At 32.8% G+C, this 57671-nt stretch carries 50 protein-coding genes, 1 pseudogene and 1 riboswitch; of the genes and pseudogenes, 8 read left to right on the plus strand and 43 right to left on the minus strand.

Annotation, left to right across the window (positions count from 1 at the left end):
• The 9 genes and pseudogenes from BLV37_RS02020 to BLV37_RS02060 form a co-directional block, all read right to left on the minus strand.
• Positions 1 to 249 (minus strand): annotated as a pseudogene (locus BLV37_RS02020) (hypothetical protein); the annotation flags it as partial.
• A gap of 722 nt (positions 250 to 971) precedes the next feature.
• Positions 972 to 1295 carry a hypothetical protein gene (locus BLV37_RS02025; protein ID WP_091726558.1) on the minus strand — a complete coding sequence of 108 codons (324 nt, stop codon included), beginning with the start codon at positions 1293 to 1295 and terminating at the stop codon, positions 972 to 974.
• Positions 1296 to 1547: 252 nt separating this feature from the next.
• Complete coding sequence (locus BLV37_RS02030) at positions 1548 to 1880, minus strand: MerR family transcriptional regulator (protein WP_091726561.1); 333 nt, start codon at positions 1878 to 1880, stop codon at positions 1548 to 1550.
• Between the two features lie 215 nt (positions 1881 to 2095).
• The gene (locus tag BLV37_RS02035; RefSeq protein WP_091726563.1) at positions 2096 to 5068 is read right to left on the minus strand and encodes a type III restriction-modification system endonuclease; all 2973 of its coding nucleotides are present in this window, start codon (positions 5066 to 5068) and stop codon (positions 2096 to 2098) included.
• Positions 5069 to 5083: 15 nt separating this feature from the next.
• Complete coding sequence (locus tag BLV37_RS02040) at positions 5084 to 6934, minus strand: site-specific DNA-methyltransferase (RefSeq protein ID WP_091726566.1); 1851 nt, start codon at positions 6932 to 6934, stop codon at positions 5084 to 5086.
• Position 6935: 1 nt separating this feature from the next.
• Positions 6936 to 7637: a hypothetical protein gene (locus tag BLV37_RS02045; protein ID WP_091726569.1), complete on the minus strand. Its 702-nt coding sequence runs from the start codon at positions 7635 to 7637 to the stop codon at positions 6936 to 6938.
• Positions 7627 to 8355, minus strand: a complete 729-nt coding sequence (locus tag BLV37_RS02050) for a DUF4391 domain-containing protein (RefSeq protein WP_091726571.1) — start codon at positions 8353 to 8355, stop codon at positions 7627 to 7629. Before BLV37_RS02050 ends, BLV37_RS02045 begins: the two co-directional genes overlap by 11 nt.
• 11 nt (positions 8356 to 8366) lie before the next feature.
• The gene (locus tag BLV37_RS02055) at positions 8367 to 11636 is read right to left on the minus strand and encodes a helicase-related protein (RefSeq protein WP_091726574.1); all 3270 of its coding nucleotides are present in this window, start codon (positions 11634 to 11636) and stop codon (positions 8367 to 8369) included.
• 35 nt (positions 11637 to 11671) lie between these two features.
• The gene (locus tag BLV37_RS02060; RefSeq protein WP_091726576.1) at positions 11672 to 11854 is read right to left on the minus strand and encodes a MerR family transcriptional regulator; all 183 of its coding nucleotides are present in this window, start codon (positions 11852 to 11854) and stop codon (positions 11672 to 11674) included.
• 754 nt (positions 11855 to 12608) lie between these two features.
• Here BLV37_RS02060 and BLV37_RS02065 point away from each other — a divergent pair.
• Together BLV37_RS02065 and BLV37_RS02070 are read left to right on the plus strand one after the other, a co-directional pair.
• Entirely contained in the window at positions 12609 to 13268 is a 660-nt protein-coding gene (locus tag BLV37_RS02065; RefSeq protein WP_091726579.1) for a recombinase family protein, read from the plus strand.
• Positions 13265 to 13741 carry a hypothetical protein gene (locus BLV37_RS02070; RefSeq protein ID WP_091726581.1) on the plus strand — a complete coding sequence of 159 codons (477 nt, stop codon included), beginning with the start codon at positions 13265 to 13267 and terminating at the stop codon, positions 13739 to 13741. The genes BLV37_RS02065 and BLV37_RS02070 overlap by 4 nt, the downstream gene beginning before the upstream one ends.
• Here BLV37_RS02070 and BLV37_RS15495 read toward each other — a convergent pair.
• The 6 genes from BLV37_RS15495 to BLV37_RS02090 form a co-directional block, all read right to left on the minus strand.
• On the minus strand, positions 13676 to 13888 hold the full coding sequence (locus tag BLV37_RS15495) for an AAA family ATPase (RefSeq protein WP_143031472.1): 213 nt from the start codon (positions 13886 to 13888) through the stop codon (positions 13676 to 13678). The genes BLV37_RS02070 and BLV37_RS15495 overlap by 66 nt on opposite strands.
• A 97-nt stretch (positions 13889 to 13985) precedes the next feature.
• Positions 13986 to 16202, minus strand: a complete 2217-nt coding sequence (locus BLV37_RS02075; protein ID WP_091726583.1) for a S8 family peptidase — start codon at positions 16200 to 16202, stop codon at positions 13986 to 13988.
• Positions 16189 to 17343 carry an AAA family ATPase gene (locus tag BLV37_RS02080; RefSeq protein ID WP_091726585.1) on the minus strand — a complete coding sequence of 385 codons (1155 nt, stop codon included), beginning with the start codon at positions 17341 to 17343 and terminating at the stop codon, positions 16189 to 16191. The genes BLV37_RS02075 and BLV37_RS02080 overlap by 14 nt, the downstream gene beginning before the upstream one ends.
• 545 nt (positions 17344 to 17888) lie before the next feature.
• Complete coding sequence (locus BLV37_RS02085; RefSeq protein ID WP_091726587.1) at positions 17889 to 18134, minus strand: hypothetical protein; 246 nt, start codon at positions 18132 to 18134, stop codon at positions 17889 to 17891.
• A gap of 368 nt (positions 18135 to 18502) precedes the next feature.
• Complete coding sequence (locus tag BLV37_RS14935; RefSeq protein WP_176967827.1) at positions 18503 to 18670, minus strand: hypothetical protein; 168 nt, start codon at positions 18668 to 18670, stop codon at positions 18503 to 18505.
• Between the two features lie 72 nt (positions 18671 to 18742).
• Positions 18743 to 18928 (minus strand): hypothetical protein, encoded by a 186-nt coding sequence (locus BLV37_RS02090; RefSeq protein ID WP_091726589.1) that lies wholly within the window; start codon positions 18926 to 18928, stop codon positions 18743 to 18745.
• Positions 18929 to 19038: 110 nt separating this feature from the next.
• Between BLV37_RS02090 and BLV37_RS02095 the strand changes: the two genes are divergently transcribed.
• Positions 19039 to 19947 (plus strand): selenium metabolism-associated LysR family transcriptional regulator, encoded by a 909-nt coding sequence (locus BLV37_RS02095; RefSeq protein ID WP_091726591.1) that lies wholly within the window; start codon positions 19039 to 19041, stop codon positions 19945 to 19947.
• Positions 19948 to 19974: 27 nt separating this feature from the next.
• Here BLV37_RS02095 and BLV37_RS02100 read toward each other — a convergent pair whose 3' ends face one another.
• The 15 genes from BLV37_RS02100 to BLV37_RS02170 all read right to left on the minus strand — a co-directional run bounded on the left by BLV37_RS02100 (position 19975) and on the right by BLV37_RS02170 (position 40944).
• Positions 19975 to 21402 carry an aminopeptidase gene (locus tag BLV37_RS02100; protein ID WP_091726594.1) on the minus strand — a complete coding sequence of 476 codons (1428 nt, stop codon included), beginning with the start codon at positions 21400 to 21402 and terminating at the stop codon, positions 19975 to 19977.
• A gap of 73 nt (positions 21403 to 21475) precedes the next feature.
• Complete coding sequence (locus BLV37_RS02105; protein WP_091726600.1) at positions 21476 to 23050, minus strand: transglutaminase domain-containing protein; 1575 nt, start codon at positions 23048 to 23050, stop codon at positions 21476 to 21478.
• A gap of 114 nt (positions 23051 to 23164) precedes the next feature.
• On the minus strand, positions 23165 to 23824 hold the full coding sequence (locus tag BLV37_RS02110) for a response regulator (RefSeq protein WP_091726603.1): 660 nt from the start codon (positions 23822 to 23824) through the stop codon (positions 23165 to 23167).
• Positions 23817 to 24983, minus strand: coding sequence for a sensor histidine kinase (locus BLV37_RS02115; protein ID WP_244270448.1), 1167 nt, complete (start codon positions 24981 to 24983; stop codon positions 23817 to 23819). Before BLV37_RS02115 ends, BLV37_RS02110 begins: the two co-directional genes overlap by 8 nt.
• Positions 24984 to 25030: 47 nt before the next feature.
• A complete protein-coding gene (locus BLV37_RS02120) occupies positions 25031 to 25486 on the minus strand; it encodes a chemotaxis protein CheW (protein ID WP_091726606.1) in 456 nt (151 codons plus the stop codon).
• A gap of 105 nt (positions 25487 to 25591) precedes the next feature.
• Positions 25592 to 25774: a DUF896 domain-containing protein gene (locus BLV37_RS02125; protein ID WP_244270449.1), complete on the minus strand. Its 183-nt coding sequence runs from the start codon at positions 25772 to 25774 to the stop codon at positions 25592 to 25594.
• A gap of 77 nt (positions 25775 to 25851) precedes the next feature.
• On the minus strand, positions 25852 to 27111 hold the full coding sequence (gene hutI, locus BLV37_RS02130) for an imidazolonepropionase (protein WP_091726611.1): 1260 nt from the start codon (positions 27109 to 27111) through the stop codon (positions 25852 to 25854).
• A gap of 9 nt (positions 27112 to 27120) precedes the next feature.
• Positions 27121 to 28017, minus strand: a complete 897-nt coding sequence (ftcD, locus tag BLV37_RS02135; protein WP_091726614.1) for a glutamate formimidoyltransferase — start codon at positions 28015 to 28017, stop codon at positions 27121 to 27123.
• A 16-nt stretch (positions 28018 to 28033) separates the two neighbouring features.
• Positions 28034 to 30058, minus strand: a complete 2025-nt coding sequence (locus tag BLV37_RS02140) for a urocanate hydratase (protein ID WP_091726616.1) — start codon at positions 30056 to 30058, stop codon at positions 28034 to 28036.
• 13 nt (positions 30059 to 30071) lie between these two features.
• Positions 30072 to 31601 carry a histidine ammonia-lyase gene (hutH, locus tag BLV37_RS02145; RefSeq protein WP_091726619.1) on the minus strand — a complete coding sequence of 510 codons (1530 nt, stop codon included), beginning with the start codon at positions 31599 to 31601 and terminating at the stop codon, positions 30072 to 30074.
• A 193-nt stretch (positions 31602 to 31794) separates the two neighbouring features.
• Entirely contained in the window at positions 31795 to 32175 is a 381-nt protein-coding gene (locus tag BLV37_RS02150) for a hypothetical protein (RefSeq protein ID WP_091726621.1), read from the minus strand.
• Positions 32176 to 32294: 119 nt separating this feature from the next.
• Positions 32295 to 33299 carry a LacI family DNA-binding transcriptional regulator gene (locus BLV37_RS02155; RefSeq protein WP_091726624.1) on the minus strand — a complete coding sequence of 335 codons (1005 nt, stop codon included), beginning with the start codon at positions 33297 to 33299 and terminating at the stop codon, positions 32295 to 32297.
• Positions 33300 to 33399: 100 nt separating this feature from the next.
• The gene (locus BLV37_RS02160) at positions 33400 to 38784 is read right to left on the minus strand and encodes a diguanylate cyclase (protein WP_091726627.1); all 5385 of its coding nucleotides are present in this window, start codon (positions 38782 to 38784) and stop codon (positions 33400 to 33402) included.
• A 273-nt stretch (positions 38785 to 39057) separates the two neighbouring features.
• Complete coding sequence (locus tag BLV37_RS02165) at positions 39058 to 40479, minus strand: MATE family efflux transporter (protein ID WP_143031468.1); 1422 nt, start codon at positions 40477 to 40479, stop codon at positions 39058 to 39060.
• Positions 40480 to 40485: 6 nt separating this feature from the next.
• Positions 40486 to 40944 (minus strand): MarR family winged helix-turn-helix transcriptional regulator, encoded by a 459-nt coding sequence (locus BLV37_RS02170; RefSeq protein ID WP_091726632.1) that lies wholly within the window; start codon positions 40942 to 40944, stop codon positions 40486 to 40488.
• 351 nt (positions 40945 to 41295) lie between these two features.
• Between BLV37_RS02170 and BLV37_RS02175 the strand changes: the two genes are divergently transcribed.
• Together BLV37_RS02175 and BLV37_RS02180 are read left to right on the plus strand one after the other, a co-directional pair.
• Positions 41296 to 42246, plus strand: coding sequence for a M23 family metallopeptidase (locus tag BLV37_RS02175; RefSeq protein ID WP_091726635.1), 951 nt, complete (start codon positions 41296 to 41298; stop codon positions 42244 to 42246).
• A 24-nt stretch (positions 42247 to 42270) separates the two neighbouring features.
• Positions 42271 to 42675, plus strand: a complete 405-nt coding sequence (locus tag BLV37_RS02180; RefSeq protein ID WP_091726637.1) for a bactofilin family protein — start codon at positions 42271 to 42273, stop codon at positions 42673 to 42675.
• Between the two features lie 27 nt (positions 42676 to 42702).
• On the opposite strand, the gene BLV37_RS02185 is transcribed toward BLV37_RS02180, so the two are convergent.
• The 4 genes from BLV37_RS02185 to BLV37_RS02200 all read right to left on the minus strand — a co-directional run bounded on the left by BLV37_RS02185 (position 42703) and on the right by BLV37_RS02200 (position 45975).
• Complete coding sequence (locus BLV37_RS02185) at positions 42703 to 43578, minus strand: diacylglycerol/lipid kinase family protein (protein WP_244270453.1); 876 nt, start codon at positions 43576 to 43578, stop codon at positions 42703 to 42705.
• A gap of 155 nt (positions 43579 to 43733) precedes the next feature.
• Complete coding sequence (locus BLV37_RS02190; RefSeq protein ID WP_091726640.1) at positions 43734 to 44945, minus strand: MFS transporter; 1212 nt, start codon at positions 44943 to 44945, stop codon at positions 43734 to 43736.
• Positions 44946 to 45692: a glycerophosphodiester phosphodiesterase gene (locus tag BLV37_RS02195; RefSeq protein WP_091726641.1), complete on the minus strand. Its 747-nt coding sequence runs from the start codon at positions 45690 to 45692 to the stop codon at positions 44946 to 44948.
• Between the two features lie 88 nt (positions 45693 to 45780).
• Complete coding sequence (locus tag BLV37_RS02200) at positions 45781 to 45975, minus strand: hypothetical protein (protein ID WP_091726644.1); 195 nt, start codon at positions 45973 to 45975, stop codon at positions 45781 to 45783.
• A gap of 182 nt (positions 45976 to 46157) precedes the next feature.
• On the opposite strand from BLV37_RS02200, the gene BLV37_RS02205 reads away from it, so the two are divergent.
• The 3 genes from BLV37_RS02205 (at position 46158) to BLV37_RS02215 (ending at position 50912) form a co-directional block, all read left to right on the plus strand.
• The gene (locus BLV37_RS02205; RefSeq protein ID WP_091726646.1) at positions 46158 to 47912 is read left to right on the plus strand and encodes an ABC transporter ATP-binding protein; all 1755 of its coding nucleotides are present in this window, start codon (positions 46158 to 46160) and stop codon (positions 47910 to 47912) included.
• Between the two features lie 11 nt (positions 47913 to 47923).
• Positions 47924 to 50011, plus strand: coding sequence for an ABC transporter ATP-binding protein (locus BLV37_RS02210; RefSeq protein WP_091726649.1), 2088 nt, complete (start codon positions 47924 to 47926; stop codon positions 50009 to 50011).
• Between the two features lie 97 nt (positions 50012 to 50108).
• Entirely contained in the window at positions 50109 to 50912 is an 804-nt protein-coding gene (locus tag BLV37_RS02215) for a histidinol-phosphatase HisJ family protein (RefSeq protein WP_091726652.1), read from the plus strand.
• A 5-nt stretch (positions 50913 to 50917) separates the two neighbouring features.
• On the opposite strand, the gene BLV37_RS02220 is transcribed toward BLV37_RS02215, so the two are convergent.
• The 9 genes from BLV37_RS02220 to BLV37_RS02260 all read right to left on the minus strand — a co-directional run bounded on the left by BLV37_RS02220 (position 50918) and on the right by BLV37_RS02260 (position 57549).
• Positions 50918 to 51178 carry a hypothetical protein gene (locus BLV37_RS02220; RefSeq protein WP_208975179.1) on the minus strand — a complete coding sequence of 87 codons (261 nt, stop codon included), beginning with the start codon at positions 51176 to 51178 and terminating at the stop codon, positions 50918 to 50920.
• 106 nt (positions 51179 to 51284) lie between these two features.
• Positions 51285 to 52748 (minus strand): S8 family peptidase, encoded by a 1464-nt coding sequence (locus BLV37_RS02225; protein ID WP_091726657.1) that lies wholly within the window; start codon positions 52746 to 52748, stop codon positions 51285 to 51287.
• 156 nt (positions 52749 to 52904) lie between these two features.
• Positions 52905 to 53420, minus strand: coding sequence for a GNAT family N-acetyltransferase (locus BLV37_RS02230; RefSeq protein WP_091726659.1), 516 nt, complete (start codon positions 53418 to 53420; stop codon positions 52905 to 52907).
• A 59-nt stretch (positions 53421 to 53479) separates the two neighbouring features.
• Entirely contained in the window at positions 53480 to 54124 is a 645-nt protein-coding gene (locus BLV37_RS02235; RefSeq protein ID WP_091726662.1) for a DNA alkylation repair protein, read from the minus strand.
• Between the two features lie 3 nt (positions 54125 to 54127).
• Complete coding sequence (locus tag BLV37_RS02240) at positions 54128 to 54682, minus strand: nucleotidyltransferase family protein (protein ID WP_091726664.1); 555 nt, start codon at positions 54680 to 54682, stop codon at positions 54128 to 54130.
• Positions 54683 to 54848: 166 nt separating this feature from the next.
• Positions 54849 to 55157, minus strand: a complete 309-nt coding sequence (locus BLV37_RS02245; protein WP_091726667.1) for a hypothetical protein — start codon at positions 55155 to 55157, stop codon at positions 54849 to 54851.
• Positions 55158 to 55270: 113 nt separating this feature from the next.
• A riboswitch (SAM riboswitch) is annotated at positions 55271 to 55360 on the minus strand.
• A 215-nt stretch (positions 55361 to 55575) separates the two neighbouring features.
• Complete coding sequence (locus BLV37_RS02250) at positions 55576 to 55848, minus strand: type II toxin-antitoxin system RelE family toxin (RefSeq protein WP_091726669.1); 273 nt, start codon at positions 55846 to 55848, stop codon at positions 55576 to 55578.
• Positions 55849 to 55850: 2 nt separating this feature from the next.
• Positions 55851 to 56075, minus strand: coding sequence for a type II toxin-antitoxin system RelB family antitoxin (gene relB, locus BLV37_RS02255; RefSeq protein ID WP_091726672.1), 225 nt, complete (start codon positions 56073 to 56075; stop codon positions 55851 to 55853).
• A 658-nt stretch (positions 56076 to 56733) separates the two neighbouring features.
• A complete protein-coding gene (locus BLV37_RS02260) occupies positions 56734 to 57549 on the minus strand; it encodes a tryptophan-rich sensory protein (RefSeq protein WP_208975180.1) in 816 nt (271 codons plus the stop codon).
• Positions 57550 to 57671: the final 122 nt, after the last annotated feature.

A 57671-nucleotide genomic window follows, 5' to 3' on the forward strand; every position in this document is an offset into this window, starting at 1 on the left:
TTTCTGAATAAATTTGAATACTGCCATGGAGTTTGAACCCCAGTTATCTACTTTATCGATAATTATTTCTTTAAAATCATCAATTTTACTTTTAATATCTCTAGGTTTTCTTGATTCAGCATTTGTACCATTAAGATATTTATCAACTGTTCTTCTATCACAATTAAATCTTCTAGCTAATTCACTTTTATTCAATACACTTATATCCTCCTTAATCAGTTTTAGTTGATTAAATACATCTTTTCGCATAATATTTCTCCTGTAGTTTTAGAAATATTATACAAGAAAAATGTACAAATCTGTGCATTTTGAGATTCTAATTTTTGTGCATTTTCATTTTATCATTTACACGGCCTTATAATTGTAAAAAATAGTACGAACGAAAAGAGTTTTGCGTAGCTACCTCGTAAGCAATGGAAGCCCGTTGTAGTCGGACAAAGTGACGGACGCAATGACCGACGCACGAGCCAACAATATCATCTATGTCGTCTTCATTCAAAGTGTATACTACTTTGTATTTGAAGTTTAGAACAAATAGCAGGAGAAACTACGGAAAAACAAGCGTTTTAAATAATAAGCGCTGGATAGATAAGTAGCCAGTATGGTATTGTGGCGAGCACCCATCATATCTACTATCTAGGAGGAAGTCCTCTCCTCTCTATACTCCTCTACTAGGTGTCTCTCTACAACTTTTTGCCCTTGATTAGATATATGAATAGGCCTAGATGCGGTTCATTTTATTGCAACATTTATATCCCAAGGAAACCTGTAATTATCGAATAAAGCTACACAGACGCAATGAGGACGCAAGGACTTACGACATCCTCTCGAATAGCCTCAGGTCTTTAATAATTGCAAGCCAAATTATAGCTTTTAATTGGATAATTAACCACTGTGGACATACTAAAAATATCTAAAACTAGCAACAGGATACTCAGCTACCTAAGTATCCTGTTGCTAGTTTTGGCTTCCTAATTAGTTAATCCCAAAGCCTTATCTAATTCTTCCGCACTGACCTCATACGTATAGGGTCTTATAACTGCCTTACTTACATCAATACCATATATGCTATTTGATGCCCCTGTACTATATTTAGGTCTGTGGGTGTGCTTAAACTCATATAGAAATCCACCCTCGATTTTTTCATAAGTCCCTGTGATTTCTACATAAGTTCTATTTCCGTCACGGGATACCACCTCTACTACTGTGCCGTTCAATTGCACACATCCTCGGATAAATGGCTTAAATTTACCATCATTCCCTCGTCTCCATGAACCTTGTTGTATGACCTTCATACTAATCACCTCCAGATATAATTTATTCTACATAGTTAATTAGTACATGCCTGATTTAGATACAATATTTGTAATATACGTTTAAAACGCCTTATAAAAGAACTTTCAAACCTTCAACAGGGATTTATACCTGAAGTAAGCTTCAGAACCTCTACGGGTCGTTTTAGACTGTTTTAGATATGATATAGCTCAACCCTTGAACCAGTGCCCGTTTGCGGTCTTTCCGATGACACTGTTTCCAAATAAAATCCTCTAAAACTTTATTGTGCTTGATACAATATTTCTTTCACGTCCACTATCATCGTACATTGCCAAAAATTTATGCAAGTCTTTAAGTGGAGGAATATCAACTGGGTCTGGTCTTTCACCGTCACCAAGAAACTCTATATATGATACTGACGGTTCAGCTACAAAGTTTGACTTCTTATCAATCAGCCTCATTAGATCTGAAGTCTTAATCCTTCTATGGTTTCCAGCACTACGATAAGTTCTAAGCTTTCCAGAGTTGGTCCACCTCCTAATACTCTCTGTACTTACTCCTGCAAGCTCACTTGCCTGAGCAACAGTTAATAGTTTGTCTTTCATAATATCAGCACCTTTCCATAATCTTATATAAACTTAGTCAAGCTTAACGCACAAACCTATACTTAACTTTGCCTAATACTGTATAAGCTTGACTGGCCTCAGTAGGATTTTTAGGTAGTAGTAAACAATAATGGACTGGAGTATCGAATAAATCATGATACGCCAGTCCATTGTTTTAGTTTTAATAATCTAAGTAGCAGCTAATTCCATTCTTCCTAGACAACTACTTGCTCCTCTATAAACTCTTCAAATTTATCAATATCTTCAAAGGCTACTTCATTGCCCAGAGCTTCAAAGTGTTTTCTTCCACACTTTATTTTTGCCTCCTCTGTTGGTCTTAGGGTATCAAACATAGTATCTCCCTTAGTTTCCAATACAAAGTACAATTTATCCTTACCGTCTACCTCGATTAGTACAGCCCAGTCAGGATTGTAAGTGCCTATTGGCGTCGCTATTTTAAACCACCCCGGAAGTTTTGCATATAGCTTAACGCTATTATTATTTTCAAAGCTGGTAGCAAAGCTTTCTTCGTTGGCACTATCATATACCACATATTCATATACTGACTTTTTACTTTCTATCATGTTTTTAGATAGATAACCTGTAAGCTCCTCACTTTCAAATAGCTCTTGGGCGTAATATTCCTCGTCACCTAGCTTGGTATATTTAATGCCGTCAACAATCATTAACCTCATTTTAGCAGAAATAATTTGAACTGCCTGCTCCATATACCTTTGAGGGTTTTTCTTAAATAGGTTGATAGTCTTGCTTCTAAGCAGTATCTCAACAATAGTTTTTCTTGTTAAATTGGTTTCGTTCTGAAGATAAGCAATGATATCAGGTATATTCTCCTGTAAGTTATCTAAACCTACAGCATATCTATCTGATTCTTCTGCCACAACACCACCAGCACTAATATCAAGTCCAGCCTTAGTATATATTAGTTTGGCAGAGCTTACAGAAAGGCTATTCTGCATTTCTTTACAACATTCATCGATTAGCTTCTCACTATCAAAATCAACAGAATAGGTGGTCTTATACTTAATTCTATCCCATAAATCCTTGAACTCAGGGTCTAAGTAAACCTGTTTATTGAGCTTGATGCTCTTTTTATCGCTATTATTCTTGATATTAAGAGTACTACAAACTTTTCTTGCAAGAGCTGTAATCTCTGCTTTTACAGGTTCAAATTCTTTAGATATCTTTATGTCATTATTCTTTATGGCAATCTTTAGCTCATCTTGTACCTTTCCTGCCTCATCAATATATCCATTGTCTAGGAACTGTTTATAGATAGCTTCTGAAGCCTTCTGCCCTAAGTATTTTTCGCTTCCATCGTCCTGCTTTACTGGGATATTAGCGAATAAATGACTTTCTACTATACCAAACTTGATACCTGTTTCAGTTTCGTATTCTTTTTGTAGAGCCTCTGCAAAGTCCTCGTAGCTTTCATTAGCCATAACAGTCAGAGTGTTTATTGAAAATCCATGCTGACGTTCACCTTCCTGATTTACGGCAAGGCGTAGCCCACGCCCAATTTCCTGACGCTTTTTAACCTCACTCTTAGTTTCATTAAGGGTACATATCTGAAATACATTGGGATTATCCCAACCCTCACGAAGTGCTGAGTGGGAGAAGATAAACCTAAGCTTAGTATCAAAGGATAATAGGCGTTCTTTATCTTTCATAATCAAATTATAGGCATCCTCGTCATCCAGTGTCGAGCCACTGGTGTCCTTTAAAATGCCTTTTCTATCAGCTGAAAAATATCCATTATGAACATCTTCAGCGGCTGTATCCAAGTCAATATCCTTAAATAGGGTATTGTACTTAGGCTTTTTAATAAGGTCAGCATAATGTTTCTCAAAGAGTTCAGCATAAATACCCTTTTGAGGGTTACCATCCTCATCATAATAGCGATAGTTGGCAACACGGTCTATAAAGAAAAGACTTAGCACCTTAATCCCATGCTTATTTAATACCAGTTCCTTATTTAAGTGTTCCTCTATGGTTTTCCTTATCTGTTGCTCCTTTATAGCCAAATCGTCTACATCACCAATTGGCTTTCCTATACGTAAAATATCTGCCTTACTTGTAAAATCAACATATTCGTTTTCAGGTTCACAATAAATTTCATTGACTATATATCCTTCGTAGACATCACGACCTTTAGACTTATCATAAAGGTCATCGCCTTGTCTTACTACCACTGGTGTTCGTTTAACTACACCTTTCTTATCTTTAACATCCAGCTCTATTCTTGCTGTAATAGGAGATTTCTTATTATTTATAGATAAAAGCTTCATATAAGCATTGTTGTGGTAGTCCTTAGTTTCAAATCCTGCAACTTCAATTTGCTTAACAAGCTCCAAATTATAACTGTCTACTGCATCCAGCTTATAGACAAGATTATGCTTTTCCACATGAGTCGCAGAGTACCTTAAAGTACATAAAGGATTTAGTGACTTAATGGCTTCCTTAGACTTAGGAGTGGTATCTACTGATTGTGGCTCGTCTATAATAACAAAAGGGCGAGTTTCCTGTATCAGTTCAATAGGTTTCATACCGTTTAATCTGTCATTAGGTCTATGAATGATGTTAGCCTTGGTTTCCTTGGTGGGGTCTGTAAAACTCCTTCTAAAGGCGTCTATATTGATAACCATAATCTCTATGTTATCGCTTACTGCAAAGCTTCTGACCTGTTCTAGCTTACCACTATCATAGACAAAATAGTTGTAGATTGTATTATCAAACAAATCATTGAAATGGTCTTTTGTAATCTGCAAGGACTTGTAAACACCTTCTTTAATAGCAATGCTGGGAACAACAATAATAAACTTAGAGAAGCCATAATTCTTATGCAGTTCCAGTATTGTCCTAAGATAAACATAGGTCTTACCTGTACCTGTTTCCATATCTACATCAAAGTCATACACTCCAGCCTTTAGGCTCTTTGTTTGTGCTAGGCCATTTCTTAGCTGAATAGCTTGCAAGTTTTCTAATATCTCATCTTCGTCAAGTTCAAGTCTGTTGCCTATACCATTGGTGCTATCATACAAACCTATTTGTCCATTATAAGGTGCTACGGTAAAGTTTGTCCGCATAGGGGTTTGACCTCTAAACAAATCAACAATGGAGGCTATGGCTTGGTGCTGATATTCTAAATTTTTATCAAATTGCAGTTTCATTTAGTCCATACCTCCCTATATAGTTATAAATTCTTCAATTCCGCCAGATTTAAGAATCTCCTTGATATTGGTCTTGTTGCTATCTGTCTTAAATCCATTATCCTTAAAAACAACTCTAGTGCTTTCAGGAGCTAATTCTTTTACCTTTTCTAAAATGCCTTTAGCAACTTCTATTGTAATCTCGTTATCAAGGCAAATCATCAGCATACCAAATCCAATAGAATAAACCTTCTTCTGTGCAAGAGTAAACTCATCAACTGGATAGGTTAGGTCAAGACCGTATTTAAGCATTATCTCATAGACAACATCCAACTCTGTTCTACCTTCCATATAGTTATCTACATAATCCAATAAAGATTGTTCCAAATTATCATAGTCGGGTTGCCATTTTCGGATATTAGAAGTGTCCAGTTTCAATACCTTAAAGCCTATATCAAGGTTTGCTATGTTCTCTTTATCCTTATTTTCTTCTTTAATTTTCTCACCTGCACGACGAATACGCTCCTTGCCTATCTCACAGATATTTGCAAATTCAGGGTTATCTGTTGGTTCTGGGAGCTGGACCATAATAAATTTACGGTTGCCACCATCCTCTGCATTAAGTTGCATTACGGCATGGGCTGTGGTGGCGGAGCCTGAAAAGAAATCGAGGATTATATCATTTTTAGAAACTGAGTACTTAACTAGTTTCTCTATAAATAAAACTGGCTTCGGGTTGTTGAAAAGTTCACCTTCTAAAATTAGTTGAACTTCTTTTGTACCAACTTGGTTCATGTACTCGTTTTCTATTGGAAATAGGCTATTAACAGGATTGAATAAGCTCTGTAATTCATTTTTATACCTTTTAAAAATAAATCCTCTTTCGTTATCTCTATATTCCTTTTTAAATTTTATTTTTCCATTTTCAATATATTTTTCTAAGCTGGCTTTTGAAAATGCCCAGAACCTCCCCTTTGGTGGCAAATCAGCTTTATTGGTAAATGGATTGATTATCTCAAAATAAGTCGATTCACTTCCACTTTTCGCACTAGGGTCTCCAGAAGTCCATTCACCCTTAGGGTCATTATCAGGATTCGTATAATTATTAAAGGTTTTTTCTTCACCGTTTAAAACAAGATTATCTTTGTTTTTTGCGTAAAAGATTAAGTTTTCATGCTGTAAATTAAAGCCTGCTCCTTCATCTCCAGTCATAGACTTAGTCTTTCTTATTATTTCTCCTGTAAAATTATCCTCTCCAAATATCTCATCACAAATTTTTTTTAAATTTGCTACCTCATTATCATCAATGCTAATAAAAATAACCCCATCATCAGCAAGCAAGTTCCTTGCGAGCCTTAGTCTTGGGTACATCATATTAAGCCAGTCAGTGTGGTAACGACCACTTGCTTCTGTATTTGTACTTAGTCTATTGCCTTCACTATCTACTTGTCCTGTGAGCTTCTTATAATTCTCAAGACTGTCGTGGAAGTCGTCAGGATATACAAAGTCTTTTCCGGTGTTATAGGGTGGGTCTATATATATCATCTTAACCTTGCTATGGTAGCTCTTTTGTAAAAGCTTTAGCACTTCTAGGTTATCCCCCTCTATGTAAAGATTCTGGGTTGTATCCCAGTCTTTGCTTTCCTCTTTACATGGTCTAAGAGTACCTAGTGAAGGTGTCTGTGATAAACGCAAGGCTTGGCCTTTACCGTTCCATGTGAAGTTGTAGCGTTCCTTACTATGTTCTACATATTCACCTAATACCTGTTGCAATTTTTCAAAGTCAACCTTGTCCTCCGTAAATACATCGGGAAATATTTGTTTTAGCTTTTGAATATTCTCCTCTGCAATATCAGGGGTTTCACCACTTAGATTAATCTCCTTCATTTTACAAGTCCTCCTTAAAAAGTTTTTTACTAATATAATACATAAATTCAAGCGATTTTTTATTATTATTTTCAGAATTGTTTTTAATAAAACTCATTATTCCCTTGAAAGTATCTTCCGAACTATCACTATTGGTTTTTGTTACGACGCTTAAAATCTCGTTATATTTATCCATAACATATTCTAAATACTTATGACTTGAATTGTCTTTGTCTATAAAAAGAAGTCTCCTTTTTATTCCTAATGCTTTTAGGTGGCTGCTCTTTATTACATTATAAATATCCAAGTTAGTTCTACTTTCACTTGGTTTTCCAATCACATATATAGGGTCAAATATATTGCTAAATTCTTCAACATATGAAAAGTACATCTCAAATAATATTTTATTTTCCCTGCTATTTTCTAAATTAACTAATCTTTCATTTGTTTTATTAGCCTTATTATTTTGCCATAATGCTAGTGCACCAAGTAAAACAGTTCCAATAAAAGCTAAGATAGAACCATAGAATGTCAGAGCATCGCCAACCCCTAAACTTGTATTTATCAACACAAAACCACAATCACCAATAAAATATGTTCCCCAAATTAGAATAGGAAGGATTATTATTACAATAACTACACTTTTAATGTATTTGTAAATCATTGGATAATCCTTTCTTAATGCCTTTAGGTTATTTATTATTTGTTTTTCTTTATCGTTCATATATCTCTCCTAAAATACCTTTTCGGTCCTGCTCTAATTTCTTAATTTTTATATTCAGTTCCATCTTACGATTAAACTGGCTTTCTTTTTTAAGCTTAGCTCGTAAGCTTGCAATCTCTTGTTCTATATCCTCTATTTGTGCTGAAAGTTCTCTTGCTTCTATACCTGTTATATTTTCATCCGTCGGCATAATAGCTGATAGGTTATAAATACTGATAGCATCAACAATATCACTATAAAGTGCATAGAAGTTTGTAAACCTCATTTGCTTTATATCAAGCTTAGCAAATAAAGCACTATCACTATCTAGCCATTCAGTGGCTATAAATTCCTCGATGGTATTCTTACTACTATCACTTTGGTTAATCCTCTGGTGAGCTACATAAAACTGCCTCTTATCTTCCAGCTTAAAAATCAGCAACATAGGGTAGGGTATAGTCCTCATAATGATTTCTGCTATTCTTTTAAGCTTGTAATCTTTATGCACAAGGACTTCTATCACTTCAATCTCAGGATAGTCTCGCATTTCATCCTTATAGGCTGGTATATTTATAGTTTCAGGTTTAAGGCAGTAAAGCCAAGTTATCTTGCTTACGGTATCTGTAAATAATGACTTATCCCTAGTAGACAAATCAGCATTTTCATAGAATAGCTTTTTGTAAATAGTGTTACCGATAAAGCAGCTATCAGGTATATTAAGAAAATCGTAAGTATCCATAGCTTCACCCCTTAACTTTTTAAGACTAGGAATGTGATTAGTTCAAAGTCTTCTATACCGTCAAATAGGCTTCTCTGCATTGTAGTACCACCTTTAGAGAAAAGACTGGCTACTCCAATGTCTTGCTTCTTACCTATTAGGTTTTCAATGGAAGCTTCCAGTAAATCCGAATAATGCTCCATTTTACGACCATCATTAGTTTCCTTGTTAAATTCCTCTACCAGTTCTTTTAACACTTCGTCTTTACCTGAGCATAGCTTTTTATAGTAGTCTAATATCTTCTTGGAATGAAGGAAGGATAGCTGTACCTCTCCGTCATCTGTGATATAGACCATATAGTAAGGAAATAGAGGGTTCTGCTCTTTGCTCTGGTCTTTGCCTTTGACCTGTCTAAGAGTAAATATCACTCCGGGTTTTACTATGTCGCTAATGCTCTCGTCTATTTTTGTAACGGCATACATTCCATTTGGTGCTTCATCTAAGGCTTTTCTCTTGGTTTTCATATACTCCATTAATTCAATCTTAAAGTCATTAAAGGTCAGGTCTGTAATGGATATAGCTCCTGATATATCTTCTAGGTCTACAACCTCATTCTGTAGCTTTTTTAGTTGCTTCTTACGGTATTCAAGGTCCTTCATTTCCTTACTTGGATTGTTTTCTATAACATTTTCTTCACCTGTGGCTGATACGTCCAATAAAACCATTCTGCCCTTAACTCGTTGTTGAAGGTTTATATACTCGTCTAAGTCCTTAGTTGGCCAGAAGTTTACTAGCTTAATATAATCGTTCTGAGAGCCTATACGGTCAATACGTCCAAACCTTTGGATAATCCTTACAGGATTCCAGTGTATATCATAATTTACAAGATAATCGCAGTCTTGTAGGTTCTGTCCTTCAGAAATACAGTCCGTTGCAATAAGAATATCAATATGTTCATTAACCTCTGGATATACCTTAGAACACTCCTTAGAAATAGGCGAAAATAGAGTCAGCACCGTATTTATGTCTGTCATCTTAACCGTCCTTCTCAGCTCCTTTGGTATAGGTAGGGTCGAGTGGTTATCTCCACTACCTGTTACAATAGCAGCGTAAATACCTCTATCAGCAAATTCCTCAGATAAATGCTTATATAAGTACTTGGCCGTGTCTGCAAAGGCTGTAAATATAATCACCTTCCTGTTTCCTGTATTGATAGGGTCCTTAATCTTATTTTCTATTAAGGTTCTAAGCTCTATAAGCTTTGCATCTCTATCGGGTGTTACATTTATAGCTTCCAATAGGATAGTTTCTAGCTTGTCCTTATCAGCTAAAAGGTCTTGCTTCCACTTGATAAGGTCCATATCCTGCAGTAAAACCTTGACATTGTTACCAAACATCAGGTTGTCATATTCAGGGTCATCTATGTCAATATCACTAATATCCATTTCAGCATCATAGTCAAAATGCCTTTTCTCTATGGCCTCAAGGGTCTTATCTATTTTATAGAGAATATTCTCAACAGTTAAAGCAAAAGAATTAATAGAGCTTTCCATCCTCTTTAAGATACCTACACGCATAAGCCCAACTAAGCTTTGCTCCCTATCTGTCTGCCTAAAGACGCTATTGTTCGTACCAACGGTCATATCGTACTTTTTCTCATAAGCAGCTCTCTTCTCGGGAAGAACATAGCCCAAGGGTGAATAGACACACAGGGTAAGCTTTTTAATAAGCCTATTGATTTCCTCTATAGGAGGAAACTCACCTTTAGTATCAATGATAGGATACCTGTTTTCAGGGGTTAGTCTTGTGGGGAACTTGCCTATCTCTTCCAAATTATAATACTTCTCTATATGTTTCCTAGAGCGAGCAATAGTTACGGTATCCAAAAGCTTAAAGTAGTCTAAATCCATCATATTGACAAAGCTTTCTGTTGTTCTTTCAGGGTCAGGAAGTTCAGACCACCTATTAAATACAGCTTGAGCCTTTCTAAGTATAAGTTCAAGGTTATCTAAACCAACACTGGAAAAGGCATCATTTCTGCCCTCTGTTATAAATGCTATCTGGTTCTTAATATCATTCATCTTATTGTTTACAGGTGTTGCTGATAGCATTAAGACCTTGGTCTTAACACCTGCTTTTATTATGTCATTCATAAATCGTTCATAGCGAGTTATACGACCTTTGACTGGTGGATTGTTTCTAAAGTTATGGCTTTCATCTATCACTACTAGGTCATAGTTAGACCAATTAAGGGTGGCAAGGTTAATCTCTCCTGAGTAGCCACTTGTCCTGCTCAGGTCAGTATGATTTAGAACATCGTAATTGAATCTATCACCAGAGAAGATATTACGCTTATCATTCATGGTGTATACAGTCCAGTTTTCACGAAGCTTCTTGGGTACGATAACAAGAACCCTGTCATTTCTTAATTCGTAGTATTTAATTACAGCCAGTGCCGTAAATGTCTTACCAAGTCCAACACTGTCGGCTATGATGCAGCCATTGTACTTTTCAATTTTATCTATAGCCCCCATAACACCGTCTTTCTGGAACTTATACAATTTATTCCAGATAAAAGTTTCCTTGAAACCTGTACGGCTTTTAACAATGTTATCCTCGGTTAGCTCGTCAAGATAGTTGTTGAATATATTGTAAAGGGTAACAAAGTAGATAAACTCAGGTGTATTTTCCTTATAAAGAATACGCATTTGTTCAAGAACTTTCTCTTTTACATCTTGGACGGCTGTTTCGTCCTCCCACAGTTCATCGAAGGCTTGCAGAAAACTTATGGTATAGTCTTTGCCATACAAACACATATTGCTGTCTAATCTATTGGAAGGAGTGATACCCAGTCCATCAGAAGTAAAGTCAACTGTTCCATTTATGGAAACATTATCGCCGGGGTTTTCTATGTAAACCAGCCTTGGTTGAGCTGGATTTGCTTGCCTTAGAGACTTAATTTCTGCTTTCTTTTCTAGCCACTGGGCACATTCCTTGGCTATGGCCGCCTGCTTCATTTCATTTCTAAGCTTTATTTCAAATTCGTTCCCTGACATCTTTTTCTCGGGGTTACGCTCTATATAATATTCCCGAATAAGCTCTTGGTCCTTATGTACAAAGGTGGGTTCTGTAAAAATGAATCTCATATTATCTATCTTACTAAGCTCCTTTTTAAGCTCTGCATAGGCATAAATTGTAAAGTAAGCTGATATAACTGATAGCTTTGAACCCTTGTTTAGTTCCACTTTTAACTCATCTACAACCCTATATTTCTTATTATCCAATACCTTAGGTGGTTTCATATAATCAACCCTCCGACCCTATTTATCGTAAACCATTATTCATTAGCTTCTTTCTTTGTTTTTCTTCTATCTGCAGGTTTCTCTGCGTCCATAGGTATGAGCCAGATATAACTAAACTTAAAAGCTCCTTGTATTCTGCCTTCTTCACAAAGTATCTGAACTCTCCGTCTTGAAATATCCCACTTTTCAGCTACTTCCTTCGCTGATAGATACTCCATACTAAACACCTCCAATTAAAGAAGTCTGTTAATTAATTATATACCACCTTGCGAACAATAGCAATATTTTACAATTCTCACAATTTAGACATTTCGCTTATTCTATAGAGTCAAATGCCCGTGGCACCAAATAAAACCCGAAAAGTTATTGACTCCAGCTTGGGGGCGCGGTATAACATCATCAAGTGGGGTCACTAAGCAAGGAAGCCCGACAGGAGAGGAGGTTCTGACGAATTGCTAGGAATGGTAAAGGTAGACTAACAACAAAAGAAGAAACTGTCTCTATTAAAGTAAGGTTGCCAAAAAGTATAGCAGGCCAACTCGGAGATATGGCTGAGCAACTTGACGTACCTATGGCAAGCATTATAAGACAGGGTATTATCAAAGCGTTAGAGGAACTATCTAAGGAAGCAAAATAAAAAAAGTATGTGCCATAAACGACCGTTTTTGGTATAGATTTATAGTAGGCACAATATAGCTAGGTTGGTTGATATAAAGATGTACCATTAAAAGTGTCATAAACAAATTATATTGTGTCACCAGTAAAATTTATAAAACTATAACTTAGTCTATAAAAGTATAACTTAGTCTATAAAAGTATACATTGATGGGCTACCGAAAACAGTCTAAAAATAGGTTCATAAATGTATAGACTAGGGTTTATAGAGTAGTCTATCGAATGTGTAGACATTTATAGACCACTACCACTATTTCATAGCCCAAATAAAAATTGCAAGAAAGGAATGATTATATTATGGCTGTATACGGTTATCATAGAACAAGTACTGCCGACCAGCATTTAGACAGAGGTATTAAAGCTATCAATGATTATTGCATTGCTAACAACATTAAGATAGATGAAATGTTTACGGACCAGAAAACAGGTAAAAATTTTAACAGGCCAGACTATCAAGCATTAAAAAGGATAGCAAAGAATAAATCTGATATAATTATAATATCAGAGGTCGACCGCCTTGGCCGCAATAAAGAAGAAACCCTAAAAGAACTCCAGCATTACAAAGCACTTGGTGTCAGGCTTATGATTTTAGAAATACCTACTACCTTGGTTGATTATTCAACTATGGAAAGTTCATTAGCCAGTATGCTAATGGAAACTATAAATAATATGTTAATCGAGATGTACGCTACTATTGCACACGCTGAGATGATTAAAAGAGAAAAACGCCAAGCTGAGGGCATACAAACTATGAAAGACCGTGGTGAGTGGGATAAATACGGTAGGCCAGCTGCTATAGATTATGATAAGTTTAAAAAAGAATACGGTAAAGTACAAGCAGGCCATATTAAGCCCTTTGAGCTAATAAATCAACTAGGTATGGCAAAGTCCACTTACTATAAGTATGCTAAACAAGTCAAGGATGAGCTGTATACTAAGGAGGTCTGTACAGTATGATTACAATGTGTCCAAGCTGTCTTGAGCTTTTCAGTGAAATATGGTCAAAGCCCTGTTGTGATTGTGGTTATAAGACTGTTAGCGTAAGTGTTGAGCTTCTAGGGGTAGTGAAAGCGCTGATAAATCGAGGTTTTAAGGTGTCTTATGCTAATTGCAATACTCATAAGGACCAAGATGGTAGTGGTAAATTTACACAAATGTGTATTGATTTAGGAGCTGACTATCCACAGGCATTATTTGATGAATTGCCACCTGACTGGATTGTTACTGATTCTTATCCAGTTATAGATAATGAAATATTGGAACCACCATTTACGGTTCTCAACTGTGTTTGCGAACATCCACCTAGTGAATGTGACCCTGAAAGCATAGACTTTGCCAAAGAAGTCACTATAAGCAATCTTGAATTATGGCTTGAAAGCAAAGACCCTGAAGCTTGTAAAGCTATATTTAGGCTTGCAGGCTGTAACTAACCAAAAGACCCTACGGGCTAATATAAGCATTGTAGGGTCTAAATTTGCAAGAAAAGCTTCCTTATTCTCCATAGCTAAGCCTATGCCTAGTTTGACACGGGTAGTAGTTTTGCTAACGCCGTTTTTTCGATTGACGATGGCAATGATTTATGCATTCGATTTGGTTCCTACTTTCATTTTTTGAATAAAAAGAGCCAGTCATATGGACTAACTCCTTTTCTAAAAGATTTTATATGTTCAAATATTATGCTTGGGAATCAAGACGCAATCTAAGCGTATTAATAGCACGATATCTATTTAATGCTTCTATTTCACTATAAACATCTAGGGTATTGCTGACATCTTCAATGGTTACAGCTAATGCATATGGAATATCCAAATTCTCTTCATCCCAACGTGAAAATAGTTCAAGCCAAATTTGCCAATCACCAGCTTCAAACCTTGAAAACAGTTTTGTGAACTGGTGACAAACATCCCATTTTTGTCTTCCTACTTTAAAATCTTGTTGAACTGGTTTTAAACGTCCATCAGAGCTGCTCTTTTTTAATGATGCTCTTATATATGCCCCTAAATATTCTGTTCCTTTTGTTCTATCAACAGGTGGCATCGAAATACATGTTACTGTAACTTTTGCAACATTTCTGCCAACCTGAGCAGCTAAAATTTCAGGCATATAAATTGTTACACGTTCTTTAGTAACCTTATTTAAAGTCCCTGTTCTCACAAATGTTACTTTGGAAGGAGAAGAATATTTGCTTTCATCTATGTTCGATAAACCTCTACCGTATAAATTATGGGCATATTCCAACTCTTCATCTGTAATACTATCCTCATCCCAAATAGGCATAGCATTGTGATATAATAAGGTTTTTGCCAATAGGATATCTTGGTTAGGGATAATTTCTAATATCTCTGCAAAGTCTCCTGCTACAACAGGAGCAGTAAAACTTGTTCCAGCATCTGGCGTCAATTTACCATTCTTATCTAAAAGTAAAGAATATTTATCTTCAGGGACTGATACTGAACCCGCAACACTTGCTATACAGCCACCGTAAGCAGTCAAATCCGGTTTAGAAAAACCATTAAATCCCGCCCCTATACGGCTATATGATGAAACTTCATTTTTAGTAGAAAGACTATTAGGGTGTGTTTCGCCCGAAGTTGCCCCAACAACGATTGATAGCATAGAGTCAGCTGGAGCCGATACTCTTGAATCATCATCGTCGAGAATATCTTCCAAACACGATTCAGTGCTCCATAATTGATGATTTCCCGCTGAAACAACAAACTGTACATTTTTCCTTAATTGTAATGCGTCTAACTCATAACCTAAAATACTCATTTCATCTCCTTCAATTGGCGATGAAGCATTTGCAGATAAATTATATATCTTAGATATATCACAAAATGTAGCAACAGCATTCTGGATTCTTTTGATAAACACATTTACAGGAACACTTCCATCTAAAATGTTACAATCAATAATACGAGTTCTTGGGGTTATCTTCGTACTAGGCAATTGGTCACATATATATTTAAATGCAACCCTACTAGCAACTTTTGTTCCATGCTCACTATCACCTCCAGAAGAACCATCTGTCCAATGATGAAGTATAAGGGGCTCTAATCCTTCTGGAAAATTCACTCCCGAGTCTAGTACCGTGACTATGGGTAATTTATCAATAACAACACTATCGTCCAATTCCAATTCATTTAAATCAACTGCATCTTTTGATGCTGCATCTGCACTAAAAAAATCAGTTTCCTCAATCCTATAAATTGCTGAATCATTTTCGTAATGATATAAGGAATTAGAAGGTATTATTGCTCGAATCACTGGCGTGTTATCTGATAAATAATATGGTTCTTCCTGAATAGTTCCATTTCTATCACCAATTTTTCCAACCAATCTTTTTATTGCCAAATTATAAATTTCTTCTCTTAAGTTAGGCACAAGCATTAGCTGAATATCCAATGAATCAGGAACTACATCTAAACAAGTAGTTTTTTGTAAAGAGTTTGAATTCTTTTCACTACCAAGATATGGCTTAAAATCTTCGATATAATCAAAGTATGTTTTACCTGTTCCTGAACGAGTATAGTCATCTATTCTCTTTTTTAATGATTGGAACTGAGTCTTTGTTGTAGCAATTACAGCCTTATTCTCACTTTTAACAACTTTAACCTCCATACCAGTTGATGTAAACAAGTCCTTTTTGTCTTTGATTTTTTCTCCATCCGGCAATTCTACTTTGAATATCATTAATCCTGCATCTGATAAAGAGTCATCCTCTGAAACATTTTCAATCGCTTGTTTTATTGATTGAAGACTACTACTTAATTTTTGTCCGTGCTCAGCAAAAGATATATTTCTTGGTGTTGTTCTCGCTGTTGGTTTTTTTTCAACCCTAGTAACTTCCTCATCAGGAATCCATAAATGGTTTCTTTTATTGCTCATCATTTAACCCCTCCTTTTTAAAACGATAGTCCAATGTAGATTTTGGAATGCCTGTTATATCTTCTAATGTTCTTAAAGATATACCATTTTTTTTAAGTTTATATAGTGCTTTCATAAAATCATCACTATTCTCACTAACAAAAAGTGTGTTTTGTTGCAACCATATTTCTGCAATTTCTTTTTGAGAAACAACCTTATTTATATTCTGCAATACACAATATTTTGCAAGTGATTGCATAAAACTCTGAACTTCTGCACCACTCATGCCCTCAGACAATATTGATAAAGTCTTAATATCAATATCATACTCAGATAATTTTTCAGAACAAAATCGTTCAATAATTTGAATTCTCTGTTCCGTATTTGGTAGTTCTAACAGTATTGAAGAATTAAATCTTCGCCAAATGGCTGGATCTAAAAGATGATGGTGATTTGTTGCAGCTACTAAAAAAACGTTCGATGGCATAGCATCCATATTTTGCAAAAGAGTCGTCACAACTCTCTTGAGCTCTCCTAACTCATTAGAGTCATCTCTTTTCTTCGCAATAGCGTCAAACTCATCTAAAAACAACATAATTCTCTTATTCTTAACAAAATCAAAGATTTTTCTTATGTTTGTTCCTGTTTGCCCTAAATAAGAAGAAACTAAGCCATCTAGCTTTACGTATGCAATTGGCATTTGTAATTCCCCCGCTAAGGCATTGGCAGTTAATGTTTTTCCACAACCTGGAGGTCCACAGAATAACAATCTGTTTGCGGGAGCTATACCTCTGTCAATAAGTTTTTCAACAGATTTCTGCTCTTCTACAATTTGTCGAACTGCTTGTAATGTTTTCTCAGGCAACGCAACATCTGACAATGTAACTTTAGGGGTTAGAATTTCTAACAATTCCAATGTGCTATCCTTATCTTTAGGCATCGGAATAGCATTTTGGACAGAAAAAGACATTTCCGAAAGCGGACTATCATCATAAGCAATAGAACGTTTTTTATTATATACATATGCGTTTCTCAATGACGAAGCCGTGGAATTATTTCCTTTCCTTTCTTCATCATCTGCTAAAATATTTAATGCATTTTTAAAAGCCTCTTCACTCCCAGAGCTATGAGCCTCTATCAATTTAACTACTAAACCTGATTTCATATTGACACCTCTTTTTGGGACACTATTGTTTTTTACTATTTAATAGTACCACTTTTATTCCATTTTGTCAATGTTTTATTGGACACGATTGGACAGGTGATGGTAGTGACATTCTTACTTATCTCAATGACAATAACTCTGTGTTACATAATCACCTTTTATTTAAATAAAAAATCCAAACAAAGGATTCATTTTTAGTGCCGTATGTCATTTTCTAACGTACCAAGTCAACTATAGTTTTTGATTTTTCATATTCGCTGGGTATTCCTTTTGTTATATCCTTCATTACAGCATACTGTACAGGATGGATTTAAGCCAATCTACTGATACAGAATTTAAAAATCAGTTAGTGCATACTCGTCAGTTCTTTCGTTGCTAACAAATGCCTTATTGTCAGATAAATTGCGTCATAATTGTCATACGGCTGAGCTACATAGCACAGTGTTGCTGGTATCAGGCCATAATCATTGTATGCGCGCTGAGTGTACCTAACCAAAAGACCCTACGAGCAAATAAAAACTCTTAGGGTCTTAATTATTATGGCTCTATATTTGAACCTTTAATGACTTCTTATAATCTTTGTAATGCTCACTTGTAACATAGTCAATAACACATTTCTTAGGTATCATGTAGGTATCTCTTATATAAAAATGTTTGACTGCGTTTGTTCTTACAAGCTTTCGTGCTGTACTATCAGCAATGCCTCCTAGCATTTCTCTAAATTGCACGAGGGTTACCACATCAGGATAATCTTTAAATAGTTCTTTGTAATGCTTTTTCCCTTTCTCCATGTTTAAGCCAGCTCCTTATAATAATCTTGTCAGTGGTAGTGGCTGACTGCATTAACCAATGTTTTGGGAAATCCCCCCATATCCCTCCTAATATCCCTCCTAGTGGATTTTTTATAATCAAATCGTAGGTTTTAAACGAGCCTCGTATTGGTCGGACAAATCGCTCAGTAGATACCTCAAAGGCTTGATTTCACTAGGGTTTTAAGGGTTCTATATTCCAATCCGTTCCACTGAGTTCCAAACAGTTCTTAATGCCCTAAATAACTCAAAATCTAGCGGGAAACCATGCGAGTTCGACTCTCGCCTCGGGCACCAAAAACAAAAAATCTAGGAACCCTAGATTTTTTGTTTTTTTATTTAGTTAATACTTATTTTCTTTCTTCAAAGGTTACTGTAGCCATGTAGATATTTCCATGTTGTGAATATTCTATGTCTATTATCTCTAATATTCCATCTTCATTTTCAGCAATCCATTTAGCAACCTTATCCTTAAGTCCAGTTCCGTCATCATATTCTAAAAAAGTCATATGCTTCAAGAGCATCCACCCCTCATATTTGTTTTAGTAAATTATATTATCTTAACTAAACTAATATGAAGGTCTTAGGTACTAGTTTTTGTCTAAAGCCTGTTCGCCAAGTCTTTCCACTTTTATTACAATATCCCTCGCGGCTTTTAATCCTTCTCTGTACCAATATTGACTTTCTTTTAACTTTTTCCCTTCTCGTTCTTTTTGATTTAATTTGCTTATTGTAAAATTCAATTCATCTAATATGATTTTAGTTTCTTTACTCATAAATTGCCTCCCGTTTTAATGTTCTTTAAAAATTATATATCCTTTATATAATTGACAAAAAAACATATTTCAAATACTATTTAATTATGAGTGTTTAGGATGGTGATATCTTGGATTTTAGACAATTAGAAACCTTTATAGAAGTAGTAAATAGAAAAAGCTTTTCTAAAGCCGCACAAAAATTATATCTTACACAGCCTACAATTACTAGTCATATCCAGAATCTAGAAAATGAGCTTGGTACTATTTTATTAAATAGGTCTGGAAAAAATGTAACTCCAACTGAAGCAGGTAGTCTTCTTTATAGACATGCACTTAATATTGTCAATATGAGAAACATGGCTCAATTTGACTTAGGTGTTTATAAGGGTAAGGTTCAGGGCCATTTAGATATTAGCTCTAGCTCCATACCAAAGCATTATGTATTACCCTACTTACTAAAGAAGTTTACCAGTAAGTATCCTGATGTTACATTTTCTTTAACTGATTATGACTCTGAAAAAGTAGTTGAAGGTATTATTGATGGCATTACTGATTTTGGAATAATAGGAGCTAAATTCAATTCTCCACAGCTTGAATATATAGATTTAATTGAAGATCGTCTTGTTGCAATTGTGCCAAATAATAAGGATTATCCGTGGAAAGAATATGAAGAGCTACCTATAGATTTTTTGTTAAATAAAAAAATAATACTTAGAGAAAGTGGCTCAGGTACTCGAATATTGCTCCAGAAAAAACTTTTAGAAAAGGATTTGGATTTAGACTCCCTAAATATAGTTGCATACATAGAAGATATTGAGGCTATTAAGAAATTTGTTGAGCTTGGTGTTGGAATAAGCTTTATTTCTGAAAGGGCTATAAAAAAAGAAGTGAGTATGGGATCATTAAAACCATATTATATAAAAGAATTAGATTTAAAAAGAAAATTTTATTTTGTGTATCATAAAAAAAGACAACTCTCTCCTTTGAGCCAAACCTTTAGAGATTTTGTAATTGATTCAATATCTACTATAGAATAAAATAAGCCGAGAAAAACTCGGCTTTTACTATGCTTCAAAAAATACTTTATATCCCTTATACGTCATATATATATCTGCCTTGCTTGATATTTCATAAGGTGCGTGAACACTTAATAAAGGCACTCCGCAGTCTACTACCTCCATACCATATCTAGCTAATATGTAAGCTATAGTTCCACCGCCACCTTGATCTACCTTGCCAAGCTCTCCCATTTGCCAAACAATATTATTATCATTAAAAAGCTTTCTTATTTCTCCTAGGTATTCTGAATTTGCATCGTTGCTACCACCTTTTCCTCTTACGCCTGTGTATTTTACTAAGGTTATACCTTTACCTATAAAAGGAGAGTTTCTTTTATCTAATACCTCAGGGTAATTAGGGTCAAAACCAGCTAACGTATCCCCAGATAGTACTTTTGAATTAGCTAGAGCTCTTTTTACTATAAGCTCATTGTAGTTTTCCTCTGATAATGCTATAAGCTCTGAAACTACATTTTCGAAAAACATAGATTCCATTCCAGTATTCCCTACGCTGCCTATTTCTTCTTTATCTACAAATAATGCAACTGCTGTCCTACTAGGATTATCTACATTTAATATTGCTTTAAGAGAAGTAAATGCACAAGCTCTATCATCTTGCCCATAGCCACCTACCATGCTCCTGTCTATCCCAACATCTTTAGCTTTTCCTGCTGGAACTATTTCAAATTCTGCAGATGTGAAATCTTCCTCAACCATCCCATACTTTTCATTTAATATATTCAATATATTCAGCTTTACCTTATCACTTAAGTCCTTTTCCTTATATGGTATGCTTCCAAATAAAATATTAAGTCCTTCTCCGGTTATTCCTTCATCCATCTTTTTAGCCATTTGATCCTTTGCAAGATGAGGCAATAGATCTGTAATAAAGAATACAGGGTCATTTTCGTCTTCTCCAATAACTACATTGACTTTTTCGCCCTTTTTATTAATGAGCACACCATGAAGAGCTAAAGGTAATGCAACCCATTGATATTTTTTAATGCCTCCATAATAATGGGTTTTTAGTAATGCAAGCTCTGAATCTTCATAAAGAGGAAATTGCTTTAGGTCAATTCTTGGAGCATCAATATGAGAGCCAACGATATTCATACCTTTTTCTAGCTTTTCTTTTCCCATTACAAATAGTGCAACTGCTTTGTTTTTATTTTCAGCATAGATTTTCATCCCTGGCACTATTTGGTTTTTGTTTTCGATTATTTCATTTAATGAGATATATCCTTTTTCTTTTGCATATCTTATAATTTCATCTGCTGATTCTCTTTCAGTTTTACATTTGTCTAAAAACAGCTTATATTCTTCTCCAAAATGGAATACATCTTTTATTTCATCATCACTCAGTACTTGCCAAGTATTTTTCCAGTTATGTACTAGCTTTTCCTGCAATATTTTGCCCTCTGATTTTTCTCCCATTTCTTATCCCTCCAAATAATTTAGTGTCTCTAATTAATATAATATAGTCATAGTATTTTATTGTCAATAAAAGCTACCATTTATGTGTTTTTCTTAAGAATTTTTCCGTTACAGCAAAATAGGTCATATCACAATAGTTCTTCGTATCAGGCACAGGATCCCCCCAGGTTGAGTCTATATATACCTTCTCTCCATCTAAATTCGCAAGAGTCCAAATATGACTTTCACCTCCTGCGGATCCAATTACACCTTGTACTTCTATACCTACTATTTTGCATAGCATATTATATAAAGAAGTATACCCATTACATGATGCTAGCCTATTAACAGTTGCCCCATATCCTGTGTAGCCTTCCTTTGATAATTTTACATCATATTTTAAATTATGTGCCATCCATATATATAGCACCCTTGCCTTTTCTTTTTCAGTCATATCTCCAGTTATTTTGCCTTCCTCTATTAGTTTGTCTATTATATTATAAGCTTCCTCCTCAAAATCGCTAATCATTTTTTCTGCTTCCTCAATACTGAATCTTGTATCTGTAAGCATTAGTCTAATTATTGTATTGCCCGAAGAATATGAACTATAATAATCAAGATAGTTAAATAAAGAATAATATTCTGGGTATTTTCCCCAGACGTTTAGGTCTGCTATGTCTAGATTGTTAAATATTGTGTCTATAATATCATCATCAAGCCTTTCTTTGTAAATAACTTCATACTTATATTCTTTGTTGATAGCCATATTCAATAGAATTTTCTCAAAATCCTCAACCTCAGTTGATTCTTCTTTTATTGTGCCTAAAGCTAAAGCTTTATAGGGAATGTTCAATGCCATATTTACCTTGTGCTGTCTGATTAAATTATTACTATTGCTATAATCAGCTATTGTTGAAAGAGTTTCTATTGCAGAGTCCCAATCCTCAATATCTATCTTTTCCATTGCAAAATTGTACACGTATTTTTTTGCAAGTACTTCACTATTTAAATAGTTTTTAGCTTCCTTCATTAGATTAGATGCTGCTATCCAATCCTTATTGTCTGCTTTTTCTAAGGCAAGAAAATACTTACACTTGATTATTAATCTTTGACTATCTTTATAATCAGGAATTGTGTTAACTAGTTCCAAAGCCTCTTCCCATTTGCTAAAGTATGCCTTCTCTTCTGCAAATTTATATATATTATACTGTATTAGATCATTGCTATCATTGTAATCCTTAATTTCTTCAAGGAGTTTTGTGGCTTCTTCCCACTTTCTTAAATGAGATAGTTCTTTAGCCCTTAAGTATATGCTTTCATTAAGCATTTCTTCACTGTCTTTATAGCTGCCTAATTCCTTTAACTCGCTTATGGCTAAATAATATTCCTTTTCATCAAAATATGATTTAGCACTACCATATTTTGCAGCTAAGAGCATTTCTTCACTATCCTTATAATCTCCTAAGGATTTAAATGCTTCAACTGCTTCAATATAGCTTCCACTTTCATATAGAGCCACTGCTTTATTATATTCAATATTTGGGATAATAACCTTTGTTCCTATAGCTAGTATAATTATTAAAAAGATAAATATAATAGGAATTAGCTTTTTCCAGCTAATTGGGCTTCTTACCATATTTTCTGTTTGGGTTTTTTCACCTTCTGTCATTTAATCTCTCCTTTTAACCAAGTTGTATTATAAGTCCATAATTACACTGCCTTCATTTAATGCTAAATTAGCAAAAAAGTCTAGATACCTAGACTTAATATTGTGCATTTTACCTTATAGCTTTTTTATGTTGTTTTTAAATGTAAATATGGCTGCTTGTACTCTATCAGTAACATCAATTTTTTTGAAAATCTTTGAAACATGGTTTTTAACAGTTTTCTCACTAATAAAAAGTTTTTCTGCTATTTCTCTATTATTCATTCCTTCTGCTATAAGTGTAAGTACTTCGTATTCTCTTTTAGTTAAGGATTCTATAAACGATGCCTCTTTGCTTTTACCTTCTATTGAATTAATGTCTTTCACTAAAAGCTCAGATAAACTAGGTTGTATATAAGACTTTCCTTTATGTACATCTTTTATTGCACTTATTAAAGTATCCGAATCTGAATCCTTTAATACATAACCGTTTGCACCTATTTTTACTGTTTCGTATAAGTATTCTCTATCATCATGTATGGTTAGCATAATAATTTTAGAATCAACGCCTATATCCTTTAATCTTCTCAACACATCTAAACCATTCATTTTAGGCATATTTATATCTAGTAATATTACATCTGGTTTGCTCTGTTGAGCATATTTAATAGAATCTTCTCCATTAGATACTAAACCTACAACTTCGATATCATTCTCTAGCTCAAGTATTTGTTTAAGCCCTTCTCTCATTAGAGAATGATCATCTACTATCATAACAGTTATTTTTTTGTCATTCATTTATAACTTCCTCTCTTTCTAAAGGTATTGTAAGCAAGACCTTAGTGCCCTCTCCTAGGGAAGAAATAATATCTAATTTACCACTTAACAATTCAGCTCTCTCTTTCATGCCAATAAGTCCATATCCCCTTAAATCTTTGCTTCTTTTCAGTTTATCTTTTTCAAAGCCTATTCCATTATCTTTGATTACGATAAAAAGCTTGTCCACAGCGTATTCAATTTTAATTAATACTTCTTTAGCTTTTGAATGCTTAGATACATTATTTAAGGCTTCTTGAATTATTCTAAAACACGCTATTTCAATAATAGGCTTAATATCTTCTGGATTATCTAGTATCATCAGGTCTACATTAATACCTGTCTCCTCCATAAACTTATCAATATACCTTTGAAGTGTAGGGATAAGGCCTAAATCATCTAAAGACATAGGTCTTAAATCATATATTATTCTTCTTACATCTTTTATACTATTTCTAGCAATATCTTTCAATTCATTTAATTCATCCTTTGCTTGGCTTAAGTCTATATTGAGCAATTTCTCACATAGCTCTGCTTTCAATACCACATTTGCCATTGATTGAGCTGGTCCATCATGTATTTCTCTCGAAACTCTCATACGCTCTTCTTCTTGAGCCTCGATAATTTTAATTCCTAAAGATTGTTTTTTATTCATATCCTCAATGGTTTCAAATATATCGTTTAGATTTCCCTTTAGGAAATCCATGGCTACACCAACCTGGGATACAAGTCTCTCAGCTTTTTCAACAATTTCAAATGTTTTTCTTAAGGATACCTCTAAACTATTTCTCTTAGAAATTAGTTCCTTTTCTTCTTGTCTCTTTAAAACTAGCCTTACTTTTATGTTATTTGCCTCTTCATAGGCTAATCTAATATCCTGCTCAGAATATTTGTTAAAATCCCTGCTTACTACCATAAGCTTAGATTTTGTTCTTCTCTCTTCTCTGGCCAAATCATCTGTTTCTAATATTACTGCCGAGATTTTATCTTGAATAGCATTAATTTCATTTTTTATGCGTTCACATTCTTTACGAGCATTTTCAGCAATATCAAAAATCTCTTTTCTTCCACTATCTATTGTATTAATAGTTTTTTCAATTATTTCATTCATTCTTTTCAAATCTAACGATGGCTTAGACAATATAAACACCTCTAAAAAATCCGTTTATTACTATACACAGTCTAATACTAAACTTGGAGATTATCTATTTTTTCTTTTTCTTCTTCTGTAAGGACTCTTTCTAAGTCAATTAAGATTATTAGCCTTTCATCAAGCTTACCAACTCCAGTAATGTACCTTCTATCTATTCCTGCTATTATATCTGGTGTTGGATCAATATTAGAGTCGTCAAGTCTAACAGTTTGAGAAGCCTCATCAACTAAAAAGCCAATTTGTTTCTCATTTAAGTTGATTACTATTATTCTAGTATTTGCATCTGCTGTACGCCCTTCCATGCCAAATCTTTTCTTTAAGCATACTATAGGTATTACATTACCTCTAAAGTTAATTATTCCTTCAACAAACTTAGGTGCATTAGGTATTTTTACACTTTCTTGATACTGGACGATTTCTCTAACATTCATTATATCTATTCCGTACTCTTCCCTTCCAAGTTTGAAAACAACATATTGATTTTCAGACAATTTAATATCCTCCTTTAACAATTGTTTACTTACTTTATTTCTACAATCTTTTCGTTTTTCCTTCAAAAAAATTATAAAACGTATTATTTAGTTCCAAATACCTCACTATTCATCAACTACTTCTATATTTTCAAGCTGCTTTCTAAAATTTTCTCTAAAAATAGCTAAGTATTCCTGTCTTAAAAACTTTTGTTCCTCTTTTTCTAATTCTGAAAGTCCTGTTTCCTTTGCTTTTCTTGCTAAGTAGTTTATTCTATCTAATTTTTCTTTTGAAATCATCTTAAGCATTCCTCCTAAATTTTTATTAATATATTATACTACTTCTATAATACTTTAAAAAGGGCTAATTGAATTTAGCCCTTTTTCTAATTACGCTCTATTACTATTTCTCCATTTTTAATTACTTTATCTACATGATTTATTCCAAAATGATATATAATATAATTAATATTAGGCGAATCGAAAATAACAATATCTGCTTTTTTGCCTATTTTTATGCTACCTATGCTATTTTCTCTTTTAAGAGAGCAGGCACTATTTATAGTAACTGCTGAAAAAACTTCTTCTGGAGTCATCTTCAACATAATTGAAGCAAAGGACATTACCAGTTGTAAATTTTCAGTTGGGCTACTTCCTGGGTTATAGTCTGTGGAAAGAGCAACAGGTACTCCTAATTCTATCATTTTTCTTGCATTTGCGTATTTCCCAGAGCCTAGATTAAAGGATGTAGCAGGTAGTAGATCTGCAATAACTCCATTTTCAGCCATCATTTTCATGCCTTGCTCACTTGCTGCTACTAGATGGTCTGCAGATACTGCACCTATCTCTGCTGCCAGTTCTGCTCCCCCTATAGGTTCAATCTCATCTGCATGAAGCTTTGAATACATACCATATTCTTTGGCCTCATTCAATATTCTTCTTGTTTCTTCTATTGTAAATACTCCTTCTTCGCAAAACACATCACAAAATTCAGCCAATTTTTCTTCTGCTACTTTTGGAATCATTTCATTTATTATTATCTTAACAAATTCTTCTCTATTCTGTTTATATTCTAGGGGTATTGCATGAGCTCCCATAAATGTAGAGACAATATCTACAGGGTGGTTTTTATTAAGCTCCTTTGCTACTCTTAGCTGCTTAAGCTCAGTTTCTATATCTAATCCATACCCGCTTTTAGCTTCTAGTGTAGTTACTCCAAATTCAAGCATTATATTAAGGCTTTTTTCAGCTTTTTTGTATAGCTCTTCAAAAGAAGCATTTTGTGTAGCCTTAACTGTACTTAGTATTCCTCCTCCTGCTTTCAATATGTCCATATATTTCATCCCATTTAGCTTCATAGGCAATTCATTTTCTCTTGAGCCTCCGTGTACTAAATGTGTATGAGGATCTATTAAGCCTGGAGTAACAGTTTTTCCCCTGCCATCGATTATCTTTGTTTTTTCATGACTTTCTATATCATCTGGTAGTTCGCCTTCTCCAACATAAATGATCTTATCTCTTGCTATGACAACTATGCCATTTTCTATTAATCCAATGTTTTTCATTTCTTCTTTTATTCTAGGTTTATCAGGTCCTTCCATTGTAACTAACTGAGAAATGTTTTTTATTACAATATCAGCCTTCATAAAATCACCCTATTCATATATTCTCTTTTCTAGTATCTGATCTTCTCTGAAGTTTTCAATCTTCAAATAATAATCTGCACAGTTGATTAACGCCATCATAGGTACTAAGCCTATTATTTCGCTTCCAATCACATTTACTCCGTATCTATTAGCTTCTCTTTCAATCATGTCAAATACCCTATAAAGTGGCGTGCTTATATAGTCTACCATATTCATAGTGACCTGAACTATGTTTCTTTCTTTTATCTCTACGCCTAAAGCCTTGCAGGCTGTAAATCCTCCATTTCTACCTCTTACGCTTTTAGCTATTTTATTCGCTATTTCTAAGTTATCAGTACCTAAATTAACATTAAATGCAACAAGAGGCATTCTAGCTCCAACTGCTGTTGCTCCTGCCTTTACATTTAGAGTATCTGGTCCATAATCGGGCTTCCATTCGTTATCTTTCATTTTTTCATTCATATTTTCATATTGACCCTTTCTCACAGAAGCGAGATTTTCTCTATGAGAGGCACTTGCAGATTTTTCATAAAGAAATACAGATATCCCTAGTTCTTCTCCTATTCTTTTCCCTATTCTTTTAGACATTTCTATACACTCTTCCACAGTCACATCAGTTATAGGGATCAAAGGTATCACATCTGTGGCTCCCATTCTAGGATGCTCACCCTTATGCTTACTCATATCTATAAGCTCCGCTGCTTTTTTACATGCATTAAATGCTGCTTCTTCTACTGCCTCGGGAGTCCCTATAAAAGTAGTTACACATCTGTTATGATCCTTATCCATTGAATAATCTAGTAGCTTTGTCCCTTCTACTTTTCTTATTTCATCAATGATTTTTTCTATAAGGATTTTATCTACACCCTCACTAAAATTTGGGACACATTGAACTATTTTAGCCATACTATCTCCCCCTTGTTTATTTATATGCCTTTTCTACAAGAGAACTGATTAAGCCCTCATCTGGAATATATGGTAATGTTATATGATCACTATCCTTGTGCATATTGTTATACTCTATACATGTCTCGATGGAGTTTTCATTCCTTCCCCATGCGCGTCTTGCCACACCCCCCATTACATCCCAAGGTATGGCCATTCTTATAATATTGTCTACCCTTTCACTACCATCTAATACCAGTCCGAATCCACCGTTTATTGATTTGCCTATTCCTACTCCACCACCATTGTGAAGTGCTACTAAACTCATTCCCCTAGCTGCATTTCCTGCAAAGCAATGAGTAGCCATATCAGCCATTATGTTGCTTCCATCTTTAATATTTGAGGTTTCTCTAAATGGAGAGTCAGTTCCACCGGTATCATGATGGTCTCTTCCTAGCATTATAGGCCCTACTTCTCCATTTCTAACCATTTCATTAAATTTTAGGGCTATGTCTCTTCGTCCTAGTGCATCTTGGTAAAGAATTCTTGCCTGTGTACCTACTACTAGCCTATTTTCTTCTGCATCCCTTATCCATACATAATTATCTCTATCTTGTCCTCTTCGATTAGGATTGATAGCATCCATAGCAGCATTGTCAGTTTTTATAAGGTCTTCATGATTCCCGCTTAAGCAAACCCATCTAAATGGTCCATAGCCATAATCAAATAAAAGTGGCCCTAGTATATCTTCTACATATGAAGGGAATATAAAGCCTTCACTTTCATCTGTACCATTTTTAGCTATATCCTTAGCTCCAGCATCAAATACAGCTTTCATAAAGCTGTTTCCATAATCAAAGAAATAAGTACCTCTATTGGTCAGTTCTCTAATAAGATGAAAATGCTTTATAAGTGATTTATCTACTAACTCTATAAATTTGCCCTTATCACATTTTAAAAGCTCTGTTCTCTCTTCAAAGCTCAAGCCTTGTGGACAATATCCACCATCATAGGGTGCATGACATGAGGTTTGGTCTGATAAAAGCTCTATATAAATATTGTTATTTACTGCATATTCAAGTAAATCCACTATATTTCCATGATAAGCAATTGAAATAGGCTCTTTCTTTTTCATGTATTCATCTGCCCAACTGAAAATCTCTTTTAAATCATTGGAAGCTCTAGTTATCCAACCTTGGTCTAGTCTTGTTTGGATTCTAGAATAATCCACTTCTGCTATTATTCCTACACCTTTAGCTATTTCCACAGCTTTACCCTGTGCTCCGCTCATACCTCCAAGACCTGAAGATACAAATAAATGGCCTCTTAAATCTCCATCTTCAGCAACACCTAGCTTTATTCTTCCAGCATTTAATATGGTGTTAAAAGTTCCATGAACTATTCCCTGAGGTCCTATATACATCCAACCACCAGCGGTCATCTGCCCATAGTTAGCTACACCCATAGCCTGCGCTTTGTTCCAATGGTTTTGATCATCAAACATTCCAATCATTAATGCATTAGTTATTATTACTCTAGGACTTTCCACGCTAGATTTAAAAAGCCCAACAGGATGACCAGAAGCTATTACTAAAGTTTGCTCTTCTGTTAATACCTCTAAATATTTCATGATTAGTCTATATTGCATCCAATTTTGACAAACCTGACCTGTTTCCCCATAGGTAACTAGCTCATATGGATAAAGTGCTACATCAAAATCAAGATTATTATCTATCATTACCTGAAAGGCTTTGCCTTCTATGCAATTTCCCCTATATTCATGTATAGGTCTTCCTTTAATATTGCCTTCTGGTCTATAACGATAGCCATATATCCTTCCTCTAGTCATTAATTCTTCTAAAAACTCCGGTGCTAGCTTTTCATGTAGCTCTGCTGGTATATACCTAAGTGCATTTTTAAGAGCTATTTCCGTTTCCCTTTTCGTCAATGTGAATTCTCTCTTTGGTGCTCTCCTAACACCTTGAGTAAATTTAGGTGCAGGTGGTAGATGGTTTTCAAGCTTAATAGTCATTGCCTTTGAAATATTAAGATTATTAATCATACTTTTCCTCCTCCTAATAATATATTTCTCCTATGGATTTCTCTATGCTTTTTATAATTATACCTGACTTTACAATATCTTCGCATTTATTTATCTCTACATTCATTATCTGATCGTTCTCAAGAGTTTTTATTTTCTCTCTGATAATATGATATGCAACTTGAGTTCCCTTGCCAAGTCCTTTGTTTCCTCGTAAATCTATGGCTTGACATGCTCCCAACAATTCCATTGACAAAACCTTTCTTGCATTATCTAATATGGCTCTTGCCTTTCTTGCTGCTATAGTTCCCATAGATACATGATCCTCTTGATTTGCAGATGAAGGTATAGAATCTACACTTGCTGGGTGAGCAAGAACCTTATTTTCTGAAACTAAAGAGGCTGCTGAGTATTGTACAATCATAAAGCCAGAATTAAGTCCACCATTTTTCACTAAAAATGCAGGTAATCCGCTTAAGGCTGGATTTACCAATCTCTCTAGTCTTCTTTCAGAAACATTGGCAAGCTCAGCTAATGCTATACCAAGAAAATCAAAGCTAATTGCCATAGGCTGCCCATGAAAATTACCTCCAGATATTACTTCTTCTACATCTTCAAATATAAGAGGGTTATCAGTAGCAGAGTTAATTTCAATCTCTACTTTTTCTTTAACATATTTTATAGCATCCTTACTAGCACCATGAATTTGAGGAAGGCATCTAATAACATAAGCATCTTGAACCCTTATTTGACCTTGCTCTGTAGTCATTTTGCTATCCTGTAAAATTCTCAATAAATTTTTTGCTGTGTTTATTTGACCTTCATGAGGTCTTACCTGGTGTACCTTTTCATCAAAGGCTGTGACTATTCCATTTAAAGCCTCTACAGTCATAGCAGCGCTAACATCTGCCATCTTGCTAATATTTATTGCATCATAAACTGCTAATGCACCTATTGCTGTCATTACCTGAGTACCATTAATAAGTGCCAACCCTTCCTTAGATGTAAGCTCTATAGTTGGAACATTGGCTTTCTCCATGGCTTCCTTTCCAGACATTCTAGCACCTTTGTAGAAGGCCTCACCTTCTCCCAGCATTACAAGTACCATATGTGAGAGAGGTGCAAGGTCGCCACTTGCTCCTAAAGAACCCTTTTCAGGAATTACAGGATGAACTCCCTTATTTAGCATTTCAATTAAAGTGTTCAGAGTTTCAAGTCTTATTCCCGAATACCCCTTTGCTAAAGCATTTGCTCTTAGGAGCATAACCCCCCTTACTATTTCTTCATCTAAAGGCTCTCCAACTCCACATGAATGGCTTATTATAAGGTTTCTTTGAAGGGTCCTTGCTTCCTTTTTAGAAATAACCACATCACTAAATTTGCCAAAACCTGTCGTAATTCCATAAACAACTTTTTCTTCATTCACGAACCTATCAACTAGTTCCCTTGATTTTATTACTTTATCTATAGCATCAGTAGATAATTGCACTTCATAATTATTTCTAGCTACGTGAACAATATCCTCTATCCTGAGACTATTTCCATCTAATATTACTTTTCTCACAATATCACTCCTCAATTATTATCATAATTAGGTTTTATTATCTATTCTTTAATTATACTAAATCTCCTCCTGTTTTTGCAAAAATATTTTAACTCTTCAACAAATTTTAGTAATGTGTAGTATTAACTTGATAAAGCAATAGAGCCCCTAATGGTAGAGACTCTATATAGATTCGTTTTCTAATATTAATTTATTATGCAACATAGTACACTGCAGTAAATATTAACGACAATATAATATTGGCAGTGCCAATGATTAATAGCACTTTAGTCAGAAATTTTAGTAGCATTCTAGCATTCATTGTATCAGTTTCACTAAAATTACCAGGCTTTAAAATAAACCTTTTATGTATTAGCCATGCAAAGATTCTCATTAATACACTACCAGATAATATAATTGTACCTACAACAAAATAATAATCACTTAAAATTACACTGCTCACTTGTTTTCCATGCTTGATGAAAGCTACTAAAAACACAATACCTATAAGAGCTAAGGTTACTATGGCTATTTTAATTAAAATTTTCTTTCTTAATAGCTTTATAGTTTCATTGTTACGATGTTTTTTTGACATACGCCACCTCAAATATATTATCTACTTAATTTTACCAGTTTATAATATGTATATCAAGAAAAAAGAAGCTAGTAATTAGCCTCTTTTATAAAAAAATCAAAGTTGAACTTTCCTATTCCTTATAATATTTTAGCACAGCTTTCTCGTTTTTGTATTTGGAAAGGCAGGATAATAGTATCTTTATCCACTTTTTCTTTTTTTATTTCCTTTATTATTCTTCTTATAGCAACTGCTCCTATATCATAGAAAGGCTCCTTTATTGTAGTTAATCTAGGTCTAAATATTGATGCTGTCTTAATATCACCATAGCCTGCTACAGACATTTGATCTGGAACCTTAATATTGTTATCATGCAAATAGCTTAGTACACCAATTGACAATTCATCGTGACTACAGAATATTGCTGTAATTTCATCATTAGAGCTAATTATATCCTTGCATATTTCATAGCCATCATCTATGTTCCTTCCCTTAGCATAATATATTTTTTCCTCATAGCCTTCATTTTCTGATATAGCTTTCTTATAACCTTCAAGCTTTATCATTTCTAGAGAGTTTTCTTCTTCACTAGATGATACATATGCTATATTTTCATGTCCTAGGCTGATTAAATAATTTGTCATTTCATAAGTTGCCTCAAGGCTATCAATGGTTACAGTAGGGAAATCCTCATTAGAAAAGTATCTATTTAGATAAACAAAGGGCATTTTAAAATCCTTTATTTGGTTATCTATTTCCTTATTTAAGGAGTCCGAAATAAGTATTATTCCTTCTGCTTGTTTTCTGCTTAAAATCTGCATGTATTTTATTTCTGCTGCTTTATCTCCATATGTACTACATAGTAATATATCGTAGTCGTACATTTTCCCAACCTCTTCTATGCCCCTTACTAATTGTGCAATATAAGTATCTCCTAAATCAGTTACTATAACACCTATTAAGAATGATTTCTTAGTTACTAATGTTCTAGCAACCTCATTTGGTTTATATCCAATTTCATTTATTACCTCTAAAACCTTTTGCCTTATTTCTGGGCTTACTGGCTTGGAATTATTTATTACTCTAGAAACCGTAGATATAGATACTCCAGCCATTTTAGCCACATCTTTAATAGTTGCAGTCATGATTTTTTCCTCCTGTTATTTGTATTTTTATACCTTCTTTATCCAATCATCACAACAATGTTAATTTTCAATTTTAGATAGATATAATAGCAGCTAAGGTTTATAGCATAGCTGCTATTATGTCACTAATAGTATTTACAAAGTTATAGCTATTATAGTCAAATTCTTTTTCTTTAATAGGAACAGTTATTTTAAGTACTCCTTTAATCTCACCATTGTTTATAAGTGGAACTGCTATAATTGATAACCAATTAGGCTTTCCAGTAACTAAATCTATTCCTCTTATATCCTCCCAATCAATAAAGAATTTACCTATTTGTTCATTTATTATTTCATATATTACCTTATCGTTACATTCAGGATTCTCAGCCCATATATCCAAAAACCTCTGTCGACCATAAATGTTTTGGATATTTTGGTCTTTATCCACTATAATAAGTGTTCCTTTTTCTGCTTCTAATATTTCTATTAGTCTTCCAAGTATTCTAAATATTTTATCTTCTTTTGATGATTTTTCTCTCATTAATTCTATTATTTCTACTAACACAAGTCCTATTCTTTGATCGTGAACAGTATTCCCTGTAATGATTCCTGCTAATTTATCTAGCCTTTTATTAGATTTTCCTATATCATCACTCCAAATGATGCTCTTATTTCTACCAAGTTCTTTTGCATTATACAATGCCTGGTCTGCCTTTTCAATAAGCTCATCTGGGGTCTGACCGTGATCAGGAAAAGATGATATGCCTAGGCTTATTGTAATAGGATAATCTTCATTTATCATTACTGTTTTTTCTACTGATTTTCTTATTTTTTCTGCAATTTTTTTACCCTGATCCTTGTTAGTATTCGGTAATATAATAATGAATTCTTCTCCACCATATCTACCTACCATATCAGTTTTTCTTATATTTTTCAAAATTATATTCCCTATACGATTTAATATTTCATCCCCCATTCTATGTCCAAAAGTATCATTTACATTTTTAAATTTATCTAAATCTAGCATAATAACTGAAAATTCAGTTCCACTTCTTCTTGCTAATAGGATAAAGTCTTTAAAAATACTATCAAAATACTTTCTAGTATAAGCACCAGTCATTTTATCTATTGATGAGATTATTTTAAGGATATAATTATCAATATTAATAGAAATAAGATGAGAAAGGGCATCAATAATTTTAAGTCTTTTGTTATCAAATTTATTAAATAGCTTATCAGTATCTAAATACAAATATCCAATAATATCTTCATTGTTAATATGAGTGTACGATTTACGTCTTTCAGCTACCTCTTCTATATGATCTGATGCTTGTAGCTTGAATATAGGCATACATATAATGGCTTTTATGTTATCATCAGCATATTGTAATTGTTCCTGTTCTTCATAGTCAAAGGATTTATTAATAAGAATTCCTCTGTTTTTTTTCTTTACCTCGGACAAAATCCGTTCTTCTTCAGGTATAATATCATCTTCTGATGTTGACGCTACAGTAACTAGCTCTCCAGATTCATAATCATGAACACAAATTATCCCTCTATTTGCATAGGTCTTGTCCACTGCATACTTAAGTATCATATTTAAATTATGATTATAATTGTTGCTTAGTTGCAGTATTAGTTCTTCAAAGCTATAAACACCCTTTAAGGAAGGATCTGAGTCTTCTTTTATGTCGAAATTAAAAATATTTTCATTAAATAATTCTACAATTTTTTTGATGTTAAAGTAATCTTCTAGTTCCATAGCCTCAGTGAATTCAATAGTATTAATATTTAATGCATTATCACCCTTTATGACTAAAACTATTTTATTTAGCTTTGATATAATTTCTGAAGCCATGTTCTTTTTAACAAAATTCACTTGCAACTTCTTATTAGGTATCTTTCTTGTTAGTCTATATAGCAAATCTAATGCAGTTAAATAATAATTAGCTGATTTGTAATATTGTTTATTCTCAAAACAAATATCGCCAAGCTCAACATAATTGGATAACTCAACTCTATAATGTCCTGAGTTTTTTACCCTTTTAGATACATTAGTTAACTGTTCATAATTCTTGTTGAGTTTTCCTATTGTCATATCTCTCAATATGTCCAGATATTTTGTAGTATACTTTCCTATCAGTTTATCGTCCTCTAAAAGCAAGTCTTCCGCTAATTTAGCATTATCATATATCATCAATGTGTTTGCAAGCGTTAATAAAGCCCTTCTTCTTTCCCCACAGTAACCACTTAGTCTATATAGTTCTCTTACGTTCTCTATATTTTCTTCTGTTGCATTACGTTCTTCACAATATTCTAACAAAACTTTTTTTAAGTAAGAGTCTAATTTTAAAATATTTTCAAGCTGATTGCAGCTCTCTATTGTCTTATTAAAATATTCTAGTGCTTTATCACATACTCCAAATGTAAAATAAAATTCACCTAAAAAATAATAATATCTTGAAATGTACTGTTCTTCAACAAAGCCTTCATCAAATGTTTTTTTCACTTTCTCATAAAGTTTATAGCATTTATCAAATTGACCAATGCGCAAATATATCAATCCTAGATTAATATAAGACAAAAATAGTAACCCTTCATCTTCAATATCCTTAGCAATATTTTCTACCTTCTTTATATAATCTTTAGCCAGAGCATAATCGTTTGTTCTAAAATAAAGCTCTCCAATATTATTGAGAAAGTTTCCTTCTGTTTCTAGGGATTGATATTTTTTTGTAATCTCTAAGCCTTCTTTAAAGTAAGCCATTGCAAGATCTATGTCGTCGAAATATTCAGAATATATGGACCCAATATTGTTAAGCGCTCTAGTAGACTCTGCAAGGTCTCCTGATTTTTGAAGATACTGGTAGCTAGTTACGAAGTAATCTAGTGCTTGTTCTATCTGGTCTGTAAAGGCCTTTATTATGCCTTTATGGTTATATAAATAACCTGCATATAAATCGAAATCATGTTCCTTAGCCATATCTAGGTATTTATCAATATGTTCTAGTACTGTATCGTATTCTCCCTTAGATATATATATTTTATAAAGATTCCTTATGGATTCTAACAATTCTTCAGTATAATCATGATCTTGTGAAATCTTCTTTGCTTGGTCTGCATGCTTCTCTGCTAAATCCATATCATATCTTCTAAGAAAAACGGAAGATAATCCATTATTACAAATTGCTATATATTTATTTTCCTTAAGCTCTTCAGCTATTTTTAATCCTTCTTTATAGCAATTTATCGATTTCCCAGTCATACCATGAAGTAAATATAAGCTTCCTAAATTAGTTAATACTTCTAGCTTGTGTATGTCTCTTCTGCCCTTCATAAGCTCATTAGCATTTTCCCACAGATGAATACATTGAATATTTCCTACTAAGCCTTTCATTTTCTTTGCATTCAATATTGTATGCTTAATAGCCTTATCAAGCTGCTTAGACATATTATAGTGATAGATGAGCTCGTCTACATTGCCTCTATCCTGCTGGATATAAGTTTGTTCTAAAATTTCAGCAGCTTTTCTGTGAAGCTCTTGTTTCTCATCTTCTTTAATATCACTATAAATAAACATCTTAATTTGTCTATTATAGAAATCATAAGTATAACCCCAATCCTCTACTCTCTCGTCTAGTATTTTCATTGAGGCCAGCTTATCAACTAATTGATCTGAATCTATACCATAATCCTCAGCCAATTTTCTAATAATAGTTTTAGATACGGAAGTATTAAATATTGAGATATATTTAGCTATATCATATAATTCCTTATCTAATAGCTTAATCTGCCTTTTTATAGCATCTCCAATATTAGATGGTATGTATAAGCTTGCATAGTTTTTCGTTGGCACATCCCAGTTTCCTTTTTCATTAATGAAAAGCTCTCCTGTTGCTACAAGGTTTTTTATGGCTTCCTCAATGTACCCAGGATTACCTAAGGTTTCATTCATAACTCTTGTTGAAAAATTAATAGCTTTATAGCTTATTCCTAAAATACTTTTTATTAAATCTGAAGTTTCGTTTAGATTTAAACGAAACAGCCTATACTCATGAGCTTTCCTAGATTTTATCCATGTATTAATTGTGTCATTGAGGGCCTTTTTCTTTTCCAGCATGTCCTTATGATATGAAGCAATTAATATTAACGGAACTTGTCTGCCGCTATTTATTAAATAATTTAACAAATTAATAGTTTCTATATCACTGTTATGAAGATCATCTATCAATATATAGGTTGGATTATTCTTTATGTTATCAATTATGAAATTAGTAATTCTATCATATAGTCTAAGTCTTTCCCTTGTGCCACTAAGCATTGATGAAGGTTTAATATCTCCTGACTCAGAAATTTCTGGAATTATTTTAACTAATTCACAGCCGTATTTTTCTATAAGATATGAATCACAGTCTTTTATCATGCTCCTAAGTATTTTAATAATTCCGCTTAGCTCTTTTGCATTTGAATCTGTAATGGAAGTATAAAATACAGTTCTTCCTCTCATTCTCAGTCTATATTCCAGCTCTTCCAATAGTCTAGTTTTGCCTATACCATCTTCTCCAGTAAATGATATTAGTTTTTTATCTAAATTATTATTTCCAATGTTCTTGTCAATATCTAAAACAATATTGATTTCTCTATCTCTACCAACTATAGGATGATTGAAAATCAATTTGTTTCTACTTTCTTTTAATTTTAATCTATAGTCTTTTCCAAATATTTTGTTAATTTCATTAACTATTTCAGTTGGCTCAACAAGCCTTAAGGATAAATCCTTGTTTACTAATCTAGATATTAAATCATCAATTAGGTCTTCTTGATTTTTATTAAGCTTTAAATGGCTTGCAGCTTTAAAAGCATGTCCAATTAAATTCGGTGCTTTCCCTATTAACATAGTTTTAAGTAACATCCCAATAGAATATATATCTGAGCTATTATTAGCATTATTATATCTAGCCTCTGGAGCCATATAGTCACTGTACTCATCATTATAAATATTTTTTCTTTCTCTTAGGATTATCTCTGCAAAATCATTTAATTTAATTTTAAAATTGTCCCTATCATCTATAACAAATATGTTGTCTGGATTTATATACCTATAAGGATAGCCCCTAAAAGCTAAATAAGACACAACCTCTAATAGCTGCACAACAATAGATAGTATTTGTTCAATATTCAATCTTCCGATATAGCTAGTGAGTTTATTGCTATTAACATAATCCATAGTATAAAAGTATTGTTTAACTATAGTTGGCTTGTTATCGATAGAATTTACAATATCAAAGCTATGATTCGATATAATTCCTTTATGTTTTAAGCTGCTAATTTCAATAAAAACATGGATAAATTCATCAATAAGGGTAGCATTTTTGTCTCCACTAAGCAGCTTTAACAGTAGCTCTTCGTTATTATTCCATAGGTCGTGTACTGTAAAAATAGTACTATCATCGTAGACCTTGTATGTATCTTTTATTCTATATCTATTGTTAATAAGTTGCATTTCCCTACCCCCAGAGTACAAACTACCTTAATTACCAATTTATATTCTACTTTCCACAAATAAATGTCACATCCATGATATTATAACATATATATAAAGTTTTTTTAACAATTTAAATTATTTTTTTGATTTTTATAGACTTTTTAAATTATCTATATTTTATTTTACACATACATGAAAAGGCTAAGAGATAAATAAGCGTTCAGATAACCCAACAACCCAACCTGAACGCTTATTTCTTGCACAGTATGAAATTCAAACTAGTATTTTATTCTATACATTAACATATTTCCATTTTCCACCTTTAAATATAAAGAAATACAATGTACCTCTCACTATTAAATCTAAGCTCATAGCAATCCAGGCCCCTATCAATCCCCAATTAAGAACTATTGCAAAAAGATAAGCAAAAACTAGTCTAACCCCCCAAATTCCAGTAAGAGTTATTACTAAAACTCTCCTAGTGTCTCCTGCACCTCGTAGAGCACCAGAAAAGCCCATGACTGCTGCTAAGAATGGTTGAGATATGGCTACGATTCTTAGACATATTCTAGCAATACTAAGTATTTCCTTATCTTTAGTGAAAATCATGAGAAAATAATCAGGCCATATAAAGAAAAATACTCCAACAATGGCCATTAAAATAGCTCCCATCTTAACAGCTATAAAACCACTTTTTTCTGCTAATTTAGGTTTTTCTGCTCCTAAGTATTGTCCTACTAATGTGGTTGCAGCAAGGGCAAATCCAAATCCAGCATTAAAGGATAAGGATTCAGCAGTCATAGTTATTCTATGAGCAGCAAAGGTTACAGTACCTAATGATGATACTATTCTACTAAACAATAGTTGTCCAAACCTCATAAGAAACTGCTCTATAGCTGCAGGAATACCTATGTTGAATATCCTTCTTATAATATCTACATTTAATTTAAGCTTTTCTTTAAAATCTATTTTAACAAATCTACTTCCTTTTATTAGAATCACTACTATTATAACAAAGCCTACAAATCTTGAAAATGTAGTAGCTATACCAGCACCGTCGACTCCCCATCCTGCTCCTGGTGCAAAAAAAGATATGCTTTTATCTATAAAAGGTATGTTTATATTCACTGTTCTACTTTCATAAATTAGAAAAAAGTTTCCTACAATGTTTACAATGTTTGAAATACCATTTATATACATGGGAGTCTTAGTATCTCCACCACCTCTTAATACGCCATTCATTATCATAGTTATAATCATGAAGGGCAGGCCCCAAACATTGATTTTGAAATATGAAGCAGATATAGGAATAACATCAGGTTCTGCTCCCATAAGCTTTACAATTGGAGTAGCAAGCAATAAGCCTAAAATCATAAATACGGCAGACATTATTACACTCAATATTAGAGATTGTCTGGCTACCTCATTAGCTTCACTTTGTTTTGAGGCACCAATAGCTCTTGCTACTAGAGCTGTTGTACCTACACTTATGGCAGCAAAAAAAGACATTGCTGTCATCATAGGCATATCACTTAACCCTACTGCTGCAATTGCACCAGCTCCTAAGCTTCCTACCATTGCCATATCGGCAAAGCCTAAAAGTGTTTGCATTAGCATTTCTCCTATTGCAGGTAAAGCAAGCTTTAAAGTGTTTTTTTCTAAATTGGTCTCAGGTAATCCCTTGTTTTTTATATCTAATGCTTCTTCAGACATATGCAATCAATCCTCCTTGACGCTTTCCTCAATCATTACGTTATATAAGTGTTTGAGACCTTTAAGTAAAAGCTCTTTTTCATTTTCACTTAAGTCTGTTAATTTCTCAGATAAATATTCTCTTCTCTTTTTTAATACTTGCTTAACAATTTCATTCCCCTTTGGCTGAACCTTTAATCTAACTACTCTTTTATCCTGCTCATCCTTTTCTCTAAGGACTAGCTCATTTTTCTCCATTCTATCTATTAAATCTGTTATTGTGCTACAGGCTAAAGACATCCTTTGGCTTAGCTCTCCTATTGTAAGCTGTTGATTATTTACTATATGCTGAAGAGCAATAAACTGAGGATCCGTTATATTCATATGGCTCAATATTTCTCTACCTTTTTTTCTTATTATCCAATCTGTTTTTCTTAAGTACTTTTCTATTAATTCTACGTTAGTTTCTACTCCATCCTTATGCACCTCTCCACCTCCAAATATATTTCGTCTCACTAAATATATTAACCTATCCTAAATATCTAGTCAATCTTTTCACTTTGAAAAAGTTATTATTTATTGTTAAATAAAAATTACTTTAATTCATTTTTACTGGTAATTCTATGTTTATTTATTATATTTTAAAATCTACATACGAATAAAAGCTTTATTATATGAAGTATATAGTTATTTTTTAAAAATACTATGCTAATCAATAATAAAGATTTAAAAAATAAAAGAGGATTTAGAAATTATTACTAGAATATATATTATTTAATGATAAAATAAGAATTAGTTTAATTATTGAAAGTTTATTTTTTTGAAAGGGGGGCAAAAGTGAAAACAGTACATATAAAAAGCAAACCACAAAAATCTATTTCCTTGCTCATAGTTCCCCATTCTAAGGAAATAAGTCAAATAAATATAGCCACCTGGATTCCAAAGTTTTTTTTAGGCTTAATCCTTGTAGTTTTATTGACTTCTGGCTACCTAACTTATGATTTATATTCTTCCCATAACAGACTAAAAGAAAGCTACGATGAAAAGGCTCATATACTTAAGGACCTAGAAGAACTAAATGAACAGCAAAAACGTGAAATCGAAAATTTAAGACTTAAATCAGCAGAAGTACAGGAAAAGCTTGACTCCATAGCTCAGTTACAGGAAACTGTAAGAAATCTTGTAGGTCTTGAAAAAACTTCGGAAGAGTCTACAAACAATGATGCAAGTCCGTCAAGAGGTGGACCAGCTCTTAGGAGAAGTAGTGTTATGGATTATGAAGATATTGATTTAAATACAAAGATGAAAGAGTTATCATCTCAATTAGATCAAAGTTCTTTAGAGCTTAGCACACTTATTGATGATGTTGAAAAAAGACTTAAATATTTAGATGCTAAGCCTAATCTTATGCCTACTAGTGGCCGAATTACTTCTGGATTTGGTAATAGAAAAAATCCATTTGGTAGAGGTACAGAGTTCCATAACGGTATAGACATTGCTAATAGCTCAGGAACTAAAATAAAAGCAGCTGGTAGTGGCGTAGTAACTTTTGCTGGTTACAGTAGTGGTTATGGTAGATATATAATAATAAGCCACGGGTATGGATACCAATCAATATATGGACATAACAGAAAGCTTTTAGTTAAAGTTGGAGACAAGGTAGAAAAAGGGCAAATAATAAGTGAAATGGGGAGTACTGGTAGAAGCACAGGTACGCATCTGCACTTTGAAGTCAGACTAAATGGTAAGCCTGTAAATCCTATGAATGTTATAAATAATATGGATTAGCTATATTTTTTTGGGGGGATACTAATGTTTAAAAAAAATGAAGATACTATTGGGAAAATAGATACCTTAATTGGAAGCAATACAAAATTTAGTGGTAAAATTGAAGCTAAGGGAGCTATAAGAATAGATGGAGAATTAGATGGTGATGTTATAGTAGAAGGAAACGTAACTATAGGACCAGAAGGTAAAATAATTGGAAATATTACATGCAGTAGCATTTACATATCTGGAACTGTAAAGGGTAATATCCATTGTAGGGAACAGCTTAGATTAGGTAATACAGCAAAGCTAATAGGAGATGCTGAAGTAAAAACATTAATTGTAGATGAAAATGCAATATTTGATGGGAAATGCAAAATGGAAGGTACTAGTGATACCACTATGAATGATAGAGATACAAAAAAAGAAAATAAAAAGCATAATTCATAAAAGGAGCCTAAGGCTCCTTTTAATTTTTTAGCAAAATATTTTAAAACTTCTAGGGACTACTTCAAAAGTTGCAGGAAGAGTTCCACCATATTCGCCATCAATATCTACCTGAACCTTTTCATTAGATTCAATAGTAATTTTTCTAGTCTTAAAGTACTCAACGTTTGGATGATTGACGTGTTCACCTGTCAATATGTTTATAAAAATTGATACTATATCCTGTATTTCTGATTTTCTTATTATAATACAATCTAAAAGTCCATCCTCTACCTGTGCTTTAGGTGCAAGCATTTTAAAGCCACCTATTGAAGAGCTATTAGAAACTAAAAACAAAAATATCTCTTCCTCTGAAGTATATTCTTCACTACTTATCTTAACATTTATTCCATTAAACATTTGCTTAGGAATTTCCTTGAGCCCTTCCAAATAATAAGCCATTCTTCCTAAAGCATTTTTACTTTCAGTAGGAACCTGATGAGCTACATTAGTTAAGAATCCACCTGCGGCTACATTTACAAAATATTTGTCCTCCCATTTCCCTAGGTCTACATCGATAGTATTCTCATCCATTATCATATCACAAAATTCCTTCGAACCTTTTGGAAGTCCCATATAATTTGCAAAGTCATTTACAGTACCAGCAGCTAAGATAGCAACTGGAATTTTCCTCCCTCCAATAATGATGCCCGTTGCAACCTCATTTACAGTTCCATCTCCACCACAAGCTACTATAATATCCCAATCTTCCTTACAGCATCTTATGGCTTCTTGCATAGCGTCATTTTTTTCTTTAGTTGCAAACTTGCCAACTATATATCCATTATCTAAAAGTATCTTGCATATTTCATCTATTCTTCTCTGAATAACTTGCCTACCGGAAGAAGGATTATAAATAACCTTCACCTTTTTCAATAAACTCACCTTCCCTATATGCAATAATTATAGCCTATTATTCAATGACTAAATCTATCTATATTACAGATATAATAATATATTATTTGCATTTTATCAATCAGTTTATAGCAGAAGGATAGAGTCTCCTTCTTAATATATCTATTTTAATTCCCTTTAGGCTTAGTAAAGAATATGAAAATAAATGCTAAAACAAAGGAAAAAGATGATACTATGAACATGAATTCAAATCCTATAATATCTACGAAAAAACCAAACATCAAAGGTCCGAGTATGGCTGCTAGTGATGAAAAGAAATAATATAAGCCAGTGTATGTTCCCACCTTATCTTCTGTGGTACATTCGACAACCATAGGATAAGAGTTAATATTTATAAGTGCCCAGAAGAAGCCACCTATACCCATAAGAATCATCATTATTACATTAAAAGGTAGCGATAAAAAAGTAGTAGTAGCTCTAATAGTAGATAAAATAAGGAATACTACAATAAGCCCTGTTATCCCCATTAAAATAGTTCTTTTCTTTCCTACCTTTGATGCTATAAATCCACTAGGTATGGCAAATGCTAGGAACATACCAGCAAAGCTACTCATTATAATAGACCCTGTTTTAGTAGTTGTACCTAAAAAATAAACACTATAATTACTGAATGTTGCTTCAACACCCTGATAAGCCACAAACCAGAAGAAAATTGCAAACAATAAATAAAGAGCTGTTTTGTCTTTGTTTCTTACAACATCAAGCAAAGCACCGACAACATTAATTTTTTCTTCTTTACTAACTTCACCTTTATCTGGCTCTTTTATAAATTTACGAAGAAGAATCAATGATACTATCATCAATATTGAAGTTAATATAAAAAGTAAATACTTATTAAATTCATAAACATATGCTCCTACAAACAAAACTAGTACAGAAGCTAAACCACCCATAAAGTTAATAACCCCATTAGCCTTACTTCTAAGGGGAGCAGGTGTAATATCAGGCATAAGCGCAATTGTTGGAGCTCTATATATAGCCATTGATAAGTTTAAGAAAAACAAAATAATTACTATACTAATAAAGCTAGTATAGAAAGGCAGTATGCTAAAAAGAACAGCAGATATTGGTATGCCTATTATTAAGTATGGCATTCTTCTGCCAAATCTAGTCCTAGTACTGTCGCTCATAGCACCAATAACAGGAATTAAGCTTACAGCTAATAGATTATCGAAGGTCATTATTGCATTTATCCAAAACTGACTATCTAAAAAGTCTCTTAGAAACAAAGGAACATAAAAATTGTACAATGACCATACTAAGCTAATAACAAAGAAACCAAGGCCTAGAATAAAGGTCTTTTTATAATTTAGTTTCATCTATACCCCTCCTATAATATTATCTCTAATTTTTATCCCCCTATCTGGGTAGTTTGTTATTATACCATTTACATTTAGTTTAATCATAGCCGCTATAAACTTATCATCGTCAACAGTAAATGGATTTAACATTATACCATTTTCTTGACAGCCTTTAACTATTTCAGGAATCATTAGATTATAGAAGAGTGGGTGCAATGCATCAGCTTTAAGCCTCTTTGCATAAACCCAAGGCTCTACTAAGCCTGCCATGTATAATACTCCAGTCTTTATTTTAGGATTATACTTTTTAACTTCGATTAGGCTAAAATGATTAAAAGAAGATATTATAACTCTTTCTTCCATATTGTAGCTTTTGATTATATCAATAACCCTTTTTTCTATGCCTTCATAAAGTATTGGAGCATTTTTTAATTCTATATTAAGTAGCATATCCTTATCTTTGATAAGGTCCATTACCTCTTCTAATACAGGAATTTTCTCTCCCCTAAACTGTTCTCCAAACCAACTTCCTGCATCAAGCTCTTTTATCTCCTGCAAAGTATGATCCTTAATAAATCCATCACCATTTGTTGTCCTATTAACTGTTTCATCATGGCACACAACTAGAGCCTTATCCTTTGTCATATGTACATCTAATTCTATCCCATCTGAATTCATCTCTATAGCCTTTAAAAAAGAAGCTATCGTATTTTCAGGAGCATAAGCTGAAGCTCCCCTATGTGCAATGATTAATGACCCTTTCAAAATGACCACTCCCCCTTCTCCATTAATTATATTCTACCTCTACAGAAAATTTCCTTTATTATACGAAAAAAAGGACTATAAAAGTCCTTTATTTAAAACCCTCGTGTTTATCTACAATAGATTGTAGCTTCCTTGCCTGCATTCCTGATTCTTCTGCAAACTTTTTGAATGTATTTACAACTTCCTCATCATCAGTTTTTTTTGAAAACATTTCATAATCTCTTACCATCTCTTGCGCATCTAATAGCTTTTTCTTCAGCATATCAAGAGTATTCATCTGCATATTTCTCACCTCCTATGCCTACACTAATTTATTCCTTACCTCTTTCGACTTTAGTTTTTTACATACAGAAAAAAATATTCCTTTTTATTAAAAATTAAAAAATAATTATTACAAAGAAGGTAATTTATTTTGAGTGTCGAAATATATTGTTTAGATTAATCCGACTAAAGAGGAGGTAAATCATGCAGAATTTTAAGACTTTGAAGGAATTTTTCATTCAGTATAAGTGGAAGTATGCACTAGGTGTTTTGTGGCTTTTAATAGTAGATCTTGCCCAGTTACTAGTGCCCCAAATTCTAAGAACAATCACTAACTTGCTTGAGGCTGGGGAGCTAACTAATCAAGATCTTGTGAAGTATTGTTTTTATATGATTATGGCAGGTCTTTTCATAGGTGTGGGAAGATATTTTTGGAGGATATATATAAATGGAACATCAAGGCAATTAGAATATTACCTAAGAAACAAACTGTTTAACCATCTTCAAACTCTTTCAACTAACTATTTCAACAAGCATAAAACAGGAGATTTAATGGCACATGCTACAAATGATGTTAACGCTGTAAGAATGGCTCTTGGTCCAGGTATCGTCATGCTGACAGATGCTTTTTTTATTACATTGTCAACCATATATGCAATGATTAGAACTGCCAATTTAAGATTAACCCTCATTGCACTCCTGCCTTTACCCTTCCTAGCTTTCATGGTAATGAAATTTGGTAAGATGATACACGGAAGATTTAAAAACGTTCAAGATGCTTTCTCAAAATTGACTGATAAAGTTCAAGAAAACTTTGCAGGAGTTAGGGTCATTAAGTCCTTCGTACAGGAAGAAAAAGAAATAGGTAAATTTACTGATTCAAATCAGCATAATTTCAAGATGAATATTGATTTAATAAAGGTATGGGGAGCATTTTCACCATTAATTCAGTTTATATCAGCAATTAGCTTTCTTATAGTAATATGGTATGGAGGTATGGCGGTCATTAACAACGAAATATCATTAGGAGATTTTATCGCATTAAATAGCTATATTGCACTCCTAGTATGGCCTATAATGGCTATAGGCTGGGTCATAAACATATTTCAAAGAGGTATTGCCTCAATGGAAAGGTTAAATTCTATATTCAATGAAAAGCCAGAAATAGTAGATGCTGAAAACCCTTTAGAGCTTGATAATATAAATGGAGATATTGAGTACAAAAACGTATCCTTTAAATACCCTGGAAGCTCAAATTATGCACTAAAAAATATTAGCATAAAAGTAAAAAGCGGGAATACCTTAGCTATTATCGGAAGAACAGGAAGCGGAAAAACCACATTAGTTAATTTGCTAATTAGACTTTATGATATTGATGAAGGAAGTATTTTAGTAGATGGTAATGATTTGAAAAACATTTCATTAATTACTTTAAGAGAGAATATAGGCTATGTTCCGCAAGAGAGCTTTCTCTTCTCCACAAGCATAAGCGAAAACATAGGCTTTTCCTTTGAAGAAGAGATTGATGAAGAAAGGATAATAAAAGCATCAAGGCTTTCAGAGCTTTATAATAATGTGGTAGAATTCCCTCAAGGATTTAATACTATCCTGGGAGAAAGAGGAGTGACCTTGTCAGGAGGCCAGAAGCAGAGAACATCTATTGCCAGGGCAATAATCAAATACCCAGGTATACTGATACTAGATGATAGCTTATCAGCAGTAGATACCCAGACAGAAGAAAGAATACTAGAAAACCTTAGGGAAATAATGAAATCACGCACTACCATAATCATATCCCATAGAATATCTACAATTAAAAATGCTGACGAAATAATCGTTTTAGATAATGGAGAAATCGTTGAAAGAGGTAAGCACGAGGTTCTAGTAGGACTTGGAGGAATTTATAAGAATATTTACGAAAAACAATTATTAGAAGATAAAATTCAAAATTTATTATAGGAGGATGACTAATGACTAATTTTCACGAAGAAGAAACCTTAGGGAAAGCCTATGACTCTAAGCTGATGAAAAGACTTCTTACATATACTAAACCATACTGGCTATATATATTAATATGTGTTATCCTCTTAATGGCAGTAACCCTAGGAGATTTAGCACGTCCTTATATATTGAAATATGCCATTGACGATAGTATAAGAGGCTATCTTGAGCCAATGTATGTACTGCATAAAAATACCGTTGTTGAAGGTATTACATATAAGGACAAGCTATATGTAAGAGAAAAAAATGCAATCAGTCTTTCTAAAGAGTTGCTAGAAGATGCTGAAATAAAAACTATAGTTAAGAGTAAAGGAGTCCATTATTTAGTAGATGGTGCCATTAAAAATGATGCAGACGAATTTACAATAGAAAAAAAAGATAATAGTTTCCTTCTCTTAAAGGATGGAGATAGATATAGTGCTACTCTACTTTCAGATGAGGATTATAGATTGTTTAGAGAAAATGATATATTTAATCTTAAATCCATTGGGAAAATATTTCTTTTAATAATCATTGTAAGCTTTATATTTAACTATACACAAGTATATATATTAAACTATACTAGCCAAAAGATTATCTTCAATATAAGGCAAGAGATTTTTTCTCATTTGCAAAAAATGTCGCTATCATATTTTGACAAAAATCCAGTTGGTAGACTAGTAACTAGAGTTACAAATGATACAGAGGCCTTAAACGAAATGTATTCTAGTGTATTAGTAACCTTATTTAAAGATGTGTTTCTATTAATAGGTATTGTAATCACCATGCTTAATATGAATGTTAAATTAGCATTATTTTCACTCTCTGTCTTACCATTTATAATAATTGCATCTATAATATTTAGAATCAATATTAGGAGAGTGTACAGAACAGTAAGAGTACAATTAGCTCGAATCAATTCTTCATTAAATGAAAATATTACTGGAATGAAAACTATCCATATATTTAAAAAAGAAAATAAAAAGTTTAGAGAGTTTGATGAAATAAACAAGGACTATTTAAATGCAACTAAAGAAGAAATCCAATTATATGCTATTTTTAGACCTATTATAGAAATAATAAGATCCTTGGGTTTAACCTTAATAATTTGGATTGGGGGTAAAAACGTAATAAATGGCGCCATTGAGTTTGGTGTACTATATGCATTTATAAACTATTTGCAAATGTTTTTTGAACCAATACTTGATCTAACAGAAAAATACAACATACTTCAAGCTGCTATGGCTTCATCTGAAAGAATATTTATGATATTAGATACAGAAGAGGATATTAAAAATGGAGATAATCCAGTAGCTTTAGAATCTGTTAAAGGAAAGATTGAGTTTAAAAATGTCTGGTTCGCATATGAAAAAGACAATTGGGTTCTAAGAGATGTAAGCTTCACCATAAATCCAGGAGAAACCGTTGCTTTTGTAGGAGCTACAGGTGCAGGCAAAACATCCATAATCAGCTTAATAAATAGATTTTATGATATACAAAAAGGTCAGATACTCATTGATGGAATAGATATAAAATATTTAGACAAATACAGTCTAAGAAAACGAATAGGCATAGTGCTTCAGGATGTATTCTTGTTTACAGGAACTATAAAGGATAATATTAGATTAAATAATATGGATATATCTGATGAGGAAATTGTAGATGTGGCTAAATACGTTAATGCACATAGCTTTATCGAAAAATTTCCTAAAAAGTATGAAGAGCCTGTGATGGAAAGAGGCTCTACCCTTTCAGCAGGTCAAAGACAGCTGCTTGCTTTTGCTAGAGCCTTAGCCTTTAAGCCTGATATATTAGTACTAGATGAAGCTACTTCAAATATTGATACAGAAACTGAGCTCCTTATCCAGGATGCCTTAGACAAAATAGTAAAAGGTAGAACTACTATTGCTATTGCCCATAGACTATCTACAATTCAACGCTCTAATAAAATTGTAGTTCTTCACAAAGGTAGAATAAGGGAAATAGGTTCTCATCAGGAGCTATTAAATAAAGGTGGAATGTATTATGATCTCTATAGGCTGCAGTATAAGGAAGATTTTCAAGATAATAATCAATAGTTGTATAAATGACTATAGTTAATGCTTATTTACTTTTAATTAAATATCTAGTAGAATAAATAGCAATGCATAATTTTTATAATTAGGAGTGGTTTTGATGTATGACTATCATGTCCATAGTAGCTTTTCTGGTGACTGCAAATACTCTATGGAAGACATGCTAAAAGGTGCTTTAGAAAGGAACATTAAAACTCTTTCTTTCACAGATCATATAGATTATGACTATGGTAAAGCCCAGCTGGACTTTGTGTTTGATACAGATGATTATTTTAAGGAATTAAAAAGACTTAAAAGTAATTATAAGGGTAAAATTGAAATTCTTAGTGGAGTAGAGCTAGGAATGCAGCCCCATCTTGTTAGAAATATAAATAAAAAAATTAAATTAGATGAGCTTGATTTTGTAATCATGTCAATCCATACTGTAATAGGACATGAAATGCACGAAGGCGAGTTATATAAGGATAGAGACTTATTAGATGCTTATTTCCTATATTATGATGAGATGCTGGAGGTCTTAGAAAACTTTAATGACTTCGATGTAGTTGGACATATTAACCTAATCGACAGATATATAGGACATATGAACAATCAAAGTGTTGAATTCCAAGAATATAGGGAATTGCTAGAAAAGGTGTTTGAAAAAATAATTTCAAAGGAAAAAGGAATAGAAATTAATGCATCTGGCTTTCGCTATGGCATAGATTCTTTTCATCCATCTTTAGAAATACTTAGCTTGTATAAAAAGCTTGGTGGTGAAATCATAACCATTGGCTCCGATGCCCATAGTCCAGAATATATAGGATATAAATATGAGGAAGCAGTTCAGCTTTTAAGAGAACTTGGATTTAAATATATTACTACCTTTAAAAACAGAAAAAAACAATTCATAAAAATAGAGTAAGGAAGCTAAATCCTTACTCTATCTATTTGTATTCGTTTATCATATTGGCACTTTTCACATGTGAATAGATGCATGCATTTGCTCCTAGGTGCTCCATCTACAAGCTGTGTAATATCATTTGATAAATAAGGACTATAATCATCTAAATAGTTTACAATAGCCCCACTATCTTTCATCTGTACTGAGCATATAGGACAATTTATATTTACTTCCTCAATTCCATTGCAAAGAGGGCATACAAAATCCATTTTATTACCTTCTTCCATATTCAATATTAATTATTATGCCCTTTTCTGCCATCTTTATATAATTTATTTTAGATAAGCAATTTCAAACTATCACTTTCTGTAATTATAAGCTGAATAAAGTATTTTATTCTTGTAGTGCTTTATATGCATTAAGATGCCCAGCCCCAAAGAATTTTTTATCATTGCCCTTTACAGAATCTATAGCTTTTTTAACAAGCATATCTTTTATCTTTGCAGGACTCATCTTGCCATATTTATCAATAATAAGTGCAGCTACAGCAGAAACTTTTGGTGTTGACATAGATGTGCCTATTGAATAGTAATAGTTTCCGTCTTCACTTGCACTTAGGCAAAACTCATTGTAATAAAGTTTATTAGCTAAATATTCATCAAATCTTCCCTCTTCTAAATATTGATCATATAATCTTGCATCTCCACCGACTGCTCCTATATCTATAAAACCTGGCCCATAGTTTGAATAATTAGCAAGAACATCTTCAGGACCTGTTGCAGAAACAGTAACAACTTCAGGATATATAGCCGGCACATTAAAACCAGCTCCTACAAATATGATTCCATCTCCTCCATACTCACTATTTAGAAAATCTGTAACCTCTCTCTTATTTGTACAGTTTATTGCATCATTACCTGCAGCAACCACAACTAGAGTACCTTTTTTAGTAGCATATTTTACTGCTCTCTTATAAGCAATAAAGTCAGCAACATCATTACCTAGATTTTCTCTCTTTCCCGTTTCAGGATCAATATAAAATACCTGACCTATAACATCAAATCCACCAAGACTCATAGACAATATATCCGCTCCATCATCTGCAGCAGCTATCATAGCATTAATAATCCATGCAGATTCGGCTGAGCTTGTTCCAAAGACACGGTACGCTCTTATACCTGTATTTGGAGCTACTCCTACCATATAACCATTTGCAGCAATTGAACCTGCTACATGACTCCCATGTCCATGCTTATCATCAAATGCATTAGGATTTCCTGTTTCTCCTGGCTCTGTACCTCTAAATCCACCTGAAGGTACAAAGTTTTTAGAACCTGGTAATATATTGTTTACCAAGTCAGGATGATCTCTATCTATTCCTGTGTCTATTATTGCGACTGCTACATCATGGCTTCCTGTTCCAAACTCATAGCTGTTACCATTTTCGGTAATTCTCTTTATATCCCATTGTCTATCCCACCAGTATCTTTCCGTATAGCTATTATTTATTTCATTTCCTGCAGCCCCTACCATTTCTTCTCTCGCATCTATTCTCTTACCTTCTGGCATTGTCCATTGCAAGGAAGGATTTGCTGCTTGTATCCCTTTCATATCTTTTATCTTTGAAAGAAAATCTACCTTACCCTGAATCTGAACAAATCCCACTTCTGGAACTGAATAGATTGCTTTTGCTCCATAATTAGCTATTTCCTCATTAAAATCCCCTGGGATTTCATTAGATTTAAATACTACTGAATAATAATAATCTGCTTCGTCTGCATTAGCTCTTGCTCCCACACTGCTAATAGCTCCAATCACTAATGCTAGTGTAAGTACTACACAAAGTAACTTTTTCAAAACATTACCCCCTTAATTAATTTTTCATTTGAAATATATGCAGACAAGCTTATAAGTATTGCAAAAAATTATTATTTTATTTTTGGATTTATGTATATTAATTTTTCCATAAAAGAGCCCTCTCGTCTCATATGACGAAAAGGCTTCTATTTTTAGTTAAGCACCTTTTATTAATATTTTCTCAAAGGCAATTCTTTTACTCTTATCCTCTAAGTAAATTATTCCACAATACTGGAATCCATTTTTATACAGCAGTTTCTGCATAGGTATATTATCTTCATGTGTATCTACTTTAATACTATGTACCTTCTTTTCATAGCAAAGCTCTTCTACATAATTAAAAATTACAGAGGCTAAACCTTGCCCTTTATAGCTAGACTCTACAGCCATTCTATGTATAACTGCATATTTATCATTGCTTATCCATTCTCCATTATAAATAGAGTTATAGGTTATTTCTCCATCAAAAATAAGAGCTACATAGCTAACTACAACATTATCCTTTAATAAAATATATCCATAACTATTATCAATATCCTTTTTTATTATTTCAGGATTAGGGTAATTATTCTGCCATTGGTTAATGCCCTGCTCCTTAAACCAAGTCTGAGCCTGATTTATAATTTCCATAATACTATCAATATCTGCTTCAGTTGCTTTTCTAAACTTCATATAAAGCCTCCTTCGTATACTGTGTAATTCTTTATTATATATAAATATTTCAGCTGATACTATATATATTTGCTTCCTTCTCTTATACTTAGCTTAGATAGATAATGACTCTCGATAAAATTCTTTACCCAATCCCTATCTGTTTTTGAATATTCTCTTAAAGCCCAGCCTATAGCCTTATCTATAAAAAATTCTCCAGTTTGAGAGTTCTGTAATATTGCTTTGCTTAAAAAGCTAGTATCTGTATTTTCTTTATATCTAAGTTGAAAAATAATACTTATTCGATTTAGCCAAATATTATCTGACTCTATCCATTGTAAAATTACATCTTCCTTTACTTCTGGATATTTCATTGCTATATGGCCTACTATTTTATTTATAGCATCTACACTATCCCACCAAGATTTTGTAATTAATAGTTTCTCTATATTGTCCATATCATCTGGTACAAATAAATTAATTACTTTTTCCATATAATCTATTGCTAAATATTGAAACTCCCTTTCAGACATATGGTAGCATTTGAATATAAAATCCCAATCAATTTCACTGTCTTTTTTCCTCTTATTAAAAAAATCCTTAGATAAAGCCCCTCTTTCTGGTTTTTTAAGACCTAGAAAAGGAAATAGATTTTTCATATATTTAGCCATAGGCTCTGCTTGTTCTTCGTTTCTATTGTCATAAAACAACTTGAATATATCCATTTGCTACCTCCTATTGCTTAGAATTTTAATAATATTTTCTCTTACCCTTTTGGGTAAATTTGCCTTCAACAATCTTTCTAATAAATTAGGATTTTTAATACCATTTAATAATAGATAATTTTCTATAATCTCTACTTTAGCCTCTCTATTAGGAATTAATTGATATATTACATACCAATCTTCCAAAGAAGTTAAAGGTATTTGTACTCCATTTATTATTTTCATCTCCGAAATTGAATCCTTATCAAAAATATATTCAAATATACCATCACAATAATTAATCTTAAATCCTGCCATTACATCCACATCAAAATCATTTATAACATACTCATAAAAGTATTCTGTTGAATATGTATCTGTCTTTTCGTATATTTTCTTCTCGCCAACACTTTTAAGAATTGCATCTACTTTCTTAATGTCATCTATACCTACTAATATATCAATATCATTAGGTTTGTCTGCTAAACCATAATGATTTAGCATTATTGAAGCACCAACGCCCCAAAGAATATGTTCTTCATCAAAACTTTGTCCTATTTGACTTAAAGTGTTAAACATGGTTGAATTCACCTCTGATTAATTGTCTCATACTCATTTTCATAATATGTTCTTCCTATGATGCTCACATGCTATTAATTGTATTTTATAACAATTCTATCATATTTCACTAACAATATTTCATAATTTCTCAATTTTTATCCCTGCATTAACCACACCTTAGCATTTAATATATATTATAGCAATTCATTATATATTGACTCCTCATTACATCAAATTCAAATCCTTCTTCTTTCAATTTTTCTAATATGTGCTTATCTAATGCATAAGCACTTCTTGCCTGCTTATTTTTAGCTTCAAACATAGTTATCATAGTTTCATACTGTCCTAAACTTATGTATATATACTGACCTGATATACAATTATCTGTTAAGACTCCAAATTCCCTCTGCAAACAAGTCATTACATGAGTTATAAACTTTTTTGTTTCCATATTTTTCGCCATTATTCCTCTAATCCATCCTTGACTATTCATTTTTATTCCTCCTATAATTTGAATTTTTAATGAGGATATTACCTGCTTTACTATGAAAAATAAAATCTTCTTGCCAAATAACAAGAAGATTAATATAAACATATAAAATAATATTCTCATTGTTCTTGGCATTAGCACCACACAAATACAGTAGGTTGCTGCAAGATCATCAAGCCAAACCTCTCCCTTGCTCTAAATAAGAAATATTTTACTATTAAATTGTAAATACATTTTATCATATTATTGTAGGTATACAAGCTGTTTATAAAATTTGGTTTTCAAAAATTAATTCTTTTTCAGCATCTTTATACGTGCCTATCTAAAAGTGGGACAAGGCTCCTGTCCCTGCGTCCCTGCTATTTCAAAATACATGTTCTATAATTTTATTATCTGTAGTTTCCTCACTCTTTAACAGGTTTTAAAGCCTTTCATAAATATCTTTTCTATGGCCTATTCCCACTACTATTATTTTAATTTCATCATCATTTATTTCTGTTATTATTCTATAATCCCCAATTCTATATCTCCAGTAGACTCTCAAATTTCCTTTTAAGGCTTTTCCATGAATCTTAGGATTATCTATTCCTACCAAATTCTTTTCTATCCATGCTAAGATTATATGCCTTTGATTCACGTCTATTTTTGATAATTGTTTTATTGCTTTTTTTGTATATAAAACTTGGTATTTCATATTTACATACCTAGCATTTTTTTGACTTCTTCATGGGTAAAGGTTTCAGTATAGCCATTTTCCAGACTTTTTTCATATTCTTTTATAATCTGCATATCAAGTTCATCTTCCATTTTTTCTTCAAGGGTTTTTTTGAATAAAGTTGACAATGGAACCCCATGTAATTTTGCATATTCATTAAATATTTTTGCTTCTTCCTCGTTCAATCTTACAGTAATAGTACTCATATCTACATCACCATCCTCCTATTTATAGGGTACCACAATGTAACACAATGTGCAATATTAAAATTAATTTTATCTATTGAAATATTAATTAGCCTTATATTTTCAGTATTTCCTCTATGGAATCCAAAATATTTATAATAGTATTATACCCAATTTTATCATTTTTTTATTTTTCTCTTATTTATGTTATTCTAGACTACTGGCTACCCAATCTGGTAGTACCTCAAAATAATGGGCTAATGCTTCTATGGTTTTATAAACCATAATTTCATGCTGAGCTTTTTCTAATAGCTCAATGATGAGTTTATATGTATCTATATATAGATTGTTATCTACTATATCTAAGGCTTCTTTAAAACTTGATACTGGTTTTGCCTTTTCAATGCTTCTTTCAATAGTGTTTATTTCTTATTCATCATATATAGGTACTTATACAATGTTAATAATTTCTCCTGTAATAAATTATTTTTCATGTTTTTTTATAACTGGCTTTAAATCTCTTTTCAATTTCTCTTATTTAATTTCTAATTCATCTGTTTCTTTGATATAATTTTCCTTTTCTAGCCCAAAATACTCCTCTAGAAATAAAAAAATAAAAACCTGTTAGAATTTCTAACAGGTTCTTCTGCATAATTTTCATAAAAATTTAAATTAATCATTATTTACTATATTTTCTTTTCATTTGGTTTCTAGAAGTGATTAAAGAATACAATATAGCTACTAAGCAAAGGGTTATACATATAGATGTAGTAATAATTACGGCTGGATATTGTCCTGCAAATCCATCCCTTGATATATGCTTTACTAATATCCCTACATAAGCCCAGATAATTACTAGCCCATAATTTACATCATTATTATCTAGTAAGGTTAATATTCCTATTATGATTCCAACTAACAGTACAATTACAGTCCAAGCCACTTCTGAGATTCCAAAGCCGTTCCAATTAATACTTACTAGCCAAGTAGTTACATTTGCAATAGTTGCCACGGTTATCCATCCAAAGTAAACGCTAAATGGAAGTCTTATGAAAAGTTTTTCTCTTGTTTTAATTTCTTCTTGTTTTAATATTCTATTAATTATTATCAAAGAAATAAGAATAATAATCATTAATGATAATGATACTCCTATAAAATCATAATGCCAAGCAAAAATCCAAAATACATTTGCTATAGAAGAAACAGAAAAATAAAATCCTATTTTATTTAATAAGCTATCTATCATATGATTATTTTTATTTCCAAAAAATCCTAGTTGATATAATGTATAGGCTCCTAGAAGTAAGTATATAAGTCCCCATATACTAAATGTGTAACCTGCAGGTGCAAATAAATTTGGATATGAATCTGAAACTTCTCCTGTATTTTGTCCGTTAATAGGTATAATATTAGCTAGCGCATTTACAACTACCATGGCAATATAGGTTATTGTCACAAGAACTTTTATATAGGCTTTTGAATTGCTATTTTTCACATAAACCACCTCTTATAGAGTATCTTATTTATAAAATTATAGTAAAGATTTTAAAGATTTATTACTAAATGTTTTTCTTTTAAAATCACAAGAAGAAGTTATTAGTTCTAATTATATTTTTT

This window comes from Proteiniborus ethanoligenes (assembly GCF_900107485.1).
GTDB classification, from domain to species: Bacteria; Bacillota; Clostridia; order Tissierellales; family Proteiniboraceae; genus Proteiniborus; species Proteiniborus ethanoligenes.

What these genes read in the sequence shown, in the direction of transcription:
- BLV37_RS02140 (WP_091726616.1), bottom strand. Translation starts at nt 30,058, where the DNA reads ATGATTAATAATCTTAATATTTCAAAGGCAATGACTATTAAGCTTGAA.
- BLV37_RS02245 (WP_091726667.1), bottom strand. Translation starts at nt 55,157, where the DNA reads ATGAATAGTCAAGGATGGATTAGAGGAATAATGGCGAAAAATATGGAA.
- BLV37_RS02075 (WP_091726583.1), bottom strand. Translation starts at nt 16,202, where the DNA reads ATGATGAGCAATAAAAGAAACCATTTATGGATTCCTGATGAGGAAGTT.
- BLV37_RS02200 (WP_091726644.1), bottom strand. Translation starts at nt 45,975, where the DNA reads ATGCAGATGAATACTCTTGATATGCTGAAGAAAAAGCTATTAGATGCG.
- BLV37_RS02205 (WP_091726646.1), top strand. Translation starts at nt 46,158, where the DNA reads ATGCAGAATTTTAAGACTTTGAAGGAATTTTTCATTCAGTATAAGTGG.
- BLV37_RS02190 (WP_091726640.1), bottom strand. Translation starts at nt 44,945, where the DNA reads ATGAAACTAAATTATAAAAAGACCTTTATTCTAGGCCTTGGTTTCTTT.
- BLV37_RS02110 (WP_091726603.1), bottom strand. Translation starts at nt 23,824, where the DNA reads ATGAATGACAAAAAAATAACTGTTATGATAGTAGATGATCATTCTCTA.
- BLV37_RS02105 (WP_091726600.1), bottom strand. Translation starts at nt 23,050, where the DNA reads ATGACAGAAGGTGAAAAAACCCAAACAGAAAATATGGTAAGAAGCCCA.
- BLV37_RS02090 (WP_091726589.1), bottom strand. Translation starts at nt 18,928, where the DNA reads ATGAGTAAAGAAACTAAAATCATATTAGATGAATTGAATTTTACAATA.
- BLV37_RS02165 (WP_143031468.1), bottom strand. Translation starts at nt 40,479, where the DNA reads ATGTCTGAAGAAGCATTAGATATAAAAAACAAGGGATTACCTGAGACC.
- BLV37_RS02045 (WP_091726569.1), bottom strand. Translation starts at nt 7,637, where the DNA reads ATGAACGATAAAGAAAAACAAATAATAAATAACCTAAAGGCATTAAGA.
- BLV37_RS02210 (WP_091726649.1), top strand. Translation starts at nt 47,924, where the DNA reads ATGACTAATTTTCACGAAGAAGAAACCTTAGGGAAAGCCTATGACTCT.
- BLV37_RS02220 (WP_208975179.1), bottom strand. Translation starts at nt 51,178, where the DNA reads ATGGAAGAAGGTAATAAAATGGATTTTGTATGCCCTCTTTGCAATGGA.
- BLV37_RS02160 (WP_091726627.1), bottom strand. Translation starts at nt 38,784, where the DNA reads ATGCAACTTATTAACAATAGATATAGAATAAAAGATACATACAAGGTC.
- ftcD (WP_091726614.1), bottom strand. Translation starts at nt 28,017, where the DNA reads ATGGCTAAAATAGTTCAATGTGTCCCAAATTTTAGTGAGGGTGTAGAT.
- BLV37_RS02100 (WP_091726594.1), bottom strand. Translation starts at nt 21,402, where the DNA reads ATGGGAGAAAAATCAGAGGGCAAAATATTGCAGGAAAAGCTAGTACAT.
- BLV37_RS02085 (WP_091726587.1), bottom strand. Translation starts at nt 18,134, where the DNA reads ATGGAGAAAGGGAAAAAGCATTACAAAGAACTATTTAAAGATTATCCT.
- BLV37_RS02240 (WP_091726664.1), bottom strand. Translation starts at nt 54,682, where the DNA reads ATGTTTAACACTTTAAGTCAAATAGGACAAAGTTTTGATGAAGAACAT.
- BLV37_RS02125 (WP_244270449.1), bottom strand. Translation starts at nt 25,774, where the DNA reads ATGCTTAAGATGATTTCAAAAGAAAAATTAGATAGAATAAACTACTTA.
- BLV37_RS02080 (WP_091726585.1), bottom strand. Translation starts at nt 17,343, where the DNA reads ATGAAATCAGGTTTAGTAGTTAAATTGATAGAGGCTCATAGCTCTGGG.
- BLV37_RS02070 (WP_091726581.1), top strand. Translation starts at nt 13,265, where the DNA reads ATGATTACAATGTGTCCAAGCTGTCTTGAGCTTTTCAGTGAAATATGG.
- BLV37_RS02025 (WP_091726558.1), bottom strand. Translation starts at nt 1,295, where the DNA reads ATGAAGGTCATACAACAAGGTTCATGGAGACGAGGGAATGATGGTAAA.
- BLV37_RS02050 (WP_091726571.1), bottom strand. Translation starts at nt 8,355, where the DNA reads ATGGATACTTACGATTTTCTTAATATACCTGATAGCTGCTTTATCGGT.
- relB (WP_091726672.1), bottom strand. Translation starts at nt 56,075, where the DNA reads ATGAGTACTATTACTGTAAGATTGAACGAGGAAGAAGCAAAAATATTT.
- BLV37_RS02030 (WP_091726561.1), bottom strand. Translation starts at nt 1,880, where the DNA reads ATGAAAGACAAACTATTAACTGTTGCTCAGGCAAGTGAGCTTGCAGGA.
- BLV37_RS02180 (WP_091726637.1), top strand. Translation starts at nt 42,271, where the DNA reads ATGTTTAAAAAAAATGAAGATACTATTGGGAAAATAGATACCTTAATT.
- hutI (WP_091726611.1), bottom strand. Translation starts at nt 27,111, where the DNA reads ATGAAGGCTGATATTGTAATAAAAAACATTTCTCAGTTAGTTACAATG.
- BLV37_RS02235 (WP_091726662.1), bottom strand. Translation starts at nt 54,124, where the DNA reads ATGGATATATTCAAGTTGTTTTATGACAATAGAAACGAAGAACAAGCA.
- BLV37_RS02155 (WP_091726624.1), bottom strand. Translation starts at nt 33,299, where the DNA reads ATGACTGCAACTATTAAAGATGTGGCTAAAATGGCTGGAGTATCTATA.
- BLV37_RS02065 (WP_091726579.1), top strand. Translation starts at nt 12,609, where the DNA reads ATGGCTGTATACGGTTATCATAGAACAAGTACTGCCGACCAGCATTTA.
- BLV37_RS02060 (WP_091726576.1), bottom strand. Translation starts at nt 11,854, where the DNA reads ATGGAGTATCTATCAGCGAAGGAAGTAGCTGAAAAGTGGGATATTTCA.
- BLV37_RS02150 (WP_091726621.1), bottom strand. Translation starts at nt 32,175, where the DNA reads ATGTCAAAAAAACATCGTAACAATGAAACTATAAAGCTATTAAGAAAG.
- BLV37_RS02230 (WP_091726659.1), bottom strand. Translation starts at nt 53,420, where the DNA reads ATGAAGTTTAGAAAAGCAACTGAAGCAGATATTGATAGTATTATGGAA.
- BLV37_RS02250 (WP_091726669.1), bottom strand. Translation starts at nt 55,848, where the DNA reads ATGAAATACCAAGTTTTATATACAAAAAAAGCAATAAAACAATTATCA.
- BLV37_RS02035 (WP_091726563.1), bottom strand. Translation starts at nt 5,068, where the DNA reads ATGAAACTGCAATTTGATAAAAATTTAGAATATCAGCACCAAGCCATA.
- BLV37_RS02055 (WP_091726574.1), bottom strand. Translation starts at nt 11,636, where the DNA reads ATGAAACCACCTAAGGTATTGGATAATAAGAAATATAGGGTTGTAGAT.
- BLV37_RS02215 (WP_091726652.1), top strand. Translation starts at nt 50,109, where the DNA reads ATGTATGACTATCATGTCCATAGTAGCTTTTCTGGTGACTGCAAATAC.
- BLV37_RS02040 (WP_091726566.1), bottom strand. Translation starts at nt 6,934, where the DNA reads ATGAAGGAGATTAATCTAAGTGGTGAAACCCCTGATATTGCAGAGGAG.